The 54,372-nt window shown below is 64.5% G+C and carries 56 protein-coding genes and 2 pseudogenes; 22 read left to right on the top strand and 36 right to left on the bottom strand.

What is annotated here, in order from left to right:
* Positions 1–205 precede the first annotated feature (205 nt).
* The gene (locus tag Q0X61_RS03590) at positions 206–1,285 is read right to left on the bottom strand and encodes an SH3 domain-containing protein (RefSeq protein WP_297740430.1); all 1,080 of its coding nucleotides are present in this window, start codon (positions 1,283–1,285) and stop codon (positions 206–208) included.
* 420 nt (positions 1,286–1,705) lie between these two features.
* The gene (locus Q0X61_RS03585) at positions 1,706–3,037 is read right to left on the bottom strand and encodes a hypothetical protein (protein ID WP_297740428.1); all 1,332 of its coding nucleotides are present in this window, start codon (positions 3,035–3,037) and stop codon (positions 1,706–1,708) included.
* 309 nt (positions 3,038–3,346) lie between these two features.
* Here Q0X61_RS03585 and Q0X61_RS03580 point away from each other — a divergent pair, with 309 nt between their 5' ends.
* A complete protein-coding gene (locus Q0X61_RS03580; RefSeq protein WP_297740426.1) occupies positions 3,347–4,747 on the top strand; it encodes an MATE family efflux transporter in 1,401 nt (466 codons plus the stop codon).
* Between the two features lie 97 nt (positions 4,748–4,844).
* On the opposite strand, the gene Q0X61_RS03575 is transcribed toward Q0X61_RS03580, so the two are convergent.
* Complete coding sequence (locus tag Q0X61_RS03575) at positions 4,845–5,345, bottom strand: NUDIX hydrolase (RefSeq protein ID WP_297740424.1); 501 nt, start codon at positions 5,343–5,345, stop codon at positions 4,845–4,847.
* 46 nt (positions 5,346–5,391) lie between these two features.
* On the opposite strand from Q0X61_RS03575, the gene Q0X61_RS03570 reads away from it, so the two are divergent.
* From Q0X61_RS03570 to Q0X61_RS03560, 3 genes are read left to right on the top strand one after another with little or no spacing between them, the layout of a single operon-like run.
* Positions 5,392–6,108, top strand: a complete 717-nt coding sequence (locus Q0X61_RS03570) for a peptidase E (protein WP_297740422.1) — start codon at positions 5,392–5,394, stop codon at positions 6,106–6,108.
* Positions 6,109–6,143: 35 nt separating this feature from the next.
* Complete coding sequence (locus Q0X61_RS03565) at positions 6,144–6,635, top strand: MATE family efflux transporter (RefSeq protein ID WP_297740420.1); 492 nt, start codon at positions 6,144–6,146, stop codon at positions 6,633–6,635.
* 49 nt (positions 6,636–6,684) lie between these two features.
* Complete coding sequence (locus tag Q0X61_RS03560) at positions 6,685–7,176, top strand: GNAT family N-acetyltransferase (protein WP_108870614.1); 492 nt, start codon at positions 6,685–6,687, stop codon at positions 7,174–7,176.
* Between the two features lie 233 nt (positions 7,177–7,409).
* Here the strand turns inward: Q0X61_RS03560 and Q0X61_RS03555 are convergent, their stop codons facing one another.
* The 5 genes from Q0X61_RS03555 to Q0X61_RS03530 all read right to left on the bottom strand — a co-directional run bounded on the left by Q0X61_RS03555 (position 7,410) and on the right by Q0X61_RS03530 (position 11,501).
* The gene (locus tag Q0X61_RS03555; protein ID WP_297740417.1) at positions 7,410–8,012 is read right to left on the bottom strand and encodes a type II toxin-antitoxin system VapC family toxin; all 603 of its coding nucleotides are present in this window, start codon (positions 8,010–8,012) and stop codon (positions 7,410–7,412) included.
* A gap of 86 nt (positions 8,013–8,098) precedes the next feature.
* Positions 8,099–8,884: a hypothetical protein gene (locus tag Q0X61_RS03550; RefSeq protein WP_297740415.1), complete on the bottom strand. Its 786-nt coding sequence runs from the start codon at positions 8,882–8,884 to the stop codon at positions 8,099–8,101.
* Positions 8,881–9,174, bottom strand: coding sequence for a hypothetical protein (locus Q0X61_RS03545; RefSeq protein ID WP_297740414.1), 294 nt, complete (start codon positions 9,172–9,174; stop codon positions 8,881–8,883). The genes Q0X61_RS03550 and Q0X61_RS03545 overlap by 4 nt, the downstream gene beginning before the upstream one ends.
* A gap of 859 nt (positions 9,175–10,033) precedes the next feature.
* Positions 10,034–10,699, bottom strand: coding sequence for a peptide-methionine (S)-S-oxide reductase MsrA (gene msrA, locus Q0X61_RS03535; RefSeq protein WP_297740411.1), 666 nt, complete (start codon positions 10,697–10,699; stop codon positions 10,034–10,036).
* A gap of 124 nt (positions 10,700–10,823) precedes the next feature.
* Positions 10,824–11,501, bottom strand: a complete 678-nt coding sequence (locus tag Q0X61_RS03530) for a uracil-DNA glycosylase (RefSeq protein ID WP_297740409.1) — start codon at positions 11,499–11,501, stop codon at positions 10,824–10,826.
* 85 nt (positions 11,502–11,586) lie between these two features.
* On the opposite strand from Q0X61_RS03530, the gene Q0X61_RS03525 reads away from it, so the two are divergent.
* A complete protein-coding gene (locus Q0X61_RS03525; protein WP_297740406.1) occupies positions 11,587–12,375 on the top strand; it encodes a hypothetical protein in 789 nt (262 codons plus the stop codon).
* Between the two features lie 2 nt (positions 12,376–12,377).
* Positions 12,378–12,824, top strand: a complete 447-nt coding sequence (locus Q0X61_RS03520) for a DUF2089 domain-containing protein (RefSeq protein ID WP_297740404.1) — start codon at positions 12,378–12,380, stop codon at positions 12,822–12,824.
* Positions 12,825–12,983: 159 nt separating this feature from the next.
* Here the strand turns inward: Q0X61_RS03520 and greA are convergent, their stop codons facing one another.
* From greA to Q0X61_RS03495, 5 genes are read right to left on the bottom strand one after another with little or no spacing between them, the layout of a single operon-like run.
* Positions 12,984–13,499, bottom strand: coding sequence for a transcription elongation factor GreA (gene greA, locus Q0X61_RS03515; protein WP_297740402.1), 516 nt, complete (start codon positions 13,497–13,499; stop codon positions 12,984–12,986).
* Positions 13,500–13,523: 24 nt separating this feature from the next.
* Entirely contained in the window at positions 13,524–13,925 is a 402-nt protein-coding gene (locus Q0X61_RS03510; RefSeq protein ID WP_297740400.1) for a DUF4307 domain-containing protein, read from the bottom strand.
* Entirely contained in the window at positions 13,922–14,506 is a 585-nt protein-coding gene (locus Q0X61_RS03505; RefSeq protein WP_367270697.1) for a rhomboid family intramembrane serine protease, read from the bottom strand. Before Q0X61_RS03505 ends, Q0X61_RS03510 begins: the two co-directional genes overlap by 4 nt.
* 17 nt (positions 14,507–14,523) lie before the next feature.
* Positions 14,524–15,132 (bottom strand): hypothetical protein, encoded by a 609-nt coding sequence (locus Q0X61_RS03500; protein ID WP_297740395.1) that lies wholly within the window; start codon positions 15,130–15,132, stop codon positions 14,524–14,526.
* Positions 15,119–15,790, bottom strand: a complete 672-nt coding sequence (locus Q0X61_RS03495; protein WP_297740393.1) for a hypothetical protein — start codon at positions 15,788–15,790, stop codon at positions 15,119–15,121. The genes Q0X61_RS03500 and Q0X61_RS03495 overlap by 14 nt, the downstream gene beginning before the upstream one ends.
* A gap of 347 nt (positions 15,791–16,137) precedes the next feature.
* On the opposite strand from Q0X61_RS03495, the gene Q0X61_RS03490 reads away from it, so the two are divergent.
* Together Q0X61_RS03490 and Q0X61_RS03485 are read left to right on the top strand one after the other, a co-directional pair.
* Entirely contained in the window at positions 16,138–18,078 is a 1,941-nt protein-coding gene (locus Q0X61_RS03490) for a metallophosphoesterase (protein ID WP_297740391.1), read from the top strand.
* Between the two features lie 57 nt (positions 18,079–18,135).
* Positions 18,136–20,145 carry a thioredoxin domain-containing protein gene (locus Q0X61_RS03485; RefSeq protein ID WP_297740390.1) on the top strand — a complete coding sequence of 670 codons (2,010 nt, stop codon included), beginning with the start codon at positions 18,136–18,138 and terminating at the stop codon, positions 20,143–20,145.
* 132 nt (positions 20,146–20,277) lie between these two features.
* Here Q0X61_RS03485 and Q0X61_RS03480 read toward each other — a convergent pair whose 3' ends face one another.
* Entirely contained in the window at positions 20,278–20,871 is a 594-nt protein-coding gene (locus tag Q0X61_RS03480; protein WP_297740388.1) for a winged helix-turn-helix domain-containing protein, read from the bottom strand.
* A gap of 73 nt (positions 20,872–20,944) precedes the next feature.
* Here Q0X61_RS03480 and Q0X61_RS03475 point away from each other — a divergent pair, with 73 nt between their 5' ends.
* Positions 20,945–22,231 carry an MFS transporter gene (locus Q0X61_RS03475; protein ID WP_297740386.1) on the top strand — a complete coding sequence of 429 codons (1,287 nt, stop codon included), beginning with the start codon at positions 20,945–20,947 and terminating at the stop codon, positions 22,229–22,231.
* A gap of 445 nt (positions 22,232–22,676) precedes the next feature.
* Here the strand turns inward: Q0X61_RS03475 and Q0X61_RS03470 are convergent, their stop codons facing one another.
* From Q0X61_RS03470 to Q0X61_RS03460, 3 genes are all read right to left on the bottom strand, one after another.
* Positions 22,677–24,656, bottom strand: coding sequence for a BCCT family transporter (locus Q0X61_RS03470; RefSeq protein ID WP_297740384.1), 1,980 nt, complete (start codon positions 24,654–24,656; stop codon positions 22,677–22,679).
* 97 nt (positions 24,657–24,753) lie between these two features.
* Positions 24,754–26,088: a PhoH family protein gene (locus tag Q0X61_RS03465; protein ID WP_297740382.1), complete on the bottom strand. Its 1,335-nt coding sequence runs from the start codon at positions 26,086–26,088 to the stop codon at positions 24,754–24,756.
* 302 nt (positions 26,089–26,390) lie between these two features.
* Entirely contained in the window at positions 26,391–27,074 is a 684-nt protein-coding gene (locus Q0X61_RS03460) for a hemolysin III family protein (protein WP_297740380.1), read from the bottom strand.
* 98 nt (positions 27,075–27,172) lie between these two features.
* On the opposite strand from Q0X61_RS03460, the gene Q0X61_RS03455 reads away from it, so the two are divergent.
* Together Q0X61_RS03455 and Q0X61_RS03450 are read left to right on the top strand one after the other, a co-directional pair.
* Positions 27,173–27,973: an isoprenyl transferase gene (locus Q0X61_RS03455; protein WP_297740378.1), complete on the top strand. Its 801-nt coding sequence runs from the start codon at positions 27,173–27,175 to the stop codon at positions 27,971–27,973.
* A 25-nt stretch (positions 27,974–27,998) separates the two neighbouring features.
* The gene (locus Q0X61_RS03450; protein WP_297740376.1) at positions 27,999–28,556 is read left to right on the top strand and encodes a DUF4245 domain-containing protein; all 558 of its coding nucleotides are present in this window, start codon (positions 27,999–28,001) and stop codon (positions 28,554–28,556) included.
* Positions 28,557–28,750: 194 nt separating this feature from the next.
* Here Q0X61_RS03450 and Q0X61_RS03445 read toward each other — a convergent pair whose 3' ends face one another.
* From Q0X61_RS03445 to Q0X61_RS03435, 3 genes are read right to left on the bottom strand one after another with little or no spacing between them, the layout of a single operon-like run.
* Complete coding sequence (locus tag Q0X61_RS03445) at positions 28,751–28,963, bottom strand: exodeoxyribonuclease VII small subunit (protein ID WP_297740374.1); 213 nt, start codon at positions 28,961–28,963, stop codon at positions 28,751–28,753.
* Positions 28,956–30,179, bottom strand: a complete 1,224-nt coding sequence (gene xseA, locus Q0X61_RS03440) for an exodeoxyribonuclease VII large subunit (RefSeq protein ID WP_297740372.1) — start codon at positions 30,177–30,179, stop codon at positions 28,956–28,958. The genes Q0X61_RS03445 and xseA overlap by 8 nt, the downstream gene beginning before the upstream one ends.
* Complete coding sequence (locus Q0X61_RS03435; RefSeq protein WP_297740370.1) at positions 30,180–30,917, bottom strand: hypothetical protein; 738 nt, start codon at positions 30,915–30,917, stop codon at positions 30,180–30,182.
* A gap of 54 nt (positions 30,918–30,971) precedes the next feature.
* Between Q0X61_RS03435 and Q0X61_RS03430 the strand changes: the two genes are divergently transcribed.
* Positions 30,972–31,937: a 4-hydroxy-3-methylbut-2-enyl diphosphate reductase gene (locus Q0X61_RS03430; protein ID WP_297740368.1), complete on the top strand. Its 966-nt coding sequence runs from the start codon at positions 30,972–30,974 to the stop codon at positions 31,935–31,937.
* Position 31,938: 1 nt separating this feature from the next.
* On the opposite strand, the gene Q0X61_RS03425 is transcribed toward Q0X61_RS03430, so the two are convergent.
* Positions 31,939–32,325, bottom strand: a complete 387-nt coding sequence (locus Q0X61_RS03425; protein ID WP_297740366.1) for a PIN domain-containing protein — start codon at positions 32,323–32,325, stop codon at positions 31,939–31,941.
* On the bottom strand, positions 32,322–32,579 hold the full coding sequence (locus tag Q0X61_RS03420; RefSeq protein WP_297740364.1) for a hypothetical protein: 258 nt from the start codon (positions 32,577–32,579) through the stop codon (positions 32,322–32,324). Before Q0X61_RS03420 ends, Q0X61_RS03425 begins: the two co-directional genes overlap by 4 nt.
* A gap of 238 nt (positions 32,580–32,817) precedes the next feature.
* Between Q0X61_RS03420 and Q0X61_RS03415 the strand changes: the two genes are divergently transcribed.
* A complete protein-coding gene (locus Q0X61_RS03415) occupies positions 32,818–33,990 on the top strand; it encodes a hypothetical protein (RefSeq protein WP_297740362.1) in 1,173 nt (390 codons plus the stop codon).
* Positions 33,991–34,016: 26 nt separating this feature from the next.
* On the opposite strand, the gene ilvA is transcribed toward Q0X61_RS03415, so the two are convergent.
* The 8 genes and pseudogenes from ilvA to Q0X61_RS03375 form a co-directional block, all read right to left on the bottom strand.
* The gene (ilvA, locus tag Q0X61_RS03410) at positions 34,017–35,285 is read right to left on the bottom strand and encodes a threonine ammonia-lyase IlvA (protein ID WP_297740360.1); all 1,269 of its coding nucleotides are present in this window, start codon (positions 35,283–35,285) and stop codon (positions 34,017–34,019) included.
* Between the two features lie 34 nt (positions 35,286–35,319).
* A complete protein-coding gene (gene rmuC / locus Q0X61_RS03405) occupies positions 35,320–36,636 on the bottom strand; it encodes a DNA recombination protein RmuC (RefSeq protein ID WP_297740358.1) in 1,317 nt (438 codons plus the stop codon).
* A gap of 259 nt (positions 36,637–36,895) precedes the next feature.
* Positions 36,896–37,114 (bottom strand): annotated as a pseudogene (locus Q0X61_RS03400) (integrase core domain-containing protein); the annotation flags it as partial.
* Between the two features lie 94 nt (positions 37,115–37,208).
* Positions 37,209–38,339, bottom strand: coding sequence for a WD40 repeat domain-containing protein (locus Q0X61_RS03395; protein WP_297740356.1), 1,131 nt, complete (start codon positions 38,337–38,339; stop codon positions 37,209–37,211).
* Entirely contained in the window at positions 38,336–39,370 is a 1,035-nt protein-coding gene (locus Q0X61_RS03390; protein WP_297740354.1) for a hypothetical protein, read from the bottom strand. The genes Q0X61_RS03395 and Q0X61_RS03390 overlap by 4 nt, the downstream gene beginning before the upstream one ends.
* Positions 39,370–39,678, bottom strand: coding sequence for a hypothetical protein (locus Q0X61_RS03385; protein WP_297740352.1), 309 nt, complete (start codon positions 39,676–39,678; stop codon positions 39,370–39,372). The genes Q0X61_RS03390 and Q0X61_RS03385 overlap by 1 nt, the downstream gene beginning before the upstream one ends.
* A complete protein-coding gene (locus Q0X61_RS03380; RefSeq protein WP_297740350.1) occupies positions 39,675–40,247 on the bottom strand; it encodes a hypothetical protein in 573 nt (190 codons plus the stop codon). The genes Q0X61_RS03385 and Q0X61_RS03380 overlap by 4 nt, the downstream gene beginning before the upstream one ends.
* Positions 40,244–40,750, bottom strand: a complete 507-nt coding sequence (locus tag Q0X61_RS03375) for a hypothetical protein (protein WP_297740348.1) — start codon at positions 40,748–40,750, stop codon at positions 40,244–40,246. Before Q0X61_RS03375 ends, Q0X61_RS03380 begins: the two co-directional genes overlap by 4 nt.
* Before the next feature lie 526 nt (positions 40,751–41,276).
* Between Q0X61_RS03375 and Q0X61_RS03370 the strand changes: the two genes are divergently transcribed.
* Positions 41,277–42,527, top strand: a complete 1,251-nt coding sequence (locus Q0X61_RS03370; protein ID WP_297740346.1) for a M18 family aminopeptidase — start codon at positions 41,277–41,279, stop codon at positions 42,525–42,527.
* Positions 42,528–42,548: 21 nt separating this feature from the next.
* On the opposite strand, the gene Q0X61_RS03365 is transcribed toward Q0X61_RS03370, so the two are convergent.
* From Q0X61_RS03365 to Q0X61_RS03350, 4 genes are read right to left on the bottom strand one after another with little or no spacing between them, the layout of a single operon-like run.
* Positions 42,549–43,304, bottom strand: a complete 756-nt coding sequence (locus tag Q0X61_RS03365; protein WP_297740344.1) for an ABC transporter ATP-binding protein — start codon at positions 43,302–43,304, stop codon at positions 42,549–42,551.
* A complete protein-coding gene (locus Q0X61_RS03360) occupies positions 43,301–44,362 on the bottom strand; it encodes an iron chelate uptake ABC transporter family permease subunit (protein WP_297740342.1) in 1,062 nt (353 codons plus the stop codon). The genes Q0X61_RS03365 and Q0X61_RS03360 overlap by 4 nt, the downstream gene beginning before the upstream one ends.
* A complete protein-coding gene (locus Q0X61_RS03355; RefSeq protein WP_297740341.1) occupies positions 44,355–45,380 on the bottom strand; it encodes an ABC transporter permease in 1,026 nt (341 codons plus the stop codon). The genes Q0X61_RS03360 and Q0X61_RS03355 overlap by 8 nt, the downstream gene beginning before the upstream one ends.
* Positions 45,381–45,390: 10 nt before the next feature.
* Positions 45,391–46,377, bottom strand: coding sequence for a siderophore ABC transporter substrate-binding protein (locus Q0X61_RS03350; RefSeq protein WP_297740339.1), 987 nt, complete (start codon positions 46,375–46,377; stop codon positions 45,391–45,393).
* 114 nt (positions 46,378–46,491) lie between these two features.
* On the opposite strand from Q0X61_RS03350, the gene Q0X61_RS03345 reads away from it, so the two are divergent.
* The 6 genes from Q0X61_RS03345 to Q0X61_RS03320 all read left to right on the top strand — a co-directional run bounded on the left by Q0X61_RS03345 (position 46,492) and on the right by Q0X61_RS03320 (position 50,014).
* Entirely contained in the window at positions 46,492–47,040 is a 549-nt protein-coding gene (locus Q0X61_RS03345) for a GNAT family N-acetyltransferase (protein WP_297740337.1), read from the top strand.
* A gap of 38 nt (positions 47,041–47,078) precedes the next feature.
* A complete protein-coding gene (ychF, locus tag Q0X61_RS03340; protein WP_297740335.1) occupies positions 47,079–48,152 on the top strand; it encodes a redox-regulated ATPase YchF in 1,074 nt (357 codons plus the stop codon).
* 329 nt (positions 48,153–48,481) lie between these two features.
* Positions 48,482–48,784: a HigA family addiction module antitoxin gene (locus Q0X61_RS03335; protein ID WP_108870587.1), complete on the top strand. Its 303-nt coding sequence runs from the start codon at positions 48,482–48,484 to the stop codon at positions 48,782–48,784.
* A complete protein-coding gene (locus Q0X61_RS03330) occupies positions 48,781–49,221 on the top strand; it encodes an HIT family protein (protein ID WP_108870586.1) in 441 nt (146 codons plus the stop codon). Before Q0X61_RS03335 ends, Q0X61_RS03330 begins: the two co-directional genes overlap by 4 nt.
* Positions 49,222–49,352: 131 nt before the next feature.
* Positions 49,353–49,682: a nucleotidyltransferase family protein gene (locus Q0X61_RS03325; RefSeq protein WP_297740330.1), complete on the top strand. Its 330-nt coding sequence runs from the start codon at positions 49,353–49,355 to the stop codon at positions 49,680–49,682.
* On the top strand, positions 49,679–50,014 hold the full coding sequence (locus Q0X61_RS03320; protein ID WP_297740328.1) for a DUF86 domain-containing protein: 336 nt from the start codon (positions 49,679–49,681) through the stop codon (positions 50,012–50,014). Before Q0X61_RS03325 ends, Q0X61_RS03320 begins: the two co-directional genes overlap by 4 nt.
* Before the next feature lie 148 nt (positions 50,015–50,162).
* On the opposite strand, the gene Q0X61_RS03315 is transcribed toward Q0X61_RS03320, so the two are convergent.
* Positions 50,163–51,671 (bottom strand): ATP-binding protein, encoded by a 1,509-nt coding sequence (locus tag Q0X61_RS03315; protein ID WP_297740326.1) that lies wholly within the window; start codon positions 51,669–51,671, stop codon positions 50,163–50,165.
* Positions 51,672–51,760: 89 nt separating this feature from the next.
* Positions 51,761–51,883 (bottom strand): annotated as a pseudogene (locus Q0X61_RS03310) (integrase core domain-containing protein); the annotation flags it as partial.
* A 226-nt stretch (positions 51,884–52,109) separates the two neighbouring features.
* Here Q0X61_RS03310 and Q0X61_RS03305 point away from each other — a divergent pair.
* Both Q0X61_RS03305 and Q0X61_RS03300 read left to right on the top strand, forming a co-directional pair.
* On the top strand, positions 52,110–53,153 hold the full coding sequence (locus Q0X61_RS03305; RefSeq protein WP_297740324.1) for an LLM class flavin-dependent oxidoreductase: 1,044 nt from the start codon (positions 52,110–52,112) through the stop codon (positions 53,151–53,153).
* 178 nt (positions 53,154–53,331) lie between these two features.
* Positions 53,332–54,084, top strand: a complete 753-nt coding sequence (locus Q0X61_RS03300) for a helix-turn-helix transcriptional regulator (RefSeq protein WP_297740322.1) — start codon at positions 53,332–53,334, stop codon at positions 54,082–54,084.
* Positions 54,085–54,372: the final 288 nt, after the last annotated feature.

Raw genomic sequence — 54,372 nt, 5'->3', positions numbered from 1 at the left:
AGCCCGGCAGGAACCGGACGATCGTCGCCCCCATGGTTGTAATGAGGCGTGCCGCATGCTAAAAGGCGCACTCGTCTGGGTGCGGTAGCGCGCCCCGCGTGCGCACATGCTCGTCGTGGTCGTGGCGCTCGTGGCAGCGCAGCAAAATGGGGGCTCACCCGCTCTGCCTGCGAGTGAGCCCCCACTTCAAATGGCTCAAACAAACTCAGTTGCTGATCTTGTTGTAGCGCCAGCCCTGCTTGTTCCAGTAGCTGGTGCCCCACGGGCGCACCTGTGCGATCGCGCCCACGCTGCCCTGCTGCTCAAGGGAGTAGAACCTGGTCTGGTTACTGCCGGGCACCCAGCCGTTGAAGATCACCACGTGGCCGTTCGCCCCGCCGGTGCCAGGGCCGAGGTTGCCGATGATGTCACCGGGGCGCAGCTGCGACTTGTGGATGGGGTGCACATACCTGCGAAGATCGACCGTGCTCGGGCTCCAACCCAGGTGCAGCGCCATTGAGACGAAGCCGGAGCAGTCTGCCCGGTAGTACTTGCCCTGCGGGTCCTTGTGGCTGATATTCCAGTTGTAGGGCAGGCGCTTGTCGGTCCAGAACTTTCCGCGTGCGATGACGAGTTCACGGCTAATGGGAGTGTCGACGGCGTGTGGCGTCCAAGCATTCACGCCACCAGGAGCAGGGGCTGGAGAGCCTGCGCAGGTGGGGATATTCGTGCCGTTAGGAACGCGGATGTAGGCCCGGGATGCGTAGCCGGTTTTTCCGTTGTAGGTGAGCTTGGCCCACCAATCAGAGTTGTAGACGCCTGCGACATTGGCGCCGCGAGTCTGGCACTGGATGGCGACGTTCGTGCCGGGAGGAATGCTCGTCACGATGGGGCTGCGCAGGTTGGCCTGAGAGCGGACGTTGACCCCACCGCCAACGACGGTGCCGTTGCCAGAAGGCGCGGGACGCGTCGTGCCGCAGGTGGGGACGTTGGTGCCGGAGGGGACGCGCACATAGGCGCGGGAGATGTAGCCGGTCTTGCCACCGTAGGTGAGCTTGGCCCACCAGTCGGTGTTGTAGGTGCCGGAGATCGCCTGGCCCTTGGCCTGGCAGATGACGTTGATCGCGATGCCGCGGGGCACGGTGCCGAGGGCTGAGGAGGAGGTGGTGGTACCGGAGCGGAGGGTGACCGTGTCGGTGGTGTATGCGGTGGCTGCCTGCGCGGGCAGGGCAGCTCCACCGACGCCGACCAGCGCTGCGAAGGTGGCAAGCGCTGCACGGCGGGCCCAGGAACGACGCTGCATCATGGGTCCTTTCTCGTGTGGGAGGGAATGCCCGGATCTTAAGGCAGTGCCCGGGCTGGAATCGGCGTGGTGGTGCAGGCGTGGCCGGAAGCGGACAGGGTGTATCCGAAGGGATCAAAAGTCTCTACGGTTGTACCTGAGTTTTGCCGGCCCGACGGTGCCCGCGGCCCATCATCGATGTGCGTGCAGGCGCGACTCAGAGGCAGGGCACGGCGATCCCTAACATTCAGCAGCATGCCGACGCTGCGGTGCAGGGACGATGAGGATCACGGAGCCGCAGATGTGGTCGTGGAGGCCGTCGACATGGTGCCTTCGCCCCCTGCTGTCCGGTTCGGCAGGGCAAGGGGGTATTTGGCATCTGCCCTGCTCAGGTGGGCCATCGCACGACGCAGAGCCGCCGCAAAAGAGGATGCGCCGGGCGAGTCAGTTGATGGTGCCGACGACCAACCGTGCCAGCCGTTGAACATCGGCGAGGGCCTCGCTCGTCTCGCTACTCGCGACGACGTCAGCCTCCCGGCAACGCTCGGCCAGGGTAACCAGGTGGTTGGCGTCGGTGACTCCTCGTTGCACCACTTCGGAAGCACGTGGCAGAAGTTTGGCGAGGTCATCGTCCTGGTCGGTCACCATCGTCTGCCAGGTGGCGAGGACAGTCGTCGGGATTTTCATGAGCTCGGCGAGCTCGGTGGCCTCCTGCGCCACCTCGGAAGACAGCTCATGGTGCTGTCGGAGGCTCGCCGTAGCTTCCTCGACGCCCTGATGCAGTGCGTTGGCGAGGTCGGCGATTGCCGGACGCGCGTCGGAGGTGTCGTCGTCGATCAATTCGCAGACGAACTGCGCCATCGACTCCGAGTGCAGCGCCGAGAGCGCGATGCCGAAGCGCGTCGTGGCGGTGAGCTCGCGGAGCTGTTCGAGGCGCTCAGCCAGGGGTGTGAGCCGGCTCGTGACCTCGGGCATCATCTGAGTCCACAGTGAAAGGACGCCCGCGATTGGGGAGAATCCTTCGCGGCGATTCAGGATGTCGTCGAACTCGGCAGCGGCGCGGTTGCCGTCGTCCGCGGCGCGGTGCACGTCCTCGGCTCCGGCGATCAGGTCGTCGGCGAGCTGCTGCAGCTGACCGAGCTGGGACACCCAGTTGGAGACTGCGGCGTGGAGTCGATGTGTTGCAGCCAGGAGCTCCGCGAGGGCACCGACCGCGAATGGGCGTTGGGGGAGGGCTCCGGCACGACCCAACACCTCGGCAGGCAGGGCAGTCTGGATGAACGCGTCGTAGCTCGGGATCCCCGCCTCGACGAGCAGCTCAGCGAGTCGCTCGAGTCCGGCCACGGCGGCAGCGTGGGCGCTCGCTCCCTCCTCGCGACGCTGCAGCTCCAGCGGGCGCGTCGCCTGGTACAACGAACGGGCTGCGTCGAGCAGGGCAGTCTGCGACGGCGGAATGCGGACCGACAGGTAGTCGTCACCCAGCGGTGTGATCGTGGCGAAGACGGTGTAGCGCGAGCCGTCGGCTGCCAGGTTGTCGACGTAGGCACAGAACGGCTTGCCAGCCTTCAAAGTCTCCCACATCAGTAGGAAGGCGCCGCCTGGCATGGAAGGATGACGAATGATGTTGTGCGGTGCGCCCATGAGCTCGTGCAGAGGATAGCGCGACAGCCGGACAAACACGCTGTTTGCCTGTTTGATCACTCCACGGGCATCGGTGATGGAGAAGAAGAGATCTTGCGGCGCAACTTCCTGCGTCGCTCCTGTCGGATATACCATGCGAACCTCCGTTGGTCGTCGAGGGGAAGGATGCTACCGGCGAGGGTGAGGACATGCTACTCTCGCGCACACGGGTTTCGGGCGATTTCGCGATGCGGACCAACCTGTGGCCGGCTTGGCCTGTTTTGATTGACGACTATACAATGATGGCCGTCGTTCCACGACCGCCATCGGAGACGTTCGTCGTCGCGCCGAGGCTACTGGGCGCCGCGTCGGTCCCGCTCCATCAAACCACACATCCCGCCCGGCATGCCCGGCCGCTTCCCCAGCCCCCCCGGGGCCTCGTCGTCGCTTGCAGAAGAGTCGCTCATGGCCAAGAACCTGACAGTCGGATCGCCCCTCCGACTCATCGTCGTTTTCACGTTGCCGCTGCTCATCGGCAACTTGTTTCAGCAGGTGTACGCCATCACCGACACCATCGTCGTCGGCCGGATGATCAGCGTCCAAGCGCTCGCGGCGGTCGGCGCGTCGGGGAGCCTGCAGTTCCTGCTGTTCGGGTTCGCGATGGGCGCCTCGGCCGGCTTGGCGATTCCCGTCTCCCGCGCGTACGGGGCAGGGGACACCGCCGGGATGCGCAAGGCCGTTACCACCGGCGCGTGGATCAGCCTCGCCATCGCCGTGGCGATCACCCTCATCGGGGTCTTTGGATCGAGCTTCCTCCTGCGCCTGCTGGGTACCCCCGAGGAGCTCATGGCGCAGTCGACGGAGTTCCTCGCCGTGTTCTTCGCGGGCTCGCTGGCCACCGTCGGCTACAACTACCTGACTTCGGTGATCAGGGCGCTGGGCGACAGCCGCACACCGCTGCTGTTTTTGATCCTCGCGTGTGTGCTGAACGTCATCCTCGTGATCCTGTTCGTAGGCCCGGCCCAGATGGGCGTGGGAGGTGCGGCGCTCGCGACGGTGCTCGCTCAGCTCGTGTCGGCGCTCATGTGTCTGCTGTTGATCTGGCGACGCATGCCCCTGCTGCACGTTGAACGCTCGGACTGGCGCATCGATGTCGCCCGCATCAAGGAATCGTCGAACCTGGGGCTGACGCTGGGCTTCCAGATGTCCATCATCGCCGTGGGTGCTGCGCTGTTGCAGTACGGCGTGAACGGGCTCGGCACCGACGCGGTCGCGGCCTTCACAGCCGCCCTGCGCGTTGATCAGGTGGCTGTCGTGCCGCTCGCCAGCGTCGGCATGGCGATGACCACCTTCGTTGCGCAAAATGCCGGCGCCAGGCAGCCCGAGCGCATCCTGCGGGGCGTGCGTCAGACGACGTTCCTCTCCGTCGGGCTCGCGCTGCTGCTCGGCCTCGCCATTTTCTTCGGCGGAACCGTGATGGTGCGGGTGTTCGTTGGCGACGGGTCTCCCGTCGTCGTGGCGATGGCGCACGACTATCTCGTGATCAACTCCGCCATGTACTGGGCACTCGCGCTGTTGTTCATGATTCGCAATGTGCTGCAGGGGCTCGGCTCGACGTTGGCTCCGACGATGTCCGGCGTCGCCGAGCTCATCGCGCGCGCCATCATCGGGCTGCTCGTGATCGAGCACGTCGGATTCATCGGGGCCATCATCGCCGCGCCAGCGGCGTGGTTCGCGGCGCTCATCCCGCTGTTCGGGGCCTGGTTCTTCCAGCGCCGACGCCTCGTCGCGCAGGCCCGCGAGGTGTCAGAGGCTGTCGTCGAGACGGAGGACGCAGGCTGTCTGCAACCCTGCCACGCGGCCTGAGCGGCCGGGCGGGCCGCGCAACGCGTGTCCAGATCCGCAAGCCGCGCCATGATCGTGCTCTCATGGAATCCGGACGCGCGTTGGGAAGCCTTGAGGATCAGCTGGGCGTCCGTGTCGCGATGAGCTTGGGAGCGGAGGGCAGCTCGGCCAGCTCCGTGCCGAAGAACTCCGGGTACATGCGGCCACTCGCCCCGAACTCCGCGATCGGCACCCACTCACAGCGCTCCGGGAGGCCGCTCGTGGTGAGGCTGCCGTCGCGGATCTCCTGGCCGTCGTAGCGCATGAGGAAGTAGAAGGCCACCTCGTGACACTCGCGCCCGGCGAGCTCGGGTGTCGTGGTGTCGGAGAAGTGGTGGTCGTGGATGAACACCAGGCGGTCGATCTCGAGATCGAGGCCCGTCTCCTCGAGGCACTCCCGCCGGACCGCGTCCTCGACGGTCTCCCCGTGTCGGACGCCTCCGCCGATCGAGTAGTGGTACGGGTCCTGCTCGTTGTCCATCATGAGCACCGCGCCGTCGTGGATGAGCACGGCGCAGGCCCGCAGCCGGAACCAGCGGCCGTCCTCGTCGAACGTGCAGTCGCGGGGCTCGTGATGCATGTTGACTCCTTGGCAGTGGCCGGGCGCGCCGTGGCAGACTGTACCAATGACGACGATCGTGACCCTCGGCGGCGGCGGATTCTCAATGTCCGACGACGGCCGCACATTGAGCCCCATCGACGAGTATCTGCTCGAACTCACGGGCAAGCGCCATCCGCGCGTGTGCTTCGTCGGCACAGCCTCGGGAGACTCCGACGACTACCGCGCCAGATTCCTCCACGCCTTCGCGGGACGCGCGGAGTGCTCGGCGCTGACGTTGTTCGGCAAGCCCGAGTACGTCCATCCGGCGATACTGCGCGAACAGGATCTCATCTACGTCGGCGGCGGCTCGACGGTGAACCTCTTGGCGATCTGGAGGCTTCACCAGGTACCCGAACACCTCGCGGCTGCGGCCCATTCCGGTGCGATCCTCGCAGGCATCAGCGCTGGCATGAACTGCTGGTTCGAGGCAAGCTCAACGGACTCATTCGGCGCACCGGCGCCGCTGCACGACGGGCTCGGTTGGCTGCCCGGCACGGCGTGTCCCCACTACCTCGGCGAGCTGCACCGACGCGACACGCTGCACCGTTGGGTGGCTGCTGGAGAGTTGCCCGACGCCTGGGCTGTCGACGACGGCGTCGCGATCTGCTGGCGGGACGGGTCGGTGTCGGAGGTAGTCACGGAGAGTCCAGGCAGGACGGCCTATCGGGTCAGCAGGGAGGACGACGCTGCACACGAAGCGGCGTTGCAGGCGAGAGAGCTGCGCAACGGCCTCTGCGGCTGACTGCCGGTCCGCCGCCAGGCCAGCCGTCCATCGTCGTGCCACTCATGGGCATGGGCGTCGCCATGACCAGCTACGCGGCCCAGAACGCGGGCGCGCACCAGCCCCGGCGGATTCTCGTCGGGGTCCGGGACTCGCTGCTCCTCGCCATCGGCTTCTGCGTCGTGCTCGGCGTCGGCATCGTGCTCGCCGGACCCGGCTTGGTGTCGATCTTCGTCGGCGACGGGGCGCCGGACGTCGTGCGGATGGCGCACGAGTACCTCGTCATCAACGCGGCGCTCTACAGCGTGCTGGCGCTGCTCGTGGTCGTGCGCAGCGCGATCCAGGGGCTGAGCGTGACGCTCGCGCCCACCATCTCCGGGGTGTGCCAGCTGGCGGCCCGCGGCTCGATTGGCCTGTGGATGGTGGACAAGGTGGGGTTCATCGGCGTGATCTTGGCAGGGCCGTTCGCGTGGGCGGCCCGGGCTCATCCCCGTCCTGTGGTCGTGGTTCTTCCAGCGACGGCAGCTCGCACTCGAGGCGCGGGGTGAGTAGCGTGAACGCGTCTTACCATCACGCACACGCCGAAGGAGATTGCCCGTGACTGAGCAGGACACGACGCTGCGGCCGCTCCGCCCCGACGAGGGGCCGCTCCTTGAGCGCGCGACCCTCGGCACGATGAACTGGTGCGGGGACCGATTCACGATCGACGAGATCCGATCGCGCCCCGAGTTCCGGCACTACACGCGCCTCGACGAAGCCCGCGGCGACTTCGGGGTCGTTGCCGAAGCCGACGGCGGTCCCGTCGGCGTTGCCTGGTCGCTCATGCTGTCCGACGACGACCGCGGCTACGGCTTCGTCGACGAGTCCACGCCCGAGGTGAGCTTGTGGGTGGACGAGGCCGCGCGCGGACGGGGCTTGGGCCGCGCATTGCTGCGGGCGGTCGTCGCGGAGGCGGAAGCGCACGGGCTGCGGCAGGTGAGCCTGTCCGTCGAGGCCGACAATTTCGCCGTGCGCCTGTACGAGGCGGAGGGTTTCGTCGCGGTGCCGGGGCGGGAGACCGACGGGGTCATGCTGCGCCGGATCGGCTGACCGGCAGGGCCTGGCGGCGGCGGATGCTCCATGTCCGACGATTGCCGCGCCAGATTCCTCCACGCCTTCGAGGGGCTCGCGGAGTGCTCGGCGCTCACGTTGTTCGGCAAGCCCGAGCATGTCCATCCGGCGATGCCGTGCGAACAGGACCTCACCTACGTCGGCGCCGCTGCGCGACGGGCTCGGTCGACTGTCCGGCGCCCGGGCCGTCGACGACGTCGTCGCGGTCACTGCTACTTGAGGTACGAGACTGCGCGCACCTCAAGGCCATCGATGTGGGCGAAATCAGCGGGATTCGCGGTGTAGTGCGGCAGATTCTGTGACACCGCAACGGCGGCGATCAGCGCGTCGAAGGCCCGCGCAGCCGGCTTGCGGCCAGCCTGGCGCAGCAATGTAGCGACCGATCCGAAAGCTCGTGCGGCGCTGGCATCGAAGGGGAACGGCTCGAAATCGGCCTCGGCTTGCTGCAGCAGTGCTTGCCGTGCTGCGCGTTCTCTGGGAGATCTCGCCACCAGAGGGCCGACGGAGAGCTCGGCCAACGTGATCGTGCAGATGGCCGGCCCGTGGGAAGGCTGTCCGGATCGAGCCCGACCAGGTCGATGAGCGTGCTGGTATCGAGCAGCCCGGCTGGCTAGCTGCTGCTCACAGCGACTGGTGCACGATGGCGTCGATGTCCTCACGGAGCCTGGCGGCGTCGACTCGCGGCGCTCATCCCGCTGCTCGGTGCCTGGTACTTCCATCGCCGACGCCTCGTCGCGCAGGCCCAGCAACAGGATGCGGCGAGGGATGTCGTCGAGGATGAGCCGGTCGCGACACAGCGGTGTGCGGCAGAGCACTGCCCAGCTGCGTGAGGCGTCATAGTGTGAGATTTGTTACGGGTTTCCGCAACAGATCTCACACTTTGACGGGTGTGGTGCGGCATTCAGCTCGCTCGCTGACTTCCGTGGGGATGGCGAAGCCAGACGGTGACGTCTGGGCCCCAGCCTGTGATGGTCGTGACGCCATCGAGGCAGGGAATGGGGGCATACGCGCACTGCACATACGCCAGCTGGGTGAGGTGGATGGCGTCGTAGTGTTGCGCGACGCTCGGCCAGTGGGGCTCATACAGGGTGTGGCCTGAAAACCAGTGGGCCAAGTCGTGCTGGTAGCTGTGCACGTCGACTTTGTGGTCGAACATGGACGGGAATCGCTCGACCAGCCGAACCCAAGCCTCGGGGCTATCGATTTCAGCGACGCGCGCGTCGAAGGTGGGGACGATCGCCCTCGCTTGCATCTCGTCGAACCAATCTGGGCCGGTCTGGATGTGCGAATCTTCCATACCGAAGGCAGCTACTGACGGGGCTCCAAGCCAGGGGCCGGTCGTGGTTTGCAAGCAAGGCCCTTGTGGCTGGGCTGGGAGGGTGAACCAGCGTGCGCTCGTCGACGGTTGGACGACGGGGGAGTTCGTAAGCCGTAGAAATTCAGGCGTGCCGAGTTCGACCTGCCGGGCTGGAGCGTATGGCTGAGACCACAGCTCGACGATGAACGGCGGCAGCGGGGGCATCGGTCGCGCAGTGCCGGCATAGGGCTCGAACGGCTCGTCGCCCATCCAAGGAAGGGAGTCCACCACTGCCCCCAAGGCGAGCTGCCACGACAGTGCGTCGCCTGGGTCGGAACGCTCCTCGAGCAGGAGCTCCATGACGGGACTGGGGTGGCCGCTGGTGGTCACGTTCTCATCCAATCGATGTGCCCGTCTGCGTCCTCTACAAGCTCGAGAGTCACGGCGCCCTCATCATCTCCGTACCACCCACTGAGCTGTTCTTGGAGGTGAACCTCGGCGAGTGACTCATCATCCGGGGCGAGTTGGGCCACGTATCGTTTGTAGAGCTCGCTGTCTGGGATGAGCACGGTGATCTCCGGGTCCGTAGCCAGGCGAACGCTTCGGATGGCTATGTGCTCACACGAGAGCACTCGCAGGAGAGTGCGTGCCGCGGCGTCGTTGAACACCTGATGATGCATGGCCGTGCCTACCTTGAGTGAAGCTTCGCGGAAGAGCGTGACGCGAAGTCAGTCCTCGCTCGGCCCGCATTTCACGCCCGTGGCGTGCACGGGACAGTAGCCGTCGGGGTTCCCCAACAGTTATGAAAGCAGTCATGGTCTACGAGGGCATTGGTGGCGTCGGCTGGTCGGTAGTCGTTCGTGGGAGAGGCAGTTGCACAGATGCATTGAGAAGTTCGATTCCTAAGATCACTCCAGCCGCATTGAAGGTGACTACAGCCTCTACCTCGCCCGCTGGTCCGAAGATGGGATAATCGGTGGTTGGGGCAGCTACCTGAGAATCCTCGAAGGTTACCATCGCGGCGTTGCAGCTACGGTCGTAGTCGACTCGGGCAGCAAGTTGATATCGGATCATAGCAGTTCAGGAGCCACCGGGATACCCCAAGAGCCGGCCCCTCCGCCTCCTGACCCCGTTGGCCACCAGGCAGTAACGACGACGCCCTGAGCGTTCATAACGACAGCAGGTCGTTTTGGAGACTGAAAGGAACTTCCTTGGTAAATCCAAGTCTTCTGGGTGGGCTGCCATCTACCGCGTGAGCAGTTGACCCTGACTGAAGCTTCGACTTCGCTCTTGCTGATATCGCGGGTCGACATCTGCAGTTGTGCATGGATGGTGTATCCCGTGACTTTACAGGGCCCAGCTGCGCTTGCTTCCGTTGGGAAAGTGGCGGCCAGAGCCGCGAGTGCAAGCGTAAGGAGTGTCATCAGGGCGACGCGAGTTCTCGTCAGGGTGCTTGTAGCCCCACTTGTGTGCTTCATGTCCGAAGCGTATATCAGTGAATGTTCGGGCATGCGGCGAAAGTGCAATCTGGGACCAGGGTCATACGTCATTTGGTGAGCATGAGACTCCAGTCCGATGGTCGCACGCGTACCCCGCTGGATTCTTGTGGAGGTACTGCTGGTGCTCCTCCTCGGCGTAGTAGAACCGTTGGCCGGGCGTGATCTCCGTCGTGATCTCGCCGTAGCCGGCCTTCGTCAGCGCAGTCTGGAAGCGTTGCTTCGACGCCTCTGCTGCTGCCTGTTGTTCCTCGTCGACCGGGAAGATCGCGGAGCGGTACTGGGTGCCGATGTCGTTGCCCTGGCGGTTGAGCTGGGTGGGGTCGTGGGCTTCCCAGAAGATGCGCAGCAGGTCGTCGTAGGTGATCCGCGACGGGTCGAAGACCACCTGCACCGTCTCGGTGTGGCCGGTGTCGCCGGTGCATGACTCCTGGTAGGTGGGGTTGGGAGTGAACCCGCCCATGAATCCGACGGCGGTGTTCACCACGCCGTCGGTGTTCCAGAACATACGCTCCTCGCCCCAGTAACAACCGAGCGCGAAGTACGCCACCTCGCAGCCGGCGGGAACCTCGTCGAGGGGGATGCCGAATACTTCGTGACGAGGGATGGGGCTCAGCACTGGCTCATCGCGGCCGGGGAGGGCCTCGTCGGGGGAGACCATCGTCGGTTTCCAGTTGCGCTGCAGCCAGCCCATCACATCAATGTCCATGGGGCCAGTGTGGCACCTCGCGCAAGCGGGTACCCGGCGCAGAACTGCAAAACTCGCCAACAGAAGCTCACAAGTGCCCGAAAAACGGGGGAGGCAACGCACTGTTGGCGAGTTTTGCAGTTTGCTACGCCGGAATGCGCCAATCGATCGGCTGCGCACCCTGCGCCTCGAGCGCCTGGTTCACCCTCGAGAATGGGCGGGAGCCGAAGAACCCGTTGTGGGCAGACAGCGGCGACGGGTGCGGCGACTTGATTACGGGCACGCCGGGCAAGAGGCGCTCGGCTTGCTGCGCGTCGCGGCCCCACAGCAGCGCGACGAGCGGCCCGCCGCGGTCGGCTAGCGCCTGGACGGCGCGCGTTGTCACCGCCTCCCAGCCTTTGCCGCGATGCGACGCCGGCGCGCCTGGCCGTACGGTGAGCGAGCGGTTCAGCAGCAGTACGCCCTGCTCGAACCAGTGGGTGAGGTCGCCGTGCGGAGCCGGGGGAATGCCCAGGTCGTCGTAAAGCTCCTTGTAAATGTTGATGAGCGACTTCGGGATGGGGCGAACGTCGGGGGCGACGGAGAAGCACAGCCCGACGGCGTGCCCCGGCGTCGGGTAGGGATCTTGCCCGATGATGAGCACGCGCACGTCGGCCAGCGGGAGGGTGAAGGCGCGCAGCACGTCGGGGCCTGCGGGCAGATAGCCGCGACCGGCTGCGAGCTCGCCGCGAAGGAATTGGCCCATCTGGTGAATCTGCGGCTCGACATCGGCGAGCGCTTCTGCCCAGTCGGGTGCGATGAGGTCTGAAAGTGGCGCGGGCATGCTCAACACTCTGCCACGCCGGGCTCGTCTCGTCGAGATCAGCAAAACCTTCCAGAATGGAAAGTTGCCCTTTACAATATGCAATATGGCGAAGCTGAATTTTGAACCTATCCTGAACGACTTGGCCGAGGGCAAGATCACCGCCGACGAGGCCCGTCGCCGCATCGAAGAGCTCAAGCAGGTAGCGAAGGCCGCGGAAGAAGCGTGGGAACAGCCGTCAGCGGAGGGCGCGCAGGCGCGAAACGGCGGGCTGGAGCGCGTGCAGATTCAGGCCACGGGCCGGCGGGTGCGCATCGAGGGCGACTCGCAGGTGGCGACGCTCAGCGTCGAGGGCGAGCACGTGCTTCGACGTACGGGCACGGTGCTGGAGATCAACGCCACCGGCGAGCTCGGGCCGAGATTCGACGGGTTCTCCCTCATCCGCCCGCCACGCACGCGGGAGCACCTGAGCGACATCGCGCTCGGCAAGGAGCTGCTCGTGAAGGTGAACCCGAAGCTCATGGTCGACGTCGAGATCACGACGGGCGGCCTCAAGGTGCGCAATCTGCCGCGCCTCGGGCGGGTGCGGGTCACGGGCGCGAACTGTTCGATCGAGGACGCGGTTGAGGTGCAGGATCTGCTCGCGCAAGCGGGCGGGGTTACCGTCGAAGGGCCCATCAGCCAGGGGCGCTCGAAGCTCCGGGTGGAATCAGGCGCCATGACCGTGGTGCTGACACCCGGCGCGAACGTGTCGGTGACGGGGGAGACCAAGCTCGGGCGCATCAACTGGCCGAGTGAGTCGTCGGATGTTGACGAGTACGTCGTCGGTAATGGCGCAGCCCGGCTGAACCTGAGCGTCGTGATGGGCATGGCCACGCTGAAAGTGGAGGAGTGAGCATGACGAAGACCTACCACGCGCCGTCGGATTGCCCGGTGTGCGGCGACGAACTCATCATCATCAGCAAGGGATGCCGGCAGTGCGGCACCGAGCTGCACGGCGAGTTTTCCGGCACAGAGTTCGACGTGCTCGACGAGACCGAACTCGACCTGCTGAGGGTGTTCCTCGCGTCACGCGGCAACCTGCGCGAGGTGGAGAAGCACCTCGGCGTTTCCTACCCGACGGCGCGCTCCCGCTACGACGGGCTGCTCACCAAGCTCGGGCTCACACCGCGCGCCGATGAAGAACTCCGCGGCCCCATGCCGCAGCGCGCAGAGGAGTGGAGCGAGGAAGATGCCGACAGCGAGTACGGCACTCCCGTCGCGGAACAGGACGACCTCTTGGAGCGCGTCGCCGCCGGTGACGTCTCGGCCACTCAGGCGGCGAAACTGCTGGCGGACGGATGACGAATGTGCGACTGAGCGCACGCCAGATGCCGAAAACGCCCTGTCGAGAGCTATGTTTCTCATCTGGAGTGCGCGCAGTCGAGTAACGGCAGACATGCGAAGGGGCCGCGCCGGGATGATCCTCGGCGCGGCCCCTTCGCATGTCCTACTTCGTGCGGGTTAGAGGTTTTCCACCTTGAGGATGGTGACGTGGATGGTGTTGCCGTTGGGCGCCTTGTAGCTGACTTCGTCGCCCACCTTCGCGCCGGTGACCGCCGCGCCGAGCGGAGCTTGCGGTGAATACACGGCATAGTCGACGGAGTCGTCGACGCCCAGTACCTCGCGCGAGCCGAGGAGGAACGTGTCGGTGTCGTCCTCGTCGCCGTCGAATGCGATGGTGATGAGTTTGCCGGGCGCGACCTCGTCTGGGTGGCCGGCTGCCTCGCCCACCTGGGCTCGGCGCAGCAGGTCTTCAAGCTGGGCGATGCGGGCCTCCATCTGGCCCTGTTCCTCGCGGGCGGCGTGGTAGCCGCCATTCTCGCTCAGGTCGCCTTCTTCACGGGCGGCGGCGATGCGCGCGCTCACCTCGGGGCGACCGACGGTTTTCAATTCGTTGAGCTCGGATTCAAGCTTGTCGTAGGCCTCTTGGGTGAGCCACACGACGTCGGTGGCTGTTGCCTCAGTGTTTTCGGACATTCCGCAACCCTATCACCTGCGGGTCTATCCACCGACGATCGTGCACCCACGTTGGTCGACCGCAGCGGGCTCCTTCACCGTCGCCACTGTGAATGTGTAGCCCTTGACCTTGTCGCTGGCGGCGGGGACGTTCACCGTCGTCTCCCCGACCTCTTCATAGGAGTCGGCTTGCGCGACGAGTTTGCACTGCGCCGGTTTGGACGGGTCGGAGCGTTGCACCACCAAGTCGACGGTGATCTGCGAGGGGGAGTCGACGGTGAAGCTTCGCACCATCGCTTCGATCGGCGGGGTGGAGTGGTGCCACGCCGAGATCACCGTGAGCACCATCGCGACGCCAATACCGACGGCGAGCCCGCCGTAGATAAGGTAGTCACCCACGGATCGCTTGGGGTAGCGCCGCGCGATACGTTCCTCGTCGACGGTCATCGCTGAGCCCCCGTGCTGCGGGCTGGTTGCGTGTTTCCGCCGTGCATGAGCCACGCGGAGAGCAGACCGCCCCCGGCGCCGCCCAGGTGGGCTTGCCAGGAGATGCCAGCGGCGGTGGGCAGCACACCCCAGAGCACGCCGCCGTAGAGCAGGAACACCAACACTGCAAGCAGGATCTGCCCAATCTTCTTCGTGAAGAAGCCGCGCACCAGCAGGTAGGTGAGGAATCCGAAGACCACCCCGGACGCTCCGGCGGTGTTGGTGCCCGTTGGGGACAACAGCCACACCGTGAGCCCTGAGACGACGATCGTCACGAACAGCGTCTTCAGATACTCGGCCCTGCCGGAGATGTAGATGAGCGTGCCCAGCACGAGGAATGGCACCGAGTTGGAGATCAGGTGCGCCCAGCCGAAGTGCAGCCAGGGCGCGAGGAAGATGTCGAAGAAGTCGCCGAAGTTGCGCGGCGTGATGCCGAACTGGTCGAGGCTGTGGAGCGTGGCGTAGTCGACGACTTCGAGCCCCCACATGCCGGCGACGAGCCCGCCGTTGACCACGGTGGCCTGTGCGAGTGTGGGCTGCATGGTGGTCTGTGGCGTGCTCATGACTCCAGTCTCGCACGGCACATCAAGCAGGCTGCCCCGAAGAGGGCCGTGCCCAGTAGCGCGGGGCGCAGCAGCGAGCCGTCGACGACATCGGCCCCGCTGCTCGTGCCGGCCAGCAGCATGCCGAACGGGATGGCGAGGAACAGCCCGCCGAGCAGGGCGAGCACCAGTGCGACGATCGCCTGCGGCGCGGAGTGCGTCGAGACTCGAAGGCTGGCCATCAGCAGCAGCGGCAGGAGCGTGTACAGCACAGGCGGCAGCGCGCCTTCCACCGCGCTCGGCCAGCCGGGAACCGCGTTGGGGGAGAGCATCGTCTGTGCAGCGCCGAGGACGAGGCCGATACCGCCCGCGACGATCCACTCCCGCGCGCCACAGCGGTGACGCACGAGGCTCCACGTCAGGATCGTGCCCAATCCCATGACCCAGAGCAAGAGCGCGACCCTCACCGCGAGCTGGTCCGCAGCGTACGTTTGCCAAGGCAGTGGAGCCCACACCGCGACGAGCAGGAGCAGCACGATCAGCGTCGACGCCACACCCAGAGGCCGGGTCAGCAGGCCCCGTGTCGGTGGCTCGGTGGGGGGCTTCTTGGCTTCAGAGGGGAGCATCGGGGAAATACGAATCCCTGCAGCTATTGATTGCGAAGACGCGGCTGCCCGTCAAGTACATGGCGGCGTTGATGCAGACAGTCATCGGGCCAGTGGCCGAAGTAACGGTGACGGTCGCACCGTCCTGAACCTTGATGGCGTTGCATCGTCCCCAAGCCCTTCGGTAAATGCCATCGATGTGCTGGTTGCTTCCTGTGGCCCAGATGAGTTTCGGGCTGCTTTCGGGCAGGACGGAGAATAGATTCGAACCGCCGCCGGGATTGGAAATACCCCAGTTGACTTCCCCGTAGAAAGTGATGGGTCGAAAACAAACCGAGGCGACTTGCAGCGGCGGGATGAGTGCTTGGGGGGTGCTTGACACAGCGGATTCACTGACTGCCATGGAGATCTGCACTCCAAGCTTGTTAGCCTTCTCGGGAGGGAGCGTGTTCATGATCGCCTTGGCCACCTCGTCCGGAGTTGCGTGGGCGTCTTCCAATGCGGTGACGACCTTCGAAACGTCGTTGGCCAAGGCTGCGTCACTCTCCATCTTGTGCGCAAGGTCCGCACAAACCAAGTCCTGGGATGGGGTTTGCGCATTGGCGGTGTCTCCAACCCCCAGCGAAATCAGCCCGATCACGACAACGGCTACTTTGATGGTCTTCCGAAACAACGTCATGAGCGCCTCGTCTCGTTCATGGTGCTGGAGCTATCCCCAGCACCGCCGTGACCCAGACTCTACGTGGGTAGGGTTTGGGAATCAATACCCACTTGGCAGTAAGGTCAAGCGCAGCGCCTTGGGTTTCGTGCCGAGGGCAGGATGCAGCGGCGTGAGCCAGAGGGCGCGCCGGTGAGCGGGCGGGCTGAGCGCCGGGAGAGAATCGAGCGCGTCAACCACCAATTGCGGAGGTGGTGCCCTGCTCCGCATCTTCTGCCCGACGTGCGAGCAATGTATGCAGGATGCATTTCCCGAGAGTTCACGCAACTGTCAGCACTGGGTAACCAGTCTTTGTTTGAGTTCTCAACATGACGAGCATCTCCAGACGACACCTCCTCGCCATGACCTTCGGCGCCACCGCGGTGGGCGCCCTTGCCCAGTACGGATTTGCGGACACCCAGGAACGCACCTCGGAGGCGGTCTCGCTCCTCACCGATCCCTTCCTCCAACTCCCCGGTGCAGATTCCGTGTGCGTGGTCTGGTTCACCGAGCTTCCCTCGGCGAGTGTGCACTGGGTGCTGGTCGGTGACGGTGTGACTTCCCTGAAGGCTTCCTCCTTCGACGTGGGCAAGCTGCCCGACGGTGTGTGGGCTGTCAAGGCCACCACGTCGACGCTGAGCCGCACCGCCGAGGACAGCAAGTCCCAGATCGAGAACCCGCCAGCGGAAAGCGAGGGCATCGTCCGTCGTGTGATTCGTCGTCACGAGGCGAAGGTGGCAGGTCTCACCGTCGCTCGGCACAAGTACCGGGTCGTGTCCGTGTCGGACGGGGAGGTGGCCCTCTCCGCAGTGTACACCTTGGCACCCGCGCTGCCTGCGGGGGTCGGGGCGCGGATCATGCTCACCAGCGATCATCAGGCGATGCAGAACACCGCGACGAATCTCCAACTCGCCGCGCAGACGATGGGGGCGCTCGACGCGGTGCTCGTCGCCGGCGATCTAGTGAACATCCCCGATCGGGCTTCCGAATGGTTCGACGACACTCGCAGCTCAGCGTTCTTCCGGGTGCTGCAGGGTACCGCCAGCCGCGTCGACCGTGGAGGCGTCGTCGGGAAGGGTGCTGCGATCGTGCAGAACACGCCCATGTTCCCGGCGATCGGCAACCATGAGGTGCAGGGGCGCATCGACGGTGTGGCTGCATTGAACACTTCGTTCAATGCGCCGGTGCCGCGCGAGGTGGCGACGGAGGCGTATGAGGCGCGCGGGTTGAAGCTCTCGGATTCCGACAAGGAGCGTTGGATCGAGAACAACTCGTTCAGCACCCGCACGTACGAAGAGGTCTTCACGCTCCCCGACTCTGGTTCGGGGCACAGCCGGTGGTACGCAACGACCGTGGGCAACACCCGCATCATCACGCTGTACTCGACGCGCATCTGGCGTTGGATCGACAACAATGCCGATCCTGCGGAGCGCAAGGCGAACAGCCGCTACCAAGAGGCGGCGCAGCACTTGGACGATCCGCTCGCGCAAGGCTACGGCGACTTCATTTTCGAGACGCTGGCCAAAGGCAGCCCCCAGTACGAGTGGCTGAAGGCTGAGCTCTTCTCGCCCGAGCGGAAGGCTTACGCCTACACCATCGTCCAGCTCCATGAGGGTCCGCACGGGCTTGGTGACAACGTGAACCCGGTCTTCAGCGATCCAGAGCGGATCGAGGAGCGCGACGCGAGCGGCAACCTCGTCGGTGTGCGCTACGAGTACGAGCAGTCCCGCAATGCGTTGGTCACGGACCTTGCGCCGTTGCTCGAAGATGCTGGCGTGCAGCTCGTGCTGAACGGTCACTCCCACTTGTGGAACCGCTTCACCGCGGCCAATGGGGTCACGCATTACATGGAAGGATCCAATACGGGCAACACCTACGGTGCCTATACGACTCGCAACGGCAAGCGGCGACATGTGCCGGATGCACCGTGGAAGTCGGAGAACTATCCCGTGTTCGATAACCCCGGCGGTCTCCAACCCGAGGTGCCCAACCTCGCACCGGAGTCGTTCACAGAGGGCGACCCGATGCCGTACCTGTCGGACAACTTCCAAATGGCGTTCCAGATCTTCGATTCCGGCACCGGTGAACTGTCGAGCTGGCGGGCTCCCGTCGGTGCGACGCTCCAGAAGGTGACGCTGTTCGACAAGGTCACGCTGGTTCCGAACGAGGTGGTGCCGCTGCCGACGAAGCCCGAACCGGAGCAGCCCGGCAAGGAGGGCACGCGTTGCGCGCCCACCCAGCGTCCGGGACTTCCCGACACCGGCAATTGACATGTGCCGCCTTGCATGTCGCGGCGCCACTCGTTCGCCACCGCTAGCCTTGCGTGCATGGTGAACCGTCTCGCAGAATCCGCCAGCGACTACCTCCGCCTCCACTCCGGGCAGCCGGTCGACTGGTGGGAATGGGGCGACGAAGCCCTGGCCGAGGCGGCTCGTCGCGACGTGCCCATCCTGTTGTCCATCGGATACGCGTCGTGCCACTGGTGCCACGTGATGAGCGAAGAATCGTTCGACGACGTGGAGACCGCGAAGATCATCAACCACCACTTTGTGCCGGTGAAAGTCGATAGGCAGCAGCTCCCCGACATCGATGCCGTGTTCATGACGGTCACCCAAGCCATGAACGGCGGCGCGGGCGGGTGGCCCATGACGCTGTTCCTCACCCCCGACGGGCTCCCGTTCTTCTCCGGCACCTATTTCCCGGCGGAACCCGCGCCTGGGCAGCCGTCGTTTACGCAGGTGCTCACCGCGATGGTGCAGAGCTGGAAGACGCAGCGCGACCAGCTCACGTCGACGGGTGAGTACATCGCGAAACAGCTGGAGCGCATCACCGTCGAGGTGGCCGACGACGCCCCGGATCTCCGCGAGGCCATCGACGCCATCGAAGCTGCCTTCGATCACGTCCATGGTGGCTTCGGTGGTGCGCCGAAGTTCCCCGCGCCCACGCTCATCGACGCATTGCTCGTGAAGGGAGATCGACGATCGCTCGAGCTCGCGCAGCGCACCCTGGAAGCCATGGCTCGAGGCGGCATCCACGACCAGGTGGGCGGCGGCTTCCACCGGTATTCCGTCGACGCCGGCTGGGTGGTGCCGCACTTCGAGAAAATGCTGTATGACAACGCGCTGCTGCTGGGCGCCTACGTGCGCGGATGGCGTCGCACCGCCGACCACGACGCGGGCCTGCGCGCACTGCTCGAGCGCACCGCGTACGGCATCGTCGAGTTCCTCGCCCGCGAGATGACCACCGACGACGGCGCTTTCGTCGCGGGGCTCGACGCCGACTCGTCGGACATCCGCAGCTCGGTGCACGAGGGCATCTTCTACCTCTGGAACCCGGATCTGCTCGTCGACGCGCTCGGTGAGGACGACGGCAACTGGGCCGCCGACGTGTTCCACGTCACCACGCAGGGCACCTTCGAGCACGGGCTTTCGACGCTGCAGCTGCGCGGGCGTCCGCAGTTCGACCGGCTGCAGAAGGTGTGTGACGCGCTGCTCGCCGAGCGTGAACAGCGCTTCAGGCCCGCCACCGACCACCTCATCGTCGCGTCCTGGAACGGGTGGACGATCTCGTCGCTCATCTGGGCGGCGCTGGTGTTCAACGAGCCCGAGTGGCTGCAGCTGGCGCGCCGCGCCGCGGAGTATCTGGTGCGGGTGCACCTCGTCCACGGTGGGCTCAGGCGGTCGTCGTACGCTGGCGAGGCGTCCTCGGCTGATGGCGGCGCCGAGGACTACGGCGCGGTGGCCGAGGCGTTCTCGATGCTCGCCGGAGCGACGGGGGAGCGCGCGTGGCTGGACCACGCGGTGCAGCTGCTGGAGGCCGGACTGGAGCGGTTCGCAGCCGACGACGGAGGCTTCTACGACGCGGTGGACGCCGGGCTGTTTCGTCGCGCCCGGTCGGTGACCGACAACGTCACCCCGTCGGGCACGAGCGCGATGATCGCGGCGCTGCGCCACGTCGGATTGCTCGCAGAGCGTCCTGACTTCGTCGAACGCGCCAATCTCGCCGCCCGCACCACGTGGGGCACCGTCGCCGAGAACCCCGCCTTTGCCGGGGCCGCGCTGCAAGACCTCCTCATCTCCGACGAGGCCCGCCGCGGTTTGAAGCCTGCCGTAGCCACCGTCGTGAGCGACGACCCGTTCGACGAACTCGCCCGCGCTGCATGGCGACTGGCACCCGCGGGGTCAGCGGTGCTGACGGCTCCGTCGGGTACCCCAGGCTGGGGAAACCATCTCGAAGGGCGCAGTGAGCGCGGGGTCTGGGTGTGCCGGGGCACGCAGTGCTTCGACCCGGTCGACGACTACCGCGAGCTCAAGACGCCGCTGTGGAGCCGGGTGTGAGCTGCCCAGCAGGCGGAAGGGTTCACCGTTGCCCCCTGCGCTGGCAACGACCACAAACTGTGAGATCTGTTGCGGAGAACCGAAACAAATCTCACAGATTGTGACTTCTGAGGGACCAACGCACGTCGCAGTTCACGAACTAGGGTCAACCACGGGGAACACGTTGAGATCGAAAAATACCTGGCTGGTGTCGTCGCTCGACGAGACACCCGCCCGCAGATCTGCTTGATTACGTTCTGATGACTGGCGTACCTGCGCAACCAGACTGCGAATCGACGCGTAGAACTCCTCTTGTTCTTCTGGGGTTAATCGAAGGACATTCGTAGCCCCCAATAGACGCTCCTCCGGCACATGCTCAGCCTCGACGGCGGCGCGTCGATAGCGGGCAACAACGCTCGAATTCGACTTCGCCTCGTAGAGCGAATCAACCAACGAGGGAAGCTGCGCCTCGCCTTCCGGATGCTCAAAGTCCAGGGCGACGCCTCCGCCGCAGATGCTATACCAAGTTTCGCGCGCATCCCGGTTACCCGGGGTTTCGACCTTTTCCACCACGCCCGCCTTTGCAAGCTCCCCCATGTGGTACGAAATCGAGTTTGGCGCGACCCCAAGCGCATCTGCGACGTCCGTCACCCTTGCTCGGCCATCTCGGAAACCGAGTTCCTGCAGGATCTGCATTCGCACTGGGCTGGCGATTGCCTTCAATACACGTGACGGATCGGTTGCCATGCGAATAGTCTAGCCACATTATTTGCGCAACTTATATTGCGCAAGAAACGTTGCGCATGTAGTCTTCCGTTGCATGACGAGTTCCAACTCCACTGCCATTTCCGACGACACTGGCGCCGACGACGCCACCGTCGTTGCCCTTCGTAAGAATCCTGAGTACCTCAAGTGGTTTGTCTCAGACGTCGCAGCCGATGCCGGCGCTGCGATCAACAGCTTCGCAGCCCCACTCATCGCTCTCGCCGTCACAGGATCACTGAGCATCTCGGGCGGCATCGCTGCCGCGACCGCACTCGCTGCAACTGTCTGCATGCTTCCTGGCGGCCTACTGGCCGACAGATACGACCGCAAACAATTACTCCTGATAGGTCACCGATACGGCACAGTGCTATGGCTCACAGGGATTGTGCTCTTCTTCTCGAACCTGCTCTCCCCTGCCGTTTTGGCCGCACTCGGCGTATTGGCGGGAATACGTGCAGGCATCTTCGGATCAGTCTCTACGCCAGCATTGCGGCGCCTGGTTCCGTCATCGCAGCTCCCCCAGGCACTGGCCGCAAACGAAGCTCGAGACGGCGCCCTGCGACTCATCTCCGGGCCCGTTGGCGGATCGCTCGTGGCGCTTACACTCTGGGCACCGTACGCAGTTCAGGCCATCGGACATGCCCTGGCTTGGGGATGCGTTCGCGCGATCAAAGCCGACCTCAAACCCACCCTCGACGGCAAACCGCATGGGTCACCGCTTGGACAGCTCAAGCAAAGCTACGACTGGCTCATGGAGCGGCGCACGATCACGGTCGTGCTCGTTATCGCGGCGGTGTTGTCACTTGCTGCTGCGGGAAGTCTCCAGACCGTTGTGCTACATCTTGCCGTCTCGGGCGAGAACCAGGCTCGAATTGGCCTAGTTTCTACGGCGTTGGCTATCGGCATGATCCTGGGCTCGGTGCTGGCCGGAAACATTGTGAAGCGATTCCCTACCGGTGTCCTCTGCATCATTGCGATCGGATGTGCTTGTTCGGTTCTGGTGCTGCTCGTCGCAGTGCGCAGCTTCGCTGGCATTCTCATCGTTGTCGCAGGCGCCGCGATCGCACTACCAGTCTTTAATTCCGCCGCTTCGGGATGGGCAATCTCCCAGATCCCCGACGATCAACTGGGGGCCATCAGCTCAGCTGCCGGACTCCTCAATTCAATGTTCATCCCGTTCGCGCCACTCATTGCCGGCGTCGGACTCGACACCATGGGCTATGGCTTCACCATCACAGTGTTCGTCGCGGCCATGCTGTGCGGGGCACTCACCCTCGCCCTCACCAGTGACTTTCGCAGCCTCCCTCGTCCCGACCAGTGGCAACATCATGCAAACGCCTAATTGTGTTTGGGATTGGTGATCACAGCCTGAAGTTCGCCGATCTTGAGGGTTTCTTGGGCGGTGACGTGAAGCGGAATGACGCATCCCTGACTGATGCCTTGCCGCTCGTAACCCGACTGTTTCCCGCATACGACCGGGGTCTCTCGGTGCATGGAATTCGGATGGAGGCTCTTCAAATCTTTGCACGTAATGGGCGAGGAGCCATCACCCATATCCCAAGTGATGGGTTCAAGACGGGCGACGACAGTTACCGTATATCCCGCTTTGGAGGTGGAAGCGGTCCAAGGCCCGGTGGTGTGTGGTCTCGATCATCGAGGCCAGAGCCATAGCGGCATACCAATGGCACCGACCGCCTTAGGTTTTTGTTCCAACATGGTGGGCGTTGACGATCACGGTCAGTATTTTTGTGCCCCCCGGGCTGAACAGATCGCTCACGACAGATCGCTCACGCGTCGGTCTTGTCCTCGGGAGGCGGGGGATCGTCGGGGTAGGTGCCGGTCTGGTAGTCGTAGGCGACGGGGTTGCCGTCCTCGTCGGTGCGGGCGTACCAGTCCGTGACCTCCTCCGCGGTGGAGTCAAAGTCTGCGCCCACTGCGCGCTCGCTGTCTGCTGAGACGGGCGCGACGATGATCTCGAAGTTGTCGCCGTGCTCCGCGATGCCGTGCCGGACGGCCTTCTCCACGGCCGCCCGCTCGTAGCTGCGACGGATCACCAGCGGATCCATGCGCATTTCCTTCACGAGCGCGATGGCCATGAGTACCAACACCACGGCGAAGGGCAGTGCGGTGATGGTGATGAGGTTTTGCAGGCCCTGCAGCGCGTCGCGACCGCCCATGAGCAGCATCACGATGGCGATCCCGGCCATGCAGAGGGCCCAGAAGGCGGTGATGAGCTTGTTCGGGTTCGGGTTGCCGCCCTGGGAGAGCTGCGAGTTGACCAGCGAGGCTGAATCGGAGGTGGTGATGAAGAACACCGCGAGCATCACCATCACCAGCGGAATGATGATGCTGCCGCCGTCGATCTCACCCAGCACCTTGAAGAAGACCTCCTCGGGAGCGGGGATGTTGGCGGGGTCGTTGCCGGGGGCGAGGGTGCCGTGAGCGCGCTGCAACCAGATGGTGGTGCCACCCAGGATCGTGAACGCGAGCACGATGATGCTCGAGGGAATCAGCAGCACACCCAAGATGAACTGCCGTACGGTCCGGCCTCGGGAGATCTTTGCGGTGAAGACGCCGACGAACGGTGCCCAGCTCACCCACCACGCCCAGTAGAACGTGGTCCAGCTCGAGAGAAACGTGCGCACCTCTTCGCTGTCGGCGGTGGTGGCGGCGAGCATCTCGGGCATCGTGCCGAAGTACTGCACGATCACGCCCGGGATGACGTTCAGCAGGAACACCGTCGGGCCGACCACGAAGAAGAAGATGGCGAGCCCGACGGCCAGGACGAGGTTGATGTTGGACAGCCAGCGGATGCCCTTCGCCACGCCGGAGACCGCCGAGATGATGGTGCCGATGGTGAGCAGCACGATGATGCCGAGTGCGAGTGCGTTCCCTGCAGGCGACCAGCCGGTAACGAGCTCGAAACCGCCAGCGATCTGCAGGGCTCCGATGCCGAGGCTCGCGGCGGTGCCGAACAACGTCGCGATGATCGCCAGGCCGTCAATAATCCGCGCCCCCGGCCCTTTGGAATCCCCGCCCCACAAGGGGGTGAGGATGGAGCTCATCAGCGGTACACGGCCCTTACGGTAGGAGACATAGGCGACGGCGAGCCCGACGATCGCGTAGATCGCCCATGCGTTGAGGCCCCAGTGCAGTGCCGCCTGCGCGAGCGCCCCCTTCACAGCTTCGACGGTGGCCGGCTCGTAGAGGCCAGGCAGCGGTGAGAGGTAGTAGGTGAGGGGTTCGAGTGGGCCGAAGAAGATGATGCCGATGCCGATGCCTGCGCCGAAGAGCATCGCCGCCCAAGAGATGGTGGAGTACTCGGCCGGTTCGCCGTCGAGGCCGAGCGGGATCCTGCCGAAGCGCGAGATGGCGATGGCCAGCAGGAAGATCACCATGCCGATCGCCAGGCTGTTGAAGATCCAGCCCAGGTTCGTCATGATCCAACTGAGTCCGGCCGTGGAGGTGGCGAGCACATTCTCCGGAGCGATGACGCCCCACGAGACGAACGCGGCGATCGCGACGCCCACGACGACGAGGATCACCTTGTCAACGCCGTAGCGCACTTTCTGATCCTCGATACTCACCCCCGGCACGAGCGCGGGATGGATCCCGTGCGGGTAGCCCATCTCCTTGAACACCTGCCCTGCGCGACGAGCGGTGGCGCGGGCGGCTGCCGCGGCGGTGCGACGTGGAGGCGCGGCTGGCCGGGGGCCGGGGGCCGAGCGGGCGTCGTCGGAGGAGGGAGTGTCGGGGTTGCTTGCCATGTGGACCATGTCCTTGTGTCGTGGACGATTCGTTGTCACCTTATCGAACGGCTCGTCCGGGCAGCGGCGCGTCCTCCACCGGCCGACGTGCGGGCGCTCAGCCGTCGAGCATGTCGGCGACGAGCCCCGCGATCTCTGAGCGTTCCGAGCGTTGCAGCGCGACGTGAGCGAAGAGCGGGTTGCCCTTGAGTTTCTCGATCACGGCGACGATGCCGTCGTAGCGGCCGACGCGGAGGTTGTCGCGCTGCGCGATGTCGTGGGTGAGGACGACGCGCGAGTTCTGACCGATGCGGCTCAGCACCGTGAGCAGCACGTTGCGCTGGAGCGACTGGGCCTCGTCGACGATCACGAAGCAGTCGTGCAGCGATCGCCCGCGGATGTGGGTGAGCGGCAGCACTTCGATCATTTCTTCGGCGATGATCTCGTCGATGACGTACTTGTTGGTGACCGACGAGAGCGTGTCGAACACCGCCTGGCCCCAGGGTTGCATCTTCTCCTCAGCGGAGCCGGGTAGGTAGCCGAGCTCTTGACCACCGACGGGGTAGAGGGGCCTGAAGACCATCACCTTGCTGTGTTTGCGCTGCTCAAGGGTTTGTTCCAGCCCGGCGGCGAGTGCCAGCGCCGACTTGCCGGTGCCGGCGCGGCCTCCGAGCGAGACGATGCCGATGGACTCGTCCATCAGGAGATCGAGCGCCACGCGCTGCTCGGCAGACCTTCCCCTGATGCCGAACACCTCGCGGTCTTGCTTGACCTCGCGCACCTTGCCGTCGGACGTGACTCTGCCGAGCACCTTCGACGTCGGCCCGTGCAGCTGCACACCACAGTGCACGGGGAGGCCTATGGCCGCTTCAACGTCGGCGGCGAAGTCGTGGTAGACCGCGCTGACTTCGTCGTCGGTCACGTCGAGCTGGGCCATGCCGTTGTAGCCGGCTTCGAGGGGGAGTTCGTTGCGGTACTCCTCGGCGGCGAGCCCCACCGCGGCGGCTTTCACCCTGAGCGGGAGGTCTTTGGAGACCAGCACGACGTCGTGGCCCTCGTTCGCGTAGTTGATTGCGACGGCGAGGATGCGGGTGTCGTTGTCGCCCAGACGGAAGCCGACTGGCAGCGTTGACTCGTCGGTGTGGTTGAGTTCGACGCTGAGGTTGCCGCCCTCGTCGTTGATGGGGATGGGCGCGTCGAGGCGGCCGTGCTTGATACGCAGCTCGTCGAGGAGACGCAGCGCCTGGCGGGCGAAATAGCCGAGCTCCATGTGGTGGCGTTTCGCCTCGAGTTCTGTGATGACGGCGAGCGGCAGCACCACGTTGTGCTCAGCAAAGCGCAGTACGGCTTTCGGGTCGGATAGCAGGACGGAGGTGTCGATCACGTAGGTGCGGATGGCCTCGTGTTGCGCGGTGGGCTGGCCTACGGATTCGTGGGCGGTGACGTCGAGCACTGCTTGCTCCCTTCGCAGGGGGCGGGCTCGTCCCAGGCCCCCGTGGTGGTTAGGGGTTGGGTTCCATCAACCTGGAGGTTCTCTCCATGTCTCGAACAGTAGCGGTTGGCGGCGTCTGGCCGCGTCGACACGCGCGTCGTTACCCACTGTTCATCTGGGCGGGGGCACAGGCAACCTGTGCGGCTCTGTCCCGGAACATGTGTCACCTGCCTAGCTGCGACGAGGCGCCGTCGTGAGGCAGGGGAGACTTGATCCGCTCAGTTGCCGCACAGGTTGCACCTGCCCAGCGGTGCGCAGGGTGCCTAGGCGAAGACGGCGAGCCAGATGGCGACGTTGTGGCAGATGGCGGCGAGGATCGTCGCGGAGTGGAACACCTCGTGGAAACCGAACCACTTGGGGCTGATCTTGGGGCGCTTGGTGCCGTAGGCGAGCGCGCCGAGCGAGTACACCACGCCACCGACGATGATGAGAATCACGACGGCGGGTCCGCCCGCTGCCCAGAGCTGCGGAAGCCACCCGACGGCGGCCCAGCCCATCGCTACGTACAAGATGGTGTAGAGCGCACGCGGGGCACTGAGCCAGAGCATGCGGAACGCGACTCCCGCGATCGCGAGCCCCCAGATGAGTGCCAGGAGGCTCCAGCGCGCCGTGCCGTCGAGGAGCGCAACAGCTAGTGGCGTGTACGTTCCGGCAATGAAGATGAAGATGTTGGAGTGATCCATCCGACGAAACACCGCCAGCGTTTTCTGTTTCCAGTTGCCGCGGTGGTAGGCGGCGCTGGTGCCGAAGAGCTGCACGGCGGTGAGCGTGTACAGCGCGCAGGCCAGCCGGATGTCGAGCGCCGGTGCGAGCGCGGTGAGTGTCAGGCCGCAGATGAGAATGAGGGGCGTCATGCCGAGGTGCAGCCAGCCGCGCATCACGGGCTTCGGCAAGGACATGTCGATGGGGGCGTCGAGTTCAGTTGCGTGGGAGTCAGTCATAGTCATGCGCGCTACCTACGGGATCGTAACTTACGTATCCGTAGGTTACTCCGGTATCGCGGATCTGCCAAGTGCGCAGCGCCGAGCGCAGTATCATCGCGTACATGTCCCGACTTCGTCGCCTTCTCGGACGATGCCGGCCGCCGAAGTGGCTCTACGCCACGTATGAAAATCAGATGCTGGGCCGGCTCGACCGCAGCCGCCTGCCCAAGCACGTCGCCGTGCTGGCCGACGGTAACCGTCGCTGGGCGCGAGCCAACGCGCCGGGGGAGCCGCTCGTCGCGGGCTATCGCGCGGGGGCCGAGAAGCTCAAGGAATTCGTCGAATGGTGCGACGAGGCCGGTATCGAGGTGGTCACTCTGTGGGTGCTCAGTACCGACAATCTGCAGCGTTCCAACGACGAGGAGCTCGGCCCGCTGCTCGACGTGATCCGCCAGCTCGTCGAAGACCTCGCGGCCACGAAGCGCTGGCCCGTGCAGGCCGTCGGCGCGCTCGACCTCCTGCCCGACGACATCGCTGAATCGCTTCGCAAGGCCGACGCCGACACCGATGGCATCCGCGGCATGCACGTCAACGTCGCGTGCTCGTACGGGGGACGTCACGAGCTTCGCGACGCGGTTCGCTCACTGCTACGTAGTAAAGCGGCGCAGGGGGAGACGCTCGAAACAGTGGCCGACACGCTCGACATCAACGAGATTTCTGGGCACCTCTACACCAAGGGTCAGCCGGACCCCGACCTCATCATCCGCACTTCGGGCGAGCAGCGGCTCTCCGGGTTCTTGCTGTGGCAGTCCGCGCACAGTGAGTTTTATTTCTGCGAAGCGCTGTGGCCGGATTTCCGGCGCACCGACTTCGTGCGTGCCCTGCGCTCCTTCACGCAACGCGAGCGACGATTCGGCCGCTGACTGCAGACATGGGAAGATGGCGCCCATGGCCCGCCCGAATCCGAAGTCACGCGCGAAAGACATGTTCCTCTCCATGGGCGTGTTGCTCGTTCCGTTGGTGCTTGTCATCGCGTTTTTCACCATGAATCCCGACGAGAACGTGGCGGCCATCGATATCGCGCCCGACCTGCAGCGCGCCGAAGCGGAAGCTCCCTATCCAGTGCTGCGTGCCGAGCACTTGCCCGAAGGCTGGAAACCCGTGCGATCTGCGTGGGCGAAGGACGGCGCGAAGTGGATCGATAACAAGCCGGCCGACGGTAACACCTGGATGGCGGGCTACATGGGGCCAGACGGGGTGTACTACGGCATTGAGCAGCGCGACCGAGGCGTCGAGAACGTCATCAGGCGCGTCACCCGCGACGGGCAGGAGACCGGGCACACCGTCGACGCCGCCGGGATGCAGTGGAAATCGTATGAATCCGCCGACGGGCGCACGACCAGCCTCGTCGCGAAGCGCGACGGCTGGGTAGCCGTCATCGCCGCCGATACCAACGTCGACGCCGTGAAGGCCTTCGCGACGACACTCGCCCCGGCGGTGGAGTAGCGCCGGGCTGCTCCTTTCCGGTGGTTGAGTAGCCGCCGGGCCGTCCCTCTTCGGTGGTTGAGTAGCGCCGGGGGCGCGTATCGAAACCACTCCCGCTGCAGGGTTTCGACTCGCGTGCTGCGCCCGCGGCTCAACCGTCGAGATGGGGAGCGCCCGCGGCTTAACCATCGAGCCCGGCCCTCCCGGCGGCGTCGCTACTCGTCGCTCGACTGCTTCGCGGCCCGCGCCTTCTCCACCTGCTCGCGGGCGCCGTCGAGAAAGCCCTGACAGAGCTTCGCGAGCTCCTCGCCGCGTTGCCACAGCGCCATGGAATCGGCCAGCGACTCGCCGCCCGACTCCAGTTTCTTCACCACTTCGACGAGCTCCTCGCGGGCCTGCTCGTAGGTGAGCTTGGGCTGATCAGTCATTGCGGTTCCTCTCGGTGACTTCGTCGATGGTGAGGCCGAGCTCGCCGTCGGCCAGATAAGCGTGGATCTGCTCGCCGACGGTGGCGTCGGCGATGGAAGAGATGGCGCCGTCGCTGCCGACGAGCACCGCATACCCGCGCTCGAGGGTGCGCTTCGGCGACGTGGCCCTCACCGTCGCGAGGAGCCTGCCCAACTCGGACGCTTCGTCGCGGATTCGGCGATCAATGCTGCCGCGCAGCTGGTGGCGCAGGAGGGTGAGGCGCTCGTCGTGAATGGCGAATGCCCTGGTGGGGTCGGTGATGACGGGCCGCGAGCGGAGCTCGTCGAGGCGACGCTGTTCGATGTCGATGCGCCCGGCCACTGCAGCTCGCATGCGGGCGCGGGCATCGTCGAGGCCGGCGAGCTCCTGCACCACGTCGGGGACGACGCGCTTCGCGGCGTCGGTGGGGGTGGACGCGCGGAGGTCGGCGACGAGGTCGAGGATGGGGGTGTCGCGCTCGTGCCCGATGGCCGAAATCACGGGTGTGCGGGCCTTGGCGACCGCTCGGACGACCCCTTCATCGGAGAACGGCAGCAGATCCTCCAGCGACCCACCGCCGCGAGCGATGATGATGACGTCGACGGCGGGGTCGTCGTCGAGAGTTGCGAGGGCCTGCATCACGGACGCGGCGGCCTGCGCGCCCTGCACGAGTGCATGTTCGACGCGGAACCTCGCGCCCGGCCAGCGCAGCTCCACGTTGCGCAGCACGTCGCGTTCCGCGTCGGAATCTCGGCCCGTGACAAGGCCGATCATCGATGGCAGGAACGGAATGGGGCGTTTGCGGCTGACGTCGAAGAGCCCCTCAGCCTGGAGTTTGCGTTTGCGCTGCTCCAGCTCGAGGAGCAGCCGCCCTTCGCCCGCGACCTGGATTTCCAGCACGGTGAACGAGAACCTCGACGTGGGCGTGTACAGGCGGGGCTTCACCCGCGCCACGACGCGCGACCCCTCGGGCAACGGGCCAGCCGCATCGAGCACGGCGGCCGTGGCGGTGGCGCTGCAGGAGAAATCGGCGTCGACGTCGCGCAACGTGAGGAACTGGATCTGCGCCGCCCGACGCCGCAGCTCGACGATCTGCGCCTCCACCCAGACCTCACCCAGGCGGCCGACCCAATCGCCGACCGCCTCGACGATACGCCCCAGCGGCTGCGGGGCTTCGCGGGAACTCATGAGCGCCATCTACGCCTCGTCCCAGAGCCCCGACGAGCCCGTCAGCGAGAACGTGCCTAGCACGACGTTGCCCGGTTCGACATCGTAGTTCGCTGGCAGCGCGAACGCTAGCCGCAGCTTGGACAGACCTACCCCGTACCAAAACTCCTTGCCAGTGAGCTCATTGGTGCGCTTCCAAGCGCTCTCTACCGTGAAGCCGACGAATGCCCGCGGCGACAGCTCACCGTCGGAGAGAATGCCCTCGGCAGCCACCGACGGTGATGCCAGCGAGCGCGACGACCAAGCGCGGTCGTCGTCGGGACGACGCGCGAGGAACTCCTCCTCATTGGCGTACACGTCGGCTCGCAACCCGATGGCTCCGAGCCGGAAGGATTGGATGATGGTGAATGAGTTGGAATCTCGGGCATTCCGCTCGGGGTACTGCGTTGGGTCGTCGACGGCGACGATGGCGTCGAGCGTTTCTTCGTCGTCGAGGAAGAACGACACATGGGCGAGCTGGCTTCGTACGCGGTACACCGCCGCCCGATGTGCCTCCGACGAGGCCAGCGCCGGCGTGGCGACGACGTCGTGGCCCTTGCGACGAATGAGCGACAGCCTGGCTCCCGACGGGTCGGTGAAGGCGCCGACCAAGTCGAAACCTGGCACTTTCTGCAGCCCGCGCACATGCCCCGTCGCGACCGCGTCGGTGAGGAGCTTCGTCGGGTTATTGGTGGCGAATCCGAGCGTGGTGAGTTCCTGCGCTTGCATACCCACCACCCTAGCCGTGGGGTCTGACAGAAAAATGCACCTAGACTGTGCGGCATGGCTAATGAGAAGCGAGTGGTGGTGGCCGCGCCGCGTGGATACTGCGCGGGGGTTGACAGGGCCGTGATCACCGTCGAGAAGTCCCTTGACCTGTATGAACAGCCCATCTACGTGCGTAAAGAGATCGTCCACAACAAGCACGTCGTCGAAAACCTCGAGAGTCGCGGGGCGATTTTCGTCGATGAGCTCGACGAAGTGCCCGAGGGGTCGACCGTCGTGTTCTCGGCGCACGGGGTGTCACCGCTGGTGCGCGAGAAGGCCGGCAAGCGGCAGTTGAAGACTGTCGACGCGACCTGCCCGCTGGTCACGAAGGTGCATCACGAGGCGAAGCGCTTCGCAAAGGACGGCACGACGATTCTCCTCATCGGCCACGACGGCCACGAGGAAGTCGAGGGCACCATGGGGGAGGCACCCGAGAACACCATCCTCGTTGAGTCGCCTGACGACGTCGACAAGGTGGAGCTCCCCGACGGGGCCAACGTCGCGTGGCTGTCGCAAACCACGTTGTCAGTGGACGAGACGATGGAGATCGTGCGTCGACTCCGCGAGAAGTTCCCGCAGCTGCAGGACCCGCCCTCGGACGACATTTGCTACGCCACACAGAACCGCCAGATGGCGGTAAAGCAGATCGCGTCCAAGGGCTGCGACCTCATGATCGTCGTGGGTTCCGACAACTCGTCCAACACGAAACGCCTTGTCGAAGTGGCGTTGGAGGGTGGCGCGAAGGCGTCGTATCGGGTGGACAACCACACGGAGATCAAGGATGAGTGGCTTGACGGGGCAGACGTGGTGGGGGTCACCTCCGGCGCGTCAGTGCCTGAGCGGCTGGTGCAGGGCGTCCTCGAGTTTCTGGAATCGAAGGGGTATCCCCCCGGCGTTGAGGAAACTCTCACCGAAGAGACGCTGCATTTCGCATTGCCGCCTGAGCTCAGGAAAGACCTCCGCAAGAAGGTGCAGCACTGAGCTAGGCGGCGAAGTCGTGCGTCGCGACGCCATTGCTCCGGGCGACATCGGCGAGATGGTTGTCGAAGGTGGCGAGGGCTGCACCCTGATGGAGCGCTGCCGCGAGCACGCAGGCATCTGGCATGCGCAGGCTGGTAGTCGCTCGAATCCGCGCGATGCGGGACGGCTCGTCGGGCGTCACCGGTAGCTGTATAACGCCGAGAGTGTCGAGCGCCTGGTGGATGGTGCGCTCGGCGCCCACCTTCGCAGGGTGGACGAGTATTTCTGCCAGGGTGAGGAAGTGCAGTGCGAGCTCTTCCTCGGTGTCCAGAATCTCCAGTGCACTGCTGGCGTGGACGTCTCCTGGCGTGAAGTGGGCCATCAGTACGCTCGCGTCGAGAATGATCACTCGGGCCACTCCGCTCGAAGCTCCGCCAGATACGCGGGCGGGTACGCGAGGATTCCCTGCGTCGCGATAGCGGCGGAGCGTTGCGCTTCGGCACGCTTGTCCTGTCGATGCTGAATAGCTGCCGCACCCTCGCGGAATAGGTGCGTGACGAGCTCCGGCCGTGGGGCGTCCGGCCATTCTGTGGCGGCGATGGCAAGAGCGTTGGCGATCTCGCTCGTCTGGGTGACTTGGAAACGCGGCAGTGCGGTTGGCATGGCCACGAGTGTACCACCGGTGACCTGGGTGCAACACCTGTCCGTGAACTTCATAATCCGTACGCAGATTCGTCTAACCCCCTCAAAACAGGGGGTTTGGTCAATCTGGGTACGGATTTTGAAGTTTTTCTGCCGCAGTCCGGCATCCTGGTCGCCTGCTCACCGTTCACGTAACCTTCGCACGCCGTTCACCTGGGTTAGCCAAGCTGGAACTCCCAACGTCGACTCAGGAGTTTCCATGCACATCGCCCGCCGCGCGCTCGTCGGCATCATCTCGCTCGTCCTTGCCGTCAGCACCGTGATGACAGCACCGGCTCACGCAGACGACGACCAGCTCGACGTCCTCGTCGCCACGAATGAGCCGTACGGTTCGTACCACATCAAGCAGATGGTGGACTACGTCAAAGAACAGGGTGGGCGCATCGCCCTCGTCTCACCTGACCTCGACCACAAAGCCGACGACGGCGTCGAGGTGATCACTCTGGACCAGGCCGACGAGTGGGGCGCCGACCTCCTCGTCGTGAACGGTGCGACTGAGTGGCCGGCCATCGTGGTGGAGGCGCTGCCGAGCGTCCCGGTCGTCGCCAGCTCGCTCGCCTACCTCAATCCGGAGCACGCCGAGTTCGCCGACGCCATCCGCCCGCGGCTCGTGGGCGCGACCGCGCAGTCCAGCGACGAAGCCAAGGTGTTCGGAACCCACTTCGGGTTGAACGCCGAGGAGATCGAGGTTGTTGGCAACATGGGGCTCGACGACGTCGGCGCCTACAACCCGACGAAGGGCACCGTGCTCATCGCCACCTCGGTCACTCGCCCCGACGAAACGGGCGGCGCCGCCCCCGGCACGCAGCTCCTCCTCGACACCGCGGCTGCGCTCGACGCTGAGGGCTACCACATACGCGTGGGCCTGCACCCGCGTGAGGACCGGGGCCTGTGGGAGCAGTACGAGATCGCCGACGAAGGCACCATCGCGGCGGCGTCGTCAGCGGAAGTAGTGGTGGGTATCCCTGGTTCGGTGTTCCCGCCCGTCGCGGCCATCGGCGCCCCGCTGGTGGGCATCGCCGATCCGGCGCTGACCGTTCCGGACTACCTGCTGAAGCTGTCAGCGAAGGCTGGCTCCGTCGAAGAGGCGGTCGCTGCGGTGAAGGCCGCGTGGAAGCCGAACCCCAGCGAACTCGAGGCCGTGGTCGGCCCGGTGGGCGGCGCCAAGGAACGGCTCTGGGCGTACTGGCTCTCGGCTGTGCAGCAGGGAGAAGCCGACGAGGACGAGACGCCGTCGGAAGATTCCCCTGACGCCGAGCAGCCCGAGACCGACACGGATTCCTCTGAGGGCGACGACAGCGCGCCCGAGACGTCGGATACCGCGCCCGGCCTGCCGTCGACGGGTGTCGACGACCTTCGTTTGGCTGCCTGACGAGGGGCGCCGCCGTTCGGGTTGCCTTACACGAGGAACCTGAACAGCGGAGACCCGTAGGTGATGAGCTCCACCTCCATGCCGACCTCGGCGATGCGCTGCATCAGGAACGGGTAATCGCCGGGGTTGCCGAGCTCGATGCCCACCATGGCCGGGCCCGTCTCGCGCGAGCTGCGCTTCACGTACTCGAAGTGGGCGATGTCGTCGTCGGGGCCGAGGACCTCGTCGAGGAACCTTCGCAGCGCGCCCGGCTGCTGCGGGAAACTCACGAGGAAGTACCGCTTGCGCCCCTCGTGGATGAGGGAGCGCTCCACGACTTCGGCGTAGCGTGCGACGTCGTTGTTACCGCCGGAGATGAGAGAGAGGACCTTCGACCCACCCGGAATCTGCACTCGGGTGCCCACTCCGCCGGTGGGGAGTGCCGACGATGCCAGGGCGCCAGCGGGCTCCGCGATGATGCCGTCGATTTGGTACATGTCCAGCATCTCGCTGCAGACTTGCCCCTCGGGCACCCGGACGAGTTCGGGCTTCGCCTCGCGGATGATGTCGAACGTCACATCCCCCACCCGGGAGACCGCCGCACCGTCGACGAAGGTGTCGATGTCGCTGAGCTCCATCGGCCGGCCCGCCGAGAGCGCGGCGGCCACGCAGGGTGCGCCTTCCGGCTCAACCCCGACGATGCGCACGTTCGGGTGATGGGTGCGCAGCCAAGCAGCGGACCCGGACAACAGCCCGCCTCCGCCCACCGGCAGCAGCACCACGTCGGGCACGAAGTCGAGCTGTTCGAACGCCTCCGCGACGGCGGTGGCCTGCCCGGCGATCGTGCGCGGGTCGTCGAACGCCGGCACGAGCACCTTGCCCTCGGCCTTGGCGAACTCCTTCGACGCGTTGCTGGCCTGATCGTACGTGGAGCCGGCCATCACCAATTCGACGTGCCCCCCGCCCAACGCGGTGATGCGCTCGCGCTTCTGCCTGGGGGTGGTGTGGGGGACGAAGATCGTCGCGTCGATGCCGAGCTGTGAGGCGCTAAACGCCACGCCCTGGGCGTGGTTTCCCGCCGACGCGCACACCACGCCGGCGCGCTGCTCGTCGCTGGAGAGCTGGGCGATGAGGTTGTAGGCGCCGCGCAACTTGTAGGAGCGCACGGGCTGGAGGTCTTCTCGCTTGAGCCACACCTCGCTGCCGGTGAGCGTCGACAGCCGTGCGTTTCGCTGCACGGGCGTGCGCGTGGCGACGCCGGTGATGCGTTTCAGCGCAGGTGAGATGAGTTCGGCAAGTTCAGCGACGGAAGTCATAGGTGCCATTCTTGCGCAGAACTGTGTACTGAGCTCACTGTGACTCGCTACCCGGGACTGCGTCTGGCAAGGCCGCGGGTTGATCGTCGGCGAGCTCCGGTGCCGACGGCCAGGACGGCGTGGTAGCGACGGGGGCGAGCTCGTCGAGCCCGGCCTTCGTGACGTCGAGGTCTGTGAACCTTCGTGCTGATACCAACACGCGAGACTCCAGGCTGGCGATGGCCTTGTTGTAGTTCACGACGGCCTGGTTGAGCCCGCGGCTTGCCGCCGCGAAGTGCCCGCCCATGGTGGCCAGGCGTGCGTGCAGGCTTCGTCCGAGCTCTACCACCTCTTTCGCGGACTCCGCCAGTGACGCCTGCGACCACCCGTGCGCGACGATGTGCAGCATCGGAATGAGGATGCCGGGGGATGCCAGCATGACGTTGCGTCGGGCTGCGTAGTCGTGGAGATCCGGCATGCGTTCTTGCGCGAGGCGGTAGAACTCGTCGGAGCCAAGGAACAGCACCACAAATTCCGGCGAAGCAAGACTGAGATCCCAGTAGTGCTTGCTCGATAAGTCGTCGATGTGGGTGCGCACGTGGCGCGCGAAGCGGTCGAGGTGCTGCACCTGGGCGGCTTCGTCGTCGGTGTTGTACGCCTCGAGCACGGCAGAAAGCGGCGCCTTCGAGTCGACGAAGATCTCTTTGCCACCCGCCAGATGGATGCGCATGTCAGGGCGACGAAGCGAGCCGTCGTCGGCGGTGGTGGAGGTTTGTTCGTCGAAATCGACGCGTGAGGTGAGGCCGGAGACCTCCACCATGCGTCGCAGGCTCTGCTCGCCCCACGAACCGCGCACCTGCGGGGTGCGCAGAGCGTTGGCCAGGCCGAGCGTCTCTTTGCGCAGGGCGTCGCCGGAGGCCTGCATGGCGGCGATTTGCGTGCGCAGCTCTGCGCTCATTGCTGCGCGTTCCTGCTCTACCGCTTGAATGCGCTGTGTGAGTAGCTTCAACCCCTCGCTCACCGGTTCTACGAGCTGCTTCGTGGTGTGCTCGCTTTGCCGGGCCAGCTGCTCTGAGGTGATGGCCTTGAAACGTTCTTCGAGCGACGCGCGGTCTGCAGCCACCTCGCGGGCACGGGCGATGGCGGCGTCGCGTTCTGCCTGCAGCCCCGCCACCTTCGCCTCCGCGGCGGCGGCCTTGCCCTGCAACTGCGCAATGCTGCCCTGCAGCTCAGCCACCGTGGCGTCGCGGTCGGCGATGTCTGCCCGCAGATTCGCGGCGGCGACGCTGGCTCGAGAGTGCGTGAACCACCACCCCGCGAGCGCGCCAATGACCGCCGCGAGGAGGACTGTCGGAACTACCCAAATCTCCATGCCTTCAGCGTTGCAGACACCTCTGACAATTTCTGCGTACCCGTCTGGTGAGTGTCATCAGCAATGGCTGACGTCACACCTAACCCAATATCCACACGCGTTTGCTGAAATCGGCCAGAATCGCCCTTCTGGGGAAACGCGTGTGGATATTGGGTTAGCTCCGGTCGTTGGTAGCCTTCTTGGCGTCCGCAAGCGACTGGTGTTTGTGGAATCATTGTGCGTTGTCCGATCCAGTAGCGAATCAGGGTGCTTGCGTCGCCTAGGTGTTCTGTCCGGGGAGGTTGGGTACGCGTGTGGCTGGTGGTTGGCCATTGAGTGAGGTGTGGCCTCGGTGGTGATTGTAGTGGTGCAGCCATGTGGGGAACGCTTCGACGCGTTCGGCTTCTGATGTGTAGGTGCGCGCGTAGGCCCATTCCTCGAGTAGGGTGCGGTTGAATCGCTCGACTTTGCCGTTGGTTTGTGGCCGATAGGGCGAGGTCGGTGTGGCGTTTGCTCTCGCTGTCGGCCCGTTCGATGGGCTATTGGGTCAGATCTTCTTCCAATGTTGTGTGGGGAAGGCTTGGGCGAAAGGGTCAGTTCTCGGGTTGGGCGAAGCGTCGCAGGATCGTGCCGGAGCGGTCGTAGGCTGCGATGCCGGCATGTTGGTCTGCGACGATGATTTGCTTCCCGTCGGGTGTGAAGCAGGCACCGCTGATGGCCCCATGGGAGTTGTCGATGCGTTCAAGGGGTGTGGGTGCCGCGGAGCCATCCAGCGGTGCGATCCAGGCCCCATGGTAGGAAGTACACGCGACGGCAAACCTGCCATCGGGTGAGGAGGCGACGTCGGTGACGTTCCCGTCGACGGTGAACGCCACCCTCGTCTCACTCCCGGACAGGGATGAGACGACGACCTTCTCATCCGCAGCGCCGAGGAGTGTCGTCGGGGAGAGGAAGCGCCACACGTGGACGGGGGTTTCGAAGATCGAGCGCTGGGCCAGCGTCGCTGGATCGTGCACCGTCGTGTGGGAGTGGCCAGCCACCACCACGGCAGAGGAATCGGGCGCGACAGCAAGCGCGAACGGGTAGTCGGACAGGAAGTCGATTGCGAGCTTGGAGCCCTTGTCGACGCTCCATGCCCGCAGGGTTCGATCTCCGCCGATGGAGTAGAGCCGGCGCCCGTCGGGCGCGAACTGGGCCTGGATTACACGCTGTCCCGGCCCTTCCTTCGATTCGTACAATCTATGCCCGCGCAGTGTGCCGAGGCTTGTGCCGCATACTGCATCGAGCCGGATTAGCCCGTCGGGGTCTTCGGTGACGAGCTCGACGCCATCAGGGCTCCACGCGAGCACCGACGACCAGATCGCCTCCGCGAGCACGCCGCGCACCGCGCCCGAAGCGACATCCCACACGACGACGCCGTCTCGGTACGAGGCCGCGACGGCATCCCCCGTCGCATTTGGGGTAAGCGGAAGCAGGTAGCGGATGCCGGAGCGGTGCTCCGCCGCCCGGGCATTGCCATAGGAGACGGGCTGGAAGGCGCGGAATTGGAAGCTGGGCGCACAGGTCGCCGGCGTGCGCGACGGCACCGGCGGCTCCGACTGAGGCGCTGGCGTCGTCAGGGTTGGAGACGGGGCCGATTTCCCTCCTCTGGTGCAGCCGGTGATAGCGACGCTGAGCGCCGCGCCAGTCAATACACGGCGCCGGGTCAGCTGAGGGTTATTCATCGGTAGCGTTCCAACTGCTCGACGGTCAAGTGATCAGACCACTCATATACGTGCCGACCAGCATCAATCTCTGCCGGTGCCCGACCATTGTATGGTCCATGATTCTCGTAATGTACTTCGGCTTCATTCAGCCGACGCATCTCCTCCGCAGTGTAGCCATACTGTGTGAAAATATCAGGCCTTTTCTCGAGAATCATGTCTTCGATATCCTGTGAAGAATACGACTCATACTTCTGCATCGAATGACTCTGCACCGCATGCCCCATCTCATGTACCGCCACATTAATAGTGACGGGCTCTTCGAGGAAGTCGCGGTTAATGTTAAGAGTCTGACCATCCCAGTATCCTAACCAATGCGTTCTCTCCGGTTCGCTATTTTTGTCGTAGTACCTGATCGGCGGTGGAGGAACAATGCCGTGTTCGCGAGCCCGCTTCGCTATGATGTTCTCGATGATCCGGAGACGTTCATCGTCTGGGAGCGATCGCCAGTAGCCCTGCACTTCTGGAGAAAGTGCTTCGTCGGGTCGCTGGGAACCAACGTCAATTTCTCCTGGAACCCACGCAGTGCCCAGTGCCGTCTGAATGTAAGCGACAGTCTGTCGCTCCAGCGCCCGCAGCTCCCTTGTGGCTTGACGATACAGGGCGCTGAGTTTGGCCGGGGCGTCAAGAGGAGTCTTCAATGCCGCTGCGGCGGCTTCCTGAGTCCGAATAGTCAGCGTATCCATGGCGAGCTGGCACCCCCACAGAATGCCCGCCGCCTCCGCAAGAGCAACACTGGTGCTGGAGGCTCCCTCGGAGATCTGTGCTAGTTGATCACTGCTGGATCCTGGGCCCTGCATACGCTGAGTCATCGCATCAGTCGTCGGTCCCCGGTTGTGCGCGGTGAGTTCACTGGTGAGGCTCTGCATTGACGCTGCGTATTCCGATGCCGCAGCAGCAAGACCCGCATAGATATGCGCGTGCTTCATAATTGCATTGGGGGAATTGACTGGCCGGGAAATCCCGCAGAGAAAGTAGACAGCTTCAGACATCAGTAGCTCCAGAAACGTTTGATCACATTTTCGCTAGAATCGGCGGTTTCGGCATAAGTATTTGCAGTAGCACGGAGCTTCGAAGCGTCTGAATTTAATTTCTCAACCATGTTTCCGCAGACGTCATACCATTTCAAATGCAGACGTTTACCCTCGGCGGCAAGGGTTGCGTCGACGGGTGAGCGTCCGCTCCTCGCGAGTTCAGCGAAGATGATTTCTTGGGTCGCGGACTGGAATGACGACCGCAATTCAGCAGTTCGTTTGCTCGCTTTGCGCCAGGTTTCAGGGTCGAATTGCACATCGCTCATCGAAATTCAGCCTTTCTGTACTCACGAATTCTCTGGGCGAGTGAAGCCCAGTCGGAGGATTGCGTCGGCTGGAATTCCACTGAGCGTATTGCCCCCATGGCGAGTTCTTCGTCTTCATCCAGTGCTTGGTTAATCACGAGTTTCAACGCTTGTTCAAGGTTTATCCCCGCATCGACTCTCACCAAGTGATCAGCAATCTGCAACTCCGTGGGGACACCTTCGACGACTTTCACCGAAATCGATTCATTATTCGCAGAGATGATAGAACTGCTGGCTGACTCCACCGTCAACACCGGCGCAGGCGTCATCTGCTCGAGAAACTGAAGGCAGACAGCCCGATCCTTATTCATCAGCCTTGCATCAGCGACATGGGCATCCTGAATGAGGTCCGTGCAGTGTTGGAGTACCCCCGCTTGCAAGAGTGGAAGCAGTAACGCGCTCATCGCCTCTCCGCTGTACTGGCAGTGCTCTAAAGCATGCCTGGAAAGGATGAGGGTTGTCAGCCTCCCATCGCAGAATTCTACACTCATCTGCGGCTCAGTGCATTCACGCCACGTCACCACTGTCATGGCCTCGACCCTCCCCTGAACAACTCGAACCAGAGTGACGAGCCATCCTCCAGTTCGAACTCGTCAAGCTGGCGCATTCCGTCCATCATTAGGCCCTGACTACCAGGGCGCTTACGCAAATGGGCCAAGACGTCATATTCGTCGGGCACTCGAAGCACAATGAAAGGTTCGTCGAGCTGTCCTGTACCAGATGACACCAGTGCTTCCATCGCGATTGAGGCTAAGGCTTGCTCGGTCTCTGCAAGCTCTTCGCGTCCGGTCGCGCGAAGCGCTCGGGCGAAGATGAGATGTCCGCGTGGGCTAAAAAAGTTGGCGATTCGGTGCATTGCCAACCATCCGACGGCGTCCTCGTGGCGCCCCTGTGTGAGCAGCCTGGCTCCTTCAAGGACAGAGTCTCCCGATATCGTGAAATGGTCATCTCTGCGAATGGCCTCACGGATGCAGTTGAGAGCAGGAAGTGTCGGTGTTTCCAGGTACCGTGTGACTGCGAGATTGAAGTCCATCGTGTGCTCCTGTCTCCTGTCCCTGAAGAGTAACATGTGCAGCGGGTCATTCCGTTGGGTTCTCGTTCGCTCCCGCCGCAGTGCGCCACAACCCATCCTGACGACATGCCCTAGACGCCGGCGCCTCGCTGATACGCGCTTGAAGTCCTCGACTACGTCGCCGCCCAAATGAACCGCAGACCCCGCCAACGCCTCGACTACGCCACCCCTACGAGATACTCTCAACACACCTGTTGCAATGACCCCTAGACCCCGCGGGCCAAAATCGCCCTTGTTGGGAAAAGCGTGTGGATATTGGGCTAGGCCGCGTCGATGAGGCATCTCGATTAGGCGACTTCGTTGCCTACTGGGTGAGGGGTGGGCGGGCAACCGGCGGTTGAGCCGGCCCGTAGGGCGGGGTCGAAACCGCGCGGTGCGTCTCGATTCGGCCCTTTGGGCCTACTCGACGGTCAGGAGGTAAGGTCCCGATGGTGGAGCCGCGGCGCAGCCGCGTGTCGAAACCCGGCGGCACCCGTAGAGTAGACGTATGCAGGAACACATCGCGGATCTCGCCCACTTCGCCAGCTCCTCGCCCACCTCGTACCACGCGGCTGCCAACATCGCTGAGCGCCTTGTCAGCGCCGGGTTTACGCAGCTCGACGAGCGCAAGCCCTGGCAAAGCATCGCCGGCAAGTACTTCATCGTGCGGCAGGGTGCCGTCGTCGCGTGGATCGCGCCGGAGGCCCTCTCCGACGAAGCCGGCGCGCGCATCGTTGGTACGCACACTGATTCGCCCGCCTTCAAAGTGAAGCCGGGGGAGTTGCTGCAGTCGGCGGGCTGGACGCAGATCGGCGTCGAAATCTATGGTGGCCCGCTGCTCAACTCGTGGCTCGACCGCGACCTCGGCATCGCCGGGCGCCTCGTCACCACCTACGGGGAACAGCACCTCGTGCAGTCCGGGCCCATCTGCCGCATTCCCCAGCTGGCCGTGCACCTCGACAGGGGAGTCAACGACGCCCTCCACCTCGACAAGCAGACCCACCTCCAGCCCATCCTCACCACGGTGCCGAACGGCGGGCTGCTCGGCCACCTCGCCGAGCTCGCCGGCGTCGAACGCTCCGACGTCGCATTTCACGATCTCTACACCTTCGACACGCAAGCCCCGCAGGTGATCGGGCTCAACCAGGAGTTCTTCGCATCCGCGCGCTTGGACAACCTCGCCTGCACGCACGCCGCCCTCGTCGCCATGGAACGCGCCGAAGCCACCTCCGACGTGCAGATCTTCGCCGCCTTCGACCACGAAGAGGTGGGCTCCGGCACCACCTCCGGCGCCGCAGGCCCGATCCTCGACGACATGCTCACTCGAATCGCCGCTGGCTACGGCCTCGACGCTGACGCCAGCCGCGCCTTCACCGCGCGCTCCAGCTGTGTGTCCGCCGACACCGGCCACCTCGTCCACCCCAACTACCCGAACCACCACGACCCGGTGGTGCGCCCGCAGCCCAACCAGGGCCCGTTGCTCAAACTCAACGCCCAGCAGCATTACGCCTCCGACGCCGTCGGCACCGCCATCTGGTTGGACGCGTGCAAGCGCGCCGACGTACCCACCCAGCCGTTCGTGAGCAACAACGCCATGCCTTGTGGCACCACCATCGGCCCCATCACGGCCACCAGGCTCGGCATCACCACCGTCGACGTCGGCGTCGGTCTGCTGTCGATGCACTCCGCCCGCGAGCTATGCGGGGTGGAAGATCCGGGCTACCTGTCGCGCGCGCTCGGCGCCTACTGGGCGGGCTGAAACTTCCGCAAACGGTGACCCTCAGAAGTACACCGCGACGGGACCCCGGTGGCTGGGGATCACGTCGACGGGGGTATCAAAGATGCTGGTCAGCACGTCGGAGCGCATGATTTCCTCCGGCGTGCCGAAGGCCTGCACCTGGCCGTGTTTCATGGCGCAGATGCGGTCGGCGTAGGCGCCGGCGAAGTTGATGTCGTGCAGCACAATGACGACGGTGCGGCCGAGCTCGGTGGCGATGCTGCGCAGGTGGCGCATCATGTGGACGGCGTGCGCCATGTCGAGGTTGTTCAGCGGTTCGTCGAGCAGCACGTAGTCGGTGTCTTGCGCGAGCACCATCGCGACGTACGCGCGCTGTCGCTGCCCGCCGGAGAGCTCGTCGAGGTAACGTCCCTCCAAGTCGTTCAGGTCGAGGAAGTCGATGGCGTCGTCAATGATCTGCTCATCGCGCTCCGTGAGGCGCCCGCCCGAGTGGGGGAATCGCCCAAACCCGACGAGCTGCCGCACCGTCAGTCGGGTGATGAAGTGGTTCTCCTGTCGCAGAATCGACAGCACTTTCGCGAGGTCCTGAGATTTCGTGGTGGCCACGTCGAGGCCCGCCACCTGGATGCTGCCCTCATCCATGCCGAGCAGCCGCCCGATCATTGTCAGTAGCGTAGATTTCCCCGCACCGTTCGGCCCGACGAGGGCCGTCACCCCGCCTGCCGGGATGTCGAGGTCGACGGGGCCGATGTGCACCTCGTCGGTGTAACGCTTGCCAGCGGCGTTGACGGAGATCACAGGCGCCCCTTTCGCAGCACGTAGATGAGGAAGAAGGTTCCGCCGACGGCCTCGATAATGATGCCGACGGAGCCCTCAGCGTAGAACAGATGCTTCAGCACGAAATACGCCCCGGCAAGCGTAACAATGCCGGTCAGCCACACCATGGGGAACACGTAGCGGTGGTCGTGCGTGTCGGCCAGCTGATAGGAGATCATGGCGATCAGGAAGCCCAGGAACGCCATCGGCCCCACCAGCGACGTGGACACCGCCATCAGCACCGCCACTAGCAGTAACACGACGATGGAGTTGCGCCGGTGGTCGACCCCCAGGTTGGCGGCGGTGGCTCGCCCGAGCGCCAACACGTCGAGCTTTCTGGACATCACCCAGAGGCCGCCGCCGGCGAGCGCCGCCAGCGGCACGGCCACGGGGAGGTAGGTGGCGTCGGCGTTAGCGATGGAGCCGATGAGGCGCGCGGTGAGGATGTCGAAGTCGCTGGGCGTGAGGAGGCGCTGGAGGAACGTTGCGATCGCGCCCATCCCGGTGCCGAGCACGATGCCGATGAGCAGCATGAGGTGCAGGTTTGCGCGTTTGCCGGTGAGCAGCCAGCCGTACAGCAGAGCCGCGAATCCCACCATGAGCGTCACCTGCGAGAGGTACTGCCACACGCCCTGCACCATCGCGACGCCCGCGGCGCCGAAGACGAACACGGCGACGGTCTGCACCAGGCGGTACAGCGACTCGAAGCCCATGATCGACGGCGTAATGATGCGGTTGTTCGTGATGGTGTGAAACGCGACGGTGGCGAGGCCTTGGCAAAACGCCACCACGACGATCACCGCCATGTTGGTCACCCGCAGTTTCGCGATGAGCCACCAGCCCTCAGTGCCGAGCGGCATGGGGTTCCCCCAAGCCAGGTTGCCAAAGACGAATAGCGCTGCAGCCACCAGCATGCCCGCGAAGATCATCCAATACCGGCGGCGGTGGCTGGCCGTCGGGAATGCACCGGAACTAGTGCGGGAGCGGTGCTGGCGGGTGGGGGCAGGTGCAGGAGCGGCGTCGACGGCGGGCTCAGGCACGGCGTCCCCGCAGCAGCAACACGATGAACACAACCGACCCCACCATGGCCAAAATCGTGCCGACGGGCACCTCGAACGGCATGATGATGACCCGTCCGATGATGTCGGCGAGCGTCACTGCCGCGATGCCGAGCAGGCACACCCACGGCAGGTTGGAGCGTAGATTGTCGCCGCGGTACAGCGACACGATGTTCGGCACGATCAGCCCAAGGAACGGAAGATTGCCGATCACGACGGTGACGATGCCCGTCGCAGCCGCAATGAGCCCGGTGCCGACGAGCACCACGCGGCGGTAGTTGAGCCCGACGTTGGTGGCGATGTCCTCGCCGAGGCCCGCGACGGTGAACCGGTCGGCGGCGATGAACACGGCGATGGCGACGGCGACGATCGCCCACAGCGGTTCATACTGGCCCTGCACCACCGACGTGAACGAGCCGAGGAACCACACGCCCATGCTCTGCAGCATGTTGGTGCTGAGCGCGATATACGACGAGCACGCGCCCACCACAGCTGCCAGCATCAAGCCGATGATGGGCACGATCACCGCCGAGCGGAGGGTGACTCGTCGCAGAATAAAGAAGAACACCATCGTGCCGATGAAGGCCGCCAGCACCGCCACCACCATCTTGACGAGCAGCGATGCCCCCGGCGCGACGATCATCACCAGCAGTAGCCCAAGGCCGGCCCACTCGGTGGTGCCGGTGGTGGTGGGTTCGACGAAGCGGTTCTGCGTTAGTTGCTGCATGACGAGGCCCGACATCGCCATCGCGGCTCCCGCCAGCACCAGCGCCAGCGTGCGCGGGATGCGGGTGATCGCAAACATCTGGGCGCCGTCGGTGGAGCCGAACACGTCGTAGACGCCGACGAACAACGACGCCACCACCAGCCCGGCAGTGCCAAGAGCCGCGACGGCGAACCGCCACGAGAGCTTGTGCGCGGGCCGAGCAGCGGTGGCTCGTTGGGCGCGTGGCAGGGTGGCGGTTCGCGTCGCGGTGCTGGGCTGGGTGAGGGTGGTCATCGGTTGGGGATTAGGCCTTTTCCATGGCGTCTGCCAACTCGTTGAAGTACTTGGTGTAGGTCTGGATACTCTCGTCGAGGTAGGTGTCTTGCGGCATGTAGACAATCTGGTTCTTCTTTACCGCGGTCACGTTCTTCAGCGCCGCCGATTCCTTGAGCAGCTCGTTCGCCGGCGTGTACTTCTCGCCGTTGTTGGCGCTCACGGCTGCGTCGCGGTCCATCACGAGGATCCAGTCGGGGTTCGACTGGGCGATGGCTTCGACGGAGATGTCGTCGCCGGTGTGATCCGATGAGCCGTCGGTTTCGAGCGCGGGGGTGAGGCCGAGGACCTTGAAGACTGGGCCGAGCGTGCGGCCCTTGCCGGGGGCGGCGTAGTTGATTTCGCCGCCGGAGGTGATGACGGCCATGAACTTCTCGGAAGACTTGTTGGCGTCCTTGACGCGCTTGATGGCGGCGTCGAGGTCTGCGTTGAGCTGTTTCGCCTCGTTCTGCTTACCGAAGATGTCGCCCAGCAGGGTGGTCTGGCGCTTCAGTTCCTCGTCGAGGGGCTTGTCAGGGGAGATATCAGTGTCGACGAGTGCCGCGTCGGGAGTGAGCTTCTTGATGGCGTCGTAGTGCTGCGCGAACCGCTGGCCGTTCAAGATGAGGTCTGGCTTCGTCGCGACGATCGCTTCCAGGTCGGGCTCGCGATGGTTGCCGAGGTCGACGATGGAGTCGTCGTTCTTGTATGGGTTGTTGCTCGAGATGAGCTTCTTGGGGGCAGCCACGAGCTTCACGTCCCAGGCCTGCAACGTTTGGAAGATGCGGTTGTCGGTGGCGACGATGTGCTGTGGGTTGGCGGGCACGTCGACGGTGCCTCGCGCGTCGGTGACCTGAGTGGCGCTATTGGATGCGCTGGGTTGCGTCGAGGGCGTGGTGCTTTCGCTGCTGCTGGGGGAGCAGGCGGCGAGGCCGACGAGCCCTGCGGCGACAAGGGCGGCCAGACGTTGTAGTTTCATTTCGGTCTTTCTTGGTGCGATGAGGTTGGTACGTCGCGACTTAGGGGAGCCTAACCTACATATTTTTGATACGCAAACGTTTCTTAATAGCTTTCCTGTTGGAGAGGGAGAATCATGGACTACCACATCAGGCAGGCCCGTCCCGACGAGGCCACCGCCGTCGCCGACCTTGCCGTCGAAACATTCCCTATGGCCTGCCCGCCCTCCCTCAGCGAGCACGACATGCGCGCCTACATCGACGCGCACCTCACCGCCCAGCGATTCGCCGAGCATCTCGCCCACCCGGAGCGCGACGTGCTCGTGGCCTGCGACGACACGCACCTGCTCGGTTACGTGTTGCTCTTCTTTGATGCCGACGGTGCCCCCGCCCCCGACATGGGCGTCACGCTCGCGACGTCGGGGTTGCTCTCGAAGTGCTACGTGCGGCATGAGTGCCACGGGCAGGGCGTGGCCGCCGCGCTGCTCGATGCGGCAGGGCGTCGCGCCGTCGAGCGAGGTGTCGAGGGGCTGTGGCTGAATGTGAATTACGACAACCATCGCGCCCAGCGGTTCTACGCCAAGCACGGGTGGGAGCGCGTCGGGTACGTCGACTTTGTGGTCGGTGACACGGTGTATCACGACCCGGTGTTGCAGAAGCCCTGCGGCGTGGCTGGGCAGGTGTAACTAGGCGGGTAGGGCTGCGGGTAATAGACTCGGCAGGCGTGGCACTAACGATTGGAATCGTCGGTCTTCCCAACGCCGGCAAGTCAACCCTGTTCAACGCTCTGACCCGCAATGACGTGCTCGCGGCGAACTACCCGTTCGCGACGATCGAGCCCAACGTCGGTGTCGTCGGGGTGCCGGATCCGCGGTTGCCGCGTCTGGCGGAGATCTACAAGTCGGAGAAGATCATCCCCGCGACGGTGAGCTTCGTCGACATCGCGGGCATCGTGAAGGGCGCCAGCGAGGGCGAGGGTATGGGTAACGCCTTCCTCGCCAACATCCGTGAGGCCGACGCGATTTGCCAAGTCACGCGCGTGTTTGAGGACGACGACATCCTCCACGTCGACGGCAAGGTCAACCCCGCCAACGACATTGACACCATCAACACCGAGCTGATCCTGGCGGACCTCCAGACCGTCGAGAAGGCGCTGCCACGCGTCGACAAGGAGGCGCGCATCAAGAAGGAAGTGCGGCCGAAGTTCGAGGCGTTCGTCGCGGCGAAGGAAGCGCTCGAGGCGGGGGTGTCGGTGCGCAAGGCCGACCTCGACCACGAACTCCTTTACGAGCTGCACCTCCTCACCGCCAAGCCGTACATCTACGTGTTCAACTGCTCGCAGGAGGAGCTCGCCGACGACGACCTCAAAGCCAAGATGCGCGAGATCGTCGCGCCTGCCGAGGCCATCTTCCTCGACGCGAAGTTCGAGGCGGAACTCGTCGAAATGGAGGAAGATGAGGCGCGTGAATTCCTCGCTGACATGGGCATCGACGAACCTGGCCTCGACGTGCTGGCCCGCGTCGGTTACGACACGCTCGGTCTGCAGTCGTACCTCACCGCAGGCCCGAAGGAAGCGCGCGGCTGGACCATCAAGAAGGGCTGGACGGCTCCCGAAGCCGCAGGCGTGATCCACACCGACTTCCAAAAGGGCTTCATCAAGGCCGAAGTCATGAGCTTCGACGACCTCGACGAGCTCGGCTCCGAAGCCGCAGTGAAAGCAGCTGGTAAGATGCGACTCGAAGGCAAGGACTACGTCATGGCCGACGGGGATGTCGTGGAGTTTAGATTCAATGTCTAGCGTTATTGACGCGACGCGTCATGCACGTCATGTTTGGTGTGAGATCAGATCCTTCGGTAACCGTGACACGGAGCTTGTCTGGCTGTGTGAGCGGGTGCCCCGGATCGATCCGCGGATTCACAAGGCTGCGAACCGGAAGTTGCGTCTGCTCGATGCCGCGCCGTCGCTCAACTCGCTTCGGGTGCCTCCAGGGAATCGACTTGAAGCGTTGAGGGCGATCGCCAGGGGCGGCACAGCATTCGGATCAACGACCAGTGGAGAATTTGTTTCGTGTGGACTGACGCTGGCCCTGAGAACGTGATCATCGGGGACTACCACTGAGGTGCACCATGAATGACAAGCTCTATGACCCGATCCACCCGGGTGAGGTCTCGATGGAGGACTTCATCGAGGGCTTCGGCATCACGCAGCACCAGCTGGCTGTCTCGATCGGTGTGCCCCCGCGCCGGATCAATGAGATCGTGCACGGCAAGCGCGCGATCACCGCAGATACGGCGCTGTGCTCGGGGTGCTACTTCGGTATCGAGCCGCAGTTCTGGCTGAATCTGCAGTCGCGTTATGACTTGGAGTTGGCTTCGGATCGCATCGCCAAACAGGTGCATGAGATCACCCCTTTGGAGCGGGCGTCGTGACGGCCAGCGTCGAGTGCATCTTTTGTGACATTGTCGCTGGCTCGAGCCCCGCGACGATCGTGGCCGAAAGTGATCTCGCGCTTGCCTTCTTGGCATTGGCTGATTCGGCTCTGACTGCTGGGCACACCCTCGTCGTGCCGAAGCAGCATTGCCTTGGGGTCTTGGATACGACGTCTGAATCCCGGAATGCGGTGATCGAGCTGTGCAGCGTGGTTGGTCGAGCCATGGTCGAGGCGGAGCTGGGTACGGGGGTCAATTTGCTGAGCGCCTGCGGTCCTGGGAGTGATCAGTCGGTTGATCACTGGCACATCCATGTGGTGCCGCGTCTTAGCGGCGATGGCGTGGATACCTGGCCCGAGACGGACTCTCCTGTCGCGGCGAGCGATCATGCGAATGCTGGGGTGCGAATCGGCTCGGCAACGACGGTCGTCGCCTGAACCCTTTTGCAGCGCACGTGGAATTATCGGAGTGCTGTGCAGACTGAAATCGGCTATGGAACGTGGTGGAGTTCCGCTTCAACGTGTAGAGCGCCATGTCAACGTGCCGCCAGGGCCGGTACTCTGGAAGCATGTCTGAGACCGTCATGTCGCCCGAGACGCTTGCACTGCGCGAGCTCCTCGCTGCGCGTCGTGACGAGTTCCAGATGCTCCTCGACCGCTACGGTGCGACTAACCCGAAGCTGATCGGGTCCGTCGCCCGCGGCACCGCGACTGCAGGATCGGACATCGACATCCTTGTCGAGATGGACCCTGCCGAAGGTAACGTCCTGATGCGTGCATCCGGTCTGCTCGAGGAGACGCGCGCGCTGTTCGAGCGCGATGACATCGACGTGTTTCCTGCCCAACTGCTCAAGCGTCCGGTCTCCGCCTCGGCGCTCGCCGAGGCAGTGCCGCTGTGAGTCGCAGTCCGGAGCAGCGCATCGCTGATGCGCTAGAGGCAGTCGAGCGGTGCCAGAAGTACGTCGCTGCGTTGGACCGCGAGAGTGGCATCGCTGAGATGGCAGAGGATGCGATTGAGCGGAACCTCCAGATCATCGGTGAAGCCGTGAACCACCTTCCCGATGAGATCACCGGTGCGCACCCTGAGATCCCCTGGCCGCAGATTCGGGGGTTCCGCAACATCCTGGTGCACCAGTACTTCGGAGTCGACATCGACGTGGTCCGCGATGTCGTTGAGACTCATCTGCCGCCTTTTGCCGAGGTACTGCATGGACACGTTGCCACCGACTGACCGCGGACCCAAAGCTTATTCGGCTGCGGAACGTGGATGTTTGTGTGTTGGTTCCTGACGTGGAAGCGATCTAATCGGTTTCTCTGCACCATCTGCTGCCGTGGTTGAGGGGCCGAAGTTTCTGGGTCTCATTCACAGCCTGAGCGCTTCATCGTAAGTGGTAGCGGGTCGACTTGAGTCCCTGCTTGCCCTCCATGACGACGATGCCATCCTCGAGAGGCTGGTTGAGGGCGTAGCGGACCTGGCCGATCGTCAATCCCGTTGCGTCGACAACCTGATGGATTGTGAGCGGGCTGTCGGCTGTCGTCAGGGCATTCAAGATCCGGTGCTCGTTTCGGGTGGGGGACGAACTTCGGGGTACTGCCTTCATGCCCCTCGTCGTGTCCGGCGTCCGGGGTGAAGGACGCTCTGAGGCCTCTCGGGCGCGCCAGAGCAAGGCTTTGAACTGTACGCCGGTGTCGATGAGTTGTGGGCGAGGCAATCCTCGCGCCTCGGTGGAGCGGAACACTTCGCGGATGCCGCCGCCCTCGCCCTCGATGATCGATGCGCCGTCGGGCGTACCCAGTCGCTTGGCGATCTGATAGAGCCGTTGGTTAACCGCTGCCTGGGCGTGCTCGACGCTCTCGATCTGTGCGAGTGACACGCCACGCAGGCCGCCGGGACTCTGGATGAACAGGTTCCGCGGCGTGAGGCGTACCTGAATCTGCTTGCCGGTTCCCAGCGTGTTTGGGCCTAAGTCACGATGGACCAGAGCGTTAGCCAAGAGTTCTCGTACCGCATTGAGTGGCAGCTCGGGGATGACTTCCATATGCCCGTCATCGCGATACTGGTTGATGGTGTCCAAGTTGGACGCCACCCAGTCGAGCAGATCGGCCAGGAGGGCGGGAATTGGGCCAGTGAAGTCCTGGAGGTTGCGGTTGCGTGGCTGCCCCTCGCCCCCTGTTAGCTGAACGGCAGCGGTCACGGTCAGCGCTGGATACTGTCCTTGCGGGTAAGCTCCGAGAGCATACAGTCCTGCCAGCGTCGGCTCGCCAGAGGCCGTAAGGACATTCGTCAGGCGAAGGATTTGGGGGTCATCGCAGTCGTGTAGGCGTCGGTCGTGAGCGCGCACTGCCCGGACGTAGGCTGAGCAGAGGGTCTCATCCAGATCATCACGGCTGCGACCGCGGGCGGGAGCAAGGTCGTAGTCCACCTGTTCGTCGGCATGGAGACGCGCTACTTCAAGCATGCGCTCCTCGTGCGGATGCATGGCGTAGTCGCCATCGGCCTGACGCAGGAAGGCCCTGCCTGCAACGCGCGCAGGCTTCTCGGCAAGGGGCAACGGTGCGATGTGCGCGATGACGACTGGTTGCGCATCCAATGTGATGGTCTGGAAGTCGATCTGCGGCGCTGGTCGGACGGCCGTGCGTGCCATGCTGGCGATCCCTGCTTCAAGCTCTGCGATGTTCGGGACACCCACGACGGAGAACTCCCCATCCCCCTCGTCGACGCCGAAGATCACGGTGCCGCCGTCGGGCATGTTGGCAAAGGCACACAATGTCTCCGTCATCTGGGGGACGCCACCTGTGGCGCGCTTGACCTCTATGGAGGTGCCGTCGCCTCGCCGCGTTCGCATCTGGTCGAGGGCCCACGATAGATCATCCTGCGTCCACATCATGACTTCAGACTACAACTCACACTCCAAAAGTTGGAGTGTGAGTTGTAGTCTGCGTCCTAGTTGTTCTGCCCGGGGAGGTCGGCTACGCATTTGGCTTCTGATGTGTAGGTGCGAGCGCAGGCGCACTCCTCGAGCATGGTGCGGTTGAATTGTTCGACCTTGCCGTTGGTTTGTGGCCGAAACGGGCGAGTGTGCTTGTGGCTGATGTCCTCATCGAATGCGGTCTTGAAGGCACTCGAGCGGTATCTGCACCCTTGCCCAGCCAACCCGCCAACCCTCACGTACCTCACCTCCGTGGTCAGTGCAGCTTGCCGAGGCGCTGGAGGGGCACGTTGTCACCGATTGACAGCGCGGGCCAAACAGTCATTCGGTTGCGGAACGCTGTGCGGTCTGGTGAGGAGTACCCGCTATACTGTTGATAATTCAACTAGGAAGATCATGAAGCGCTTTGGGTTCCTGAGCTTTGGTCATCACGGCCCGGAAGGTGACCCGTTCGACGCTCGAGCGTCGTTGCACAGCGCCATCGAGTTGTCCGTCGCCGCCGATGAGCTGGGTGTCAACGGCGCCTACTTCCGGGTGCACCACTTCGCCAGGCAGGCGGCCTCGCCGATGCCGCTGCTCTCGGCGATCGCGGCGCGCACCACGCACATCGAGGTCGGCACCGGCGTGATCGACCTGCGCTACGAGAATCCGCTCTACCTGGCCGAGGAGGCTGCCGCACTCGATCTCATCGCCGACGGGCGCGTCGCCCTGGGCGTGAGTCGCGGGTCGCCGGAGCCCGCCGATCGTGGCTGGGAGGCATTCGGCTACACCGGCTCGACCGACCCGCGCGGGGCGGACATCGCGCGCGAGAAGTTTGCCACCTTCATGCCTGCGATCCGCGGCGAGGGTATGGCCCAGGCGGACCCGGCGCAGTTTGGGCGTACCGGCAAGCTGCGGATCGAGCCGCAGTCGCCCGGCCTCGATAAGCGCATCTGGTGGGGTGCGGGTACCCGCGAAACCGTCGAATGGGTGGGTTCGCAGGGTATCAACCTCATGAGCTCGACCCTGCTGTCCGAGGCGACCGGCGAGCAGTTCGCGGACCTCCAGGCGGAGCAACTCGAACGCTTCCGGGGTGCGTGGAAAGCGGCCGGGCACGAGGGTGCGCCGCGGGTGTCGGTCTCGCGATCGATTTTCCCCATCGTGTCCGAGGAAGACCGCCTCATGTTCGGCATGAACGACTCTCACGACCAGATCGGCATGATCGACGGCTTCCGCTCGACCTTCGGCAAGACCTACGCGGCAGAACCCGATCTCCTCACCGAACAGCTCAAGGCCGACGCAGCCGTCATGAGTGCGGACACCGTCATGCTCACCATTCCCAGCCAACTGGGGCCGGACTTCAACCTCCACATCCTCGAGGCCTTCGCCACCCACGTGGCCCCGGCGCTCGGGTGGGAACCCAATACCGCGGGACCGGTGAGGGGCTACGACATCTCCTGACCGACTGCGTCAAGCCACCAGCCCAAGGATTTTACGCAAGTCCACAACGCTTGACCCGCCGCCGAGGTCCCACGCAGGCTTTCGTGTGGGGCACCTCGGCGTCGTGTGGCCGGGGCGCGAAGGTGAATTCTTGACTTACGCTATTCCACTGTGTCGCTCCCGTTCATAGGGTGGGGGCATGACCGGATCGACGGCGAACGTGGGCGACCTCATCGATCGCGCGATGCAAAGCGCGGCGGTGAATCCTGCGGCGGTGAGTCTCGAGGAGTTCGCCGCGGGGGCCGGCTATAGTCGGTTTCACTTTTCGCGCCTGTTCAAGCAGGGCGTGGGAATGAGCCCGGGGCAGTACCTGACCGCTCGGCGAATCGACGAGGCGAAGCGGCTCCTGCTAGCCGGTGACGATTCGATCATCGATATCGCGATGGGCGTGGGTTTCGATTCGCTCTCCAGCTTCAGTAGGCGCTTCAAGCGATCTGTGGGTGTCGCCCCCGGGCAATTGCGGGCGCTCGCGGACCGGGTGGATCGCCGGCCTCCCCGGCCGTTCGCCGTGCCGGGGGATTCGCCCGCGCGCGTGACGGTGAGGCTGGAGGTTCCCGCGCAGGTATCTCTGCGAGGCGACCCGATCGTGTGGGTCGGCTGGTATCCGCAGCCCGCCCCCGTCGGTTTGCCGCGCGCGGGCATCCTTGTTCGGGGGCAAGACTCAGTGCGGCTGCCGCTGTGTCCGGGTGCCCCGTTCCTCTTGGGGTTTGCGGTGCCCGCGCATGCCGACCCGCTCGATCATCTGGTGCCGAACGAACCCATGGCCGCGATTCATGCCGGGCCGATCCTGGGACCCGTGTCAGTGGGGACAACGGTGGATCTATGTTTTGCTCAAGTGCCCCGCCACGGGGTGCCGATGCTGTCGGCGCTGCCGGTTCTGTGCCGCGGGTGAGGGTGCGCTACGTGTGACGCTGTGCCGTGGGCGAACCGTGCGAGTCGTGCCAAGTGGGGCCGCCAAGACCGCACGAATGGACAAACATTGCCCGCGCGGGGTTCGTAGCGTGGTAACCGTCAACCTCGATACAAAGGAGATCCCCTCATGGCACGACCACAAGGAACAACGGCTTGGCTAGACTATGGCGCGACGGATGCCGCGGCGGCCAAGGAGTTCTATGCGGGACTTTCGGGCTCATCGTATTTGAGGGTGTAATCGGGGTCTGAATCCGCCGGTTTCGAGGAG

It is taken from the genome of uncultured Tessaracoccus sp. (assembly GCF_947255005.1).
GTDB lineage: Bacteria > Actinomycetota > Actinomycetes > Propionibacteriales > Propionibacteriaceae > Arachnia.
The sequence above is the reverse complement of the archived record's forward strand: the minus strand, read 5'-3'. Positions and strand labels throughout refer to the sequence as shown.

What these genes read in the sequence shown, in the direction of transcription:
- Q0X61_RS03590 (WP_297740430.1), bottom strand. Translation starts at nt 1,285, where the DNA reads ATGATGCAGCGTCGTTCCTGGGCCCGCCGTGCAGCGCTTGCCACCTTC.
- Q0X61_RS03585 (WP_297740428.1), bottom strand. Translation starts at nt 3,037, where the DNA reads ATGGTATATCCGACAGGAGCGACGCAGGAAGTTGCGCCGCAAGATCTC.
- Q0X61_RS03580 (WP_297740426.1), top strand. Translation starts at nt 3,347, where the DNA reads ATGGCCAAGAACCTGACAGTCGGATCGCCCCTCCGACTCATCGTCGTT.
- Q0X61_RS03575 (WP_297740424.1), bottom strand. Translation starts at nt 5,345, where the DNA reads ATGCATCACGAGCCCCGCGACTGCACGTTCGACGAGGACGGCCGCTGG.
- Q0X61_RS03570 (WP_297740422.1), top strand. Translation starts at nt 5,392, where the DNA reads ATGACGACGATCGTGACCCTCGGCGGCGGCGGATTCTCAATGTCCGAC.
- Q0X61_RS03545 (WP_297740414.1), bottom strand. Translation starts at nt 9,174, where the DNA reads ATGCATCATCAGGTGTTCAACGACGCCGCGGCACGCACTCTCCTGCGA.
- msrA (WP_297740411.1), bottom strand. Translation starts at nt 10,699, where the DNA reads ATGGACATTGATGTGATGGGCTGGCTGCAGCGCAACTGGAAACCGACG.
- Q0X61_RS03530 (WP_297740409.1), bottom strand. Translation starts at nt 11,501, where the DNA reads ATGCCCGCGCCACTTTCAGACCTCATCGCACCCGACTGGGCAGAAGCG.
- Q0X61_RS03525 (WP_297740406.1), top strand. Translation starts at nt 11,587, where the DNA reads ATGGCGAAGCTGAATTTTGAACCTATCCTGAACGACTTGGCCGAGGGC.
- Q0X61_RS03520 (WP_297740404.1), top strand. Translation starts at nt 12,378, where the DNA reads ATGACGAAGACCTACCACGCGCCGTCGGATTGCCCGGTGTGCGGCGAC.
- greA (WP_297740402.1), bottom strand. Translation starts at nt 13,499, where the DNA reads ATGTCCGAAAACACTGAGGCAACAGCCACCGACGTCGTGTGGCTCACC.
- Q0X61_RS03510 (WP_297740400.1), bottom strand. Translation starts at nt 13,925, where the DNA reads ATGACCGTCGACGAGGAACGTATCGCGCGGCGCTACCCCAAGCGATCC.
- Q0X61_RS03505 (WP_367270697.1), bottom strand. Translation starts at nt 14,506, where the DNA reads ATGCAGCCCACACTCGCACAGGCCACCGTGGTCAACGGCGGGCTCGTC.
- Q0X61_RS03500 (WP_297740395.1), bottom strand. Translation starts at nt 15,132, where the DNA reads ATGCTCCCCTCTGAAGCCAAGAAGCCCCCCACCGAGCCACCGACACGG.
- Q0X61_RS03495 (WP_297740393.1), bottom strand. Translation starts at nt 15,790, where the DNA reads ATGACGTTGTTTCGGAAGACCATCAAAGTAGCCGTTGTCGTGATCGGG.
- Q0X61_RS03490 (WP_297740391.1), top strand. Translation starts at nt 16,138, where the DNA reads ATGACGAGCATCTCCAGACGACACCTCCTCGCCATGACCTTCGGCGCC.
- Q0X61_RS03485 (WP_297740390.1), top strand. Translation starts at nt 18,136, where the DNA reads ATGGTGAACCGTCTCGCAGAATCCGCCAGCGACTACCTCCGCCTCCAC.
- Q0X61_RS03480 (WP_297740388.1), bottom strand. Translation starts at nt 20,871, where the DNA reads ATGGCAACCGATCCGTCACGTGTATTGAAGGCAATCGCCAGCCCAGTG.
- Q0X61_RS03475 (WP_297740386.1), top strand. Translation starts at nt 20,945, where the DNA reads ATGACGAGTTCCAACTCCACTGCCATTTCCGACGACACTGGCGCCGAC.
- Q0X61_RS03470 (WP_297740384.1), bottom strand. Translation starts at nt 24,656, where the DNA reads ATGGCAAGCAACCCCGACACTCCCTCCTCCGACGACGCCCGCTCGGCC.
- Q0X61_RS03460 (WP_297740380.1), bottom strand. Translation starts at nt 27,074, where the DNA reads ATGACTATGACTGACTCCCACGCAACTGAACTCGACGCCCCCATCGAC.
- Q0X61_RS03455 (WP_297740378.1), top strand. Translation starts at nt 27,173, where the DNA reads ATGTCCCGACTTCGTCGCCTTCTCGGACGATGCCGGCCGCCGAAGTGG.
- Q0X61_RS03450 (WP_297740376.1), top strand. Translation starts at nt 27,999, where the DNA reads ATGGCCCGCCCGAATCCGAAGTCACGCGCGAAAGACATGTTCCTCTCC.
- Q0X61_RS03445 (WP_297740374.1), bottom strand. Translation starts at nt 28,963, where the DNA reads ATGACTGATCAGCCCAAGCTCACCTACGAGCAGGCCCGCGAGGAGCTC.
- xseA (WP_297740372.1), bottom strand. Translation starts at nt 30,179, where the DNA reads ATGGCGCTCATGAGTTCCCGCGAAGCCCCGCAGCCGCTGGGGCGTATC.
- Q0X61_RS03435 (WP_297740370.1), bottom strand. Translation starts at nt 30,917, where the DNA reads ATGCAAGCGCAGGAACTCACCACGCTCGGATTCGCCACCAATAACCCG.
- Q0X61_RS03430 (WP_297740368.1), top strand. Translation starts at nt 30,972, where the DNA reads ATGGCTAATGAGAAGCGAGTGGTGGTGGCCGCGCCGCGTGGATACTGC.
- Q0X61_RS03420 (WP_297740364.1), bottom strand. Translation starts at nt 32,579, where the DNA reads ATGCCAACCGCACTGCCGCGTTTCCAAGTCACCCAGACGAGCGAGATC.
- Q0X61_RS03415 (WP_297740362.1), top strand. Translation starts at nt 32,818, where the DNA reads ATGCACATCGCCCGCCGCGCGCTCGTCGGCATCATCTCGCTCGTCCTT.
- ilvA (WP_297740360.1), bottom strand. Translation starts at nt 35,285, where the DNA reads ATGACTTCCGTCGCTGAACTTGCCGAACTCATCTCACCTGCGCTGAAA.
- rmuC (WP_297740358.1), bottom strand. Translation starts at nt 36,636, where the DNA reads ATGGAGATTTGGGTAGTTCCGACAGTCCTCCTCGCGGCGGTCATTGGC.
- Q0X61_RS03395 (WP_297740356.1), bottom strand. Translation starts at nt 38,339, where the DNA reads ATGAATAACCCTCAGCTGACCCGGCGCCGTGTATTGACTGGCGCGGCG.
- Q0X61_RS03390 (WP_297740354.1), bottom strand. Translation starts at nt 39,370, where the DNA reads ATGTCTGAAGCTGTCTACTTTCTCTGCGGGATTTCCCGGCCAGTCAAT.
- Q0X61_RS03385 (WP_297740352.1), bottom strand. Translation starts at nt 39,678, where the DNA reads ATGAGCGATGTGCAATTCGACCCTGAAACCTGGCGCAAAGCGAGCAAA.
- Q0X61_RS03380 (WP_297740350.1), bottom strand. Translation starts at nt 40,247, where the DNA reads ATGACAGTGGTGACGTGGCGTGAATGCACTGAGCCGCAGATGAGTGTA.
- Q0X61_RS03375 (WP_297740348.1), bottom strand. Translation starts at nt 40,750, where the DNA reads ATGGACTTCAATCTCGCAGTCACACGGTACCTGGAAACACCGACACTT.
- Q0X61_RS03370 (WP_297740346.1), top strand. Translation starts at nt 41,277, where the DNA reads ATGCAGGAACACATCGCGGATCTCGCCCACTTCGCCAGCTCCTCGCCC.
- Q0X61_RS03355 (WP_297740341.1), bottom strand. Translation starts at nt 45,380, where the DNA reads ATGACCACCCTCACCCAGCCCAGCACCGCGACGCGAACCGCCACCCTG.
- Q0X61_RS03350 (WP_297740339.1), bottom strand. Translation starts at nt 46,377, where the DNA reads ATGAAACTACAACGTCTGGCCGCCCTTGTCGCCGCAGGGCTCGTCGGC.
- Q0X61_RS03345 (WP_297740337.1), top strand. Translation starts at nt 46,492, where the DNA reads ATGGACTACCACATCAGGCAGGCCCGTCCCGACGAGGCCACCGCCGTC.
- Q0X61_RS03335 (WP_108870587.1), top strand. Translation starts at nt 48,482, where the DNA reads ATGAATGACAAGCTCTATGACCCGATCCACCCGGGTGAGGTCTCGATG.
- Q0X61_RS03325 (WP_297740330.1), top strand. Translation starts at nt 49,353, where the DNA reads ATGTCTGAGACCGTCATGTCGCCCGAGACGCTTGCACTGCGCGAGCTC.
- Q0X61_RS03315 (WP_297740326.1), bottom strand. Translation starts at nt 51,671, where the DNA reads ATGATGTGGACGCAGGATGATCTATCGTGGGCCCTCGACCAGATGCGA.
- Q0X61_RS03305 (WP_297740324.1), top strand. Translation starts at nt 52,110, where the DNA reads ATGAAGCGCTTTGGGTTCCTGAGCTTTGGTCATCACGGCCCGGAAGGT.
- Q0X61_RS03300 (WP_297740322.1), top strand. Translation starts at nt 53,332, where the DNA reads ATGACCGGATCGACGGCGAACGTGGGCGACCTCATCGATCGCGCGATG.